At 68.4% G+C, this 57,671-nt stretch carries 38 protein-coding genes (1 of these 38 running past the window's edge); 29 read left to right on the top strand and 9 right to left on the bottom strand.

What is annotated here, in order from left to right; translation table 11 throughout:
- The 3 genes from ACFWP7_RS05195 to ACFWP7_RS05185 form a co-directional block, all read right to left on the bottom strand.
- A protein-coding gene (locus ACFWP7_RS05195; RefSeq protein ID WP_384376240.1) for an ATP-binding protein crosses the window boundary here: on the bottom strand, positions 1 to 428 show its 5' portion. 28 nt of this gene lie to the left of the window's left edge; only the first 428 of its 456 coding nucleotides appear in the window; its start codon is at positions 426 to 428; its stop codon lies off the left edge, out of view.
- A gap of 257 nt (positions 429 to 685) precedes the next feature.
- Entirely contained in the window at positions 686 to 1,510 is an 825-nt protein-coding gene (locus ACFWP7_RS05190; RefSeq protein ID WP_384376237.1) for a PaaX family transcriptional regulator C-terminal domain-containing protein, read from the bottom strand.
- A 111-nt stretch (positions 1,511 to 1,621) separates the two neighbouring features.
- Positions 1,622 to 1,816, bottom strand: coding sequence for a DUF5999 family protein (locus ACFWP7_RS05185; protein ID WP_384376234.1), 195 nt, complete (start codon positions 1,814 to 1,816; stop codon positions 1,622 to 1,624).
- Between the two features lie 273 nt (positions 1,817 to 2,089).
- Between ACFWP7_RS05185 and ACFWP7_RS05180 the strand changes: the two genes are divergently transcribed.
- Positions 2,090 to 2,521, top strand: a complete 432-nt coding sequence (locus ACFWP7_RS05180; RefSeq protein WP_384376231.1) for a DUF6299 family protein — start codon at positions 2,090 to 2,092, stop codon at positions 2,519 to 2,521.
- A gap of 94 nt (positions 2,522 to 2,615) precedes the next feature.
- Here the strand turns inward: ACFWP7_RS05180 and ACFWP7_RS05175 are convergent, their stop codons facing one another.
- Entirely contained in the window at positions 2,616 to 3,371 is a 756-nt protein-coding gene (locus ACFWP7_RS05175; RefSeq protein WP_384376228.1) for a TetR/AcrR family transcriptional regulator, read from the bottom strand.
- Between the two features lie 117 nt (positions 3,372 to 3,488).
- Here ACFWP7_RS05175 and ACFWP7_RS05170 point away from each other — a divergent pair, with 117 nt between their 5' ends.
- A complete protein-coding gene (locus ACFWP7_RS05170; RefSeq protein ID WP_384376225.1) occupies positions 3,489 to 4,088 on the top strand; it encodes an NADPH-dependent FMN reductase in 600 nt (199 codons plus the stop codon).
- A gap of 14 nt (positions 4,089 to 4,102) precedes the next feature.
- Positions 4,103 to 5,668 (top strand): MDR family MFS transporter, encoded by a 1,566-nt coding sequence (locus ACFWP7_RS05165; protein ID WP_384376222.1) that lies wholly within the window; start codon positions 4,103 to 4,105, stop codon positions 5,666 to 5,668.
- A gap of 132 nt (positions 5,669 to 5,800) precedes the next feature.
- On the opposite strand, the gene ACFWP7_RS05160 is transcribed toward ACFWP7_RS05165, so the two are convergent.
- On the bottom strand, positions 5,801 to 7,600 hold the full coding sequence (locus tag ACFWP7_RS05160; protein ID WP_384376219.1) for a right-handed parallel beta-helix repeat-containing protein: 1,800 nt from the start codon (positions 7,598 to 7,600) through the stop codon (positions 5,801 to 5,803).
- A 574-nt stretch (positions 7,601 to 8,174) separates the two neighbouring features.
- On the opposite strand from ACFWP7_RS05160, the gene ACFWP7_RS05155 reads away from it, so the two are divergent.
- The 10 genes from ACFWP7_RS05155 (at position 8,175) to ACFWP7_RS05110 (ending at position 24,724) form a co-directional block, all read left to right on the top strand.
- On the top strand, positions 8,175 to 8,831 hold the full coding sequence (locus ACFWP7_RS05155) for a ThuA domain-containing protein (protein ID WP_384376216.1): 657 nt from the start codon (positions 8,175 to 8,177) through the stop codon (positions 8,829 to 8,831).
- Positions 8,816 to 9,919: a Gfo/Idh/MocA family protein gene (locus ACFWP7_RS05150; RefSeq protein ID WP_384376213.1), complete on the top strand. Its 1,104-nt coding sequence runs from the start codon at positions 8,816 to 8,818 to the stop codon at positions 9,917 to 9,919. The genes ACFWP7_RS05155 and ACFWP7_RS05150 overlap by 16 nt, the downstream gene beginning before the upstream one ends.
- A gap of 66 nt (positions 9,920 to 9,985) precedes the next feature.
- On the top strand, positions 9,986 to 13,012 hold the full coding sequence (locus tag ACFWP7_RS05145) for an alpha-mannosidase (RefSeq protein WP_384376211.1): 3,027 nt from the start codon (positions 9,986 to 9,988) through the stop codon (positions 13,010 to 13,012).
- A 304-nt stretch (positions 13,013 to 13,316) separates the two neighbouring features.
- Complete coding sequence (locus ACFWP7_RS05140) at positions 13,317 to 14,285, top strand: hydroxyacid dehydrogenase (protein ID WP_384376208.1); 969 nt, start codon at positions 13,317 to 13,319, stop codon at positions 14,283 to 14,285.
- A 262-nt stretch (positions 14,286 to 14,547) separates the two neighbouring features.
- Positions 14,548 to 15,525: an ABC transporter permease gene (locus ACFWP7_RS05135; RefSeq protein ID WP_384376205.1), complete on the top strand. Its 978-nt coding sequence runs from the start codon at positions 14,548 to 14,550 to the stop codon at positions 15,523 to 15,525.
- A complete protein-coding gene (locus tag ACFWP7_RS05130; RefSeq protein ID WP_384376202.1) occupies positions 15,522 to 16,463 on the top strand; it encodes a carbohydrate ABC transporter permease in 942 nt (313 codons plus the stop codon). Before ACFWP7_RS05135 ends, ACFWP7_RS05130 begins: the two co-directional genes overlap by 4 nt.
- 8 nt (positions 16,464 to 16,471) lie before the next feature.
- Positions 16,472 to 18,157, top strand: coding sequence for an ABC transporter substrate-binding protein (locus ACFWP7_RS05125; protein ID WP_384376199.1), 1,686 nt, complete (start codon positions 16,472 to 16,474; stop codon positions 18,155 to 18,157).
- On the top strand, positions 18,154 to 20,292 hold the full coding sequence (locus ACFWP7_RS05120) for a DUF2264 domain-containing protein (RefSeq protein WP_384376196.1): 2,139 nt from the start codon (positions 18,154 to 18,156) through the stop codon (positions 20,290 to 20,292). Before ACFWP7_RS05125 ends, ACFWP7_RS05120 begins: the two co-directional genes overlap by 4 nt.
- Positions 20,285 to 23,383 (top strand): alpha-mannosidase, encoded by a 3,099-nt coding sequence (locus ACFWP7_RS05115; protein WP_384376193.1) that lies wholly within the window; start codon positions 20,285 to 20,287, stop codon positions 23,381 to 23,383. The genes ACFWP7_RS05120 and ACFWP7_RS05115 overlap by 8 nt, the downstream gene beginning before the upstream one ends.
- A gap of 138 nt (positions 23,384 to 23,521) precedes the next feature.
- A complete protein-coding gene (locus ACFWP7_RS05110; protein WP_384376190.1) occupies positions 23,522 to 24,724 on the top strand; it encodes an ROK family transcriptional regulator in 1,203 nt (400 codons plus the stop codon).
- A 120-nt stretch (positions 24,725 to 24,844) separates the two neighbouring features.
- On the opposite strand, the gene ACFWP7_RS05105 is transcribed toward ACFWP7_RS05110, so the two are convergent.
- Complete coding sequence (locus tag ACFWP7_RS05105) at positions 24,845 to 26,374, bottom strand: helix-turn-helix domain-containing protein (protein ID WP_384376187.1); 1,530 nt, start codon at positions 26,372 to 26,374, stop codon at positions 24,845 to 24,847.
- 158 nt (positions 26,375 to 26,532) lie between these two features.
- A complete protein-coding gene (locus tag ACFWP7_RS05100) occupies positions 26,533 to 26,733 on the bottom strand; it encodes a DUF4236 domain-containing protein (protein ID WP_384376185.1) in 201 nt (66 codons plus the stop codon).
- A gap of 252 nt (positions 26,734 to 26,985) precedes the next feature.
- Between ACFWP7_RS05100 and acnA the strand changes: the two genes are divergently transcribed.
- The 4 genes from acnA to ACFWP7_RS05080 all read left to right on the top strand — a co-directional run bounded on the left by acnA (position 26,986) and on the right by ACFWP7_RS05080 (position 35,863).
- On the top strand, positions 26,986 to 29,700 hold the full coding sequence (gene acnA, locus ACFWP7_RS05095; RefSeq protein ID WP_384376182.1) for an aconitate hydratase AcnA: 2,715 nt from the start codon (positions 26,986 to 26,988) through the stop codon (positions 29,698 to 29,700).
- Positions 29,701 to 29,869: 169 nt separating this feature from the next.
- Positions 29,870 to 30,460, top strand: coding sequence for a response regulator transcription factor (locus ACFWP7_RS05090; RefSeq protein ID WP_384376179.1), 591 nt, complete (start codon positions 29,870 to 29,872; stop codon positions 30,458 to 30,460).
- Positions 30,457 to 32,097 carry an ATP-binding protein gene (locus ACFWP7_RS05085; RefSeq protein ID WP_384376176.1) on the top strand — a complete coding sequence of 547 codons (1,641 nt, stop codon included), beginning with the start codon at positions 30,457 to 30,459 and terminating at the stop codon, positions 32,095 to 32,097. The genes ACFWP7_RS05090 and ACFWP7_RS05085 overlap by 4 nt, the downstream gene beginning before the upstream one ends.
- Before the next feature lie 490 nt (positions 32,098 to 32,587).
- Positions 32,588 to 35,863, top strand: coding sequence for a GH92 family glycosyl hydrolase (locus ACFWP7_RS05080; RefSeq protein WP_384376173.1), 3,276 nt, complete (start codon positions 32,588 to 32,590; stop codon positions 35,861 to 35,863).
- 72 nt (positions 35,864 to 35,935) lie between these two features.
- On the opposite strand, the gene ACFWP7_RS05075 is transcribed toward ACFWP7_RS05080, so the two are convergent.
- Positions 35,936 to 39,763, bottom strand: coding sequence for a GH92 family glycosyl hydrolase (locus ACFWP7_RS05075; protein WP_384376170.1), 3,828 nt, complete (start codon positions 39,761 to 39,763; stop codon positions 35,936 to 35,938).
- A 483-nt stretch (positions 39,764 to 40,246) separates the two neighbouring features.
- Here ACFWP7_RS05075 and ngcE point away from each other — a divergent pair, with 483 nt between their 5' ends.
- The 10 genes from ngcE (at position 40,247) to ACFWP7_RS05025 (ending at position 53,965) form a co-directional block, all read left to right on the top strand.
- A complete protein-coding gene (ngcE, locus tag ACFWP7_RS05070) occupies positions 40,247 to 41,698 on the top strand; it encodes an N-acetylglucosamine/diacetylchitobiose ABC transporter substrate-binding protein (RefSeq protein WP_384376167.1) in 1,452 nt (483 codons plus the stop codon).
- A gap of 59 nt (positions 41,699 to 41,757) precedes the next feature.
- On the top strand, positions 41,758 to 42,681 hold the full coding sequence (locus ACFWP7_RS05065) for a carbohydrate ABC transporter permease (RefSeq protein ID WP_384376164.1): 924 nt from the start codon (positions 41,758 to 41,760) through the stop codon (positions 42,679 to 42,681).
- Entirely contained in the window at positions 42,681 to 43,601 is a 921-nt protein-coding gene (locus ACFWP7_RS05060) for a carbohydrate ABC transporter permease (protein WP_384376161.1), read from the top strand. Before ACFWP7_RS05065 ends, ACFWP7_RS05060 begins: the two co-directional genes overlap by 1 nt.
- A 293-nt stretch (positions 43,602 to 43,894) precedes the next feature.
- Positions 43,895 to 45,094: an ROK family protein gene (locus ACFWP7_RS05055; RefSeq protein ID WP_384376158.1), complete on the top strand. Its 1,200-nt coding sequence runs from the start codon at positions 43,895 to 43,897 to the stop codon at positions 45,092 to 45,094.
- Positions 45,095 to 45,227: 133 nt separating this feature from the next.
- A complete protein-coding gene (locus tag ACFWP7_RS05050; protein WP_384376650.1) occupies positions 45,228 to 46,325 on the top strand; it encodes a sugar ABC transporter substrate-binding protein in 1,098 nt (365 codons plus the stop codon).
- A 185-nt stretch (positions 46,326 to 46,510) separates the two neighbouring features.
- Positions 46,511 to 47,302 carry an ATP-binding cassette domain-containing protein gene (locus ACFWP7_RS05045; protein WP_384376155.1) on the top strand — a complete coding sequence of 264 codons (792 nt, stop codon included), beginning with the start codon at positions 46,511 to 46,513 and terminating at the stop codon, positions 47,300 to 47,302.
- Positions 47,299 to 48,591, top strand: coding sequence for a sugar ABC transporter permease (locus ACFWP7_RS05040; RefSeq protein WP_384376152.1), 1,293 nt, complete (start codon positions 47,299 to 47,301; stop codon positions 48,589 to 48,591). The genes ACFWP7_RS05045 and ACFWP7_RS05040 overlap by 4 nt, the downstream gene beginning before the upstream one ends.
- Before the next feature lie 212 nt (positions 48,592 to 48,803).
- The gene (gene dxs, locus ACFWP7_RS05035; RefSeq protein ID WP_384376149.1) at positions 48,804 to 50,753 is read left to right on the top strand and encodes a 1-deoxy-D-xylulose-5-phosphate synthase; all 1,950 of its coding nucleotides are present in this window, start codon (positions 48,804 to 48,806) and stop codon (positions 50,751 to 50,753) included.
- A gap of 145 nt (positions 50,754 to 50,898) precedes the next feature.
- Positions 50,899 to 52,422 carry an amino acid permease gene (locus ACFWP7_RS05030; protein ID WP_384376146.1) on the top strand — a complete coding sequence of 508 codons (1,524 nt, stop codon included), beginning with the start codon at positions 50,899 to 50,901 and terminating at the stop codon, positions 52,420 to 52,422.
- 85 nt (positions 52,423 to 52,507) lie between these two features.
- Positions 52,508 to 53,965, top strand: coding sequence for an ArnT family glycosyltransferase (locus ACFWP7_RS05025; RefSeq protein ID WP_384376143.1), 1,458 nt, complete (start codon positions 52,508 to 52,510; stop codon positions 53,963 to 53,965).
- 12 nt (positions 53,966 to 53,977) lie between these two features.
- On the opposite strand, the gene ACFWP7_RS05020 is transcribed toward ACFWP7_RS05025, so the two are convergent.
- The gene (locus ACFWP7_RS05020; RefSeq protein WP_384376140.1) at positions 53,978 to 54,343 is read right to left on the bottom strand and encodes an NTP pyrophosphohydrolase; all 366 of its coding nucleotides are present in this window, start codon (positions 54,341 to 54,343) and stop codon (positions 53,978 to 53,980) included.
- A gap of 232 nt (positions 54,344 to 54,575) precedes the next feature.
- On the opposite strand from ACFWP7_RS05020, the gene ACFWP7_RS05015 reads away from it, so the two are divergent.
- Complete coding sequence (locus ACFWP7_RS05015; RefSeq protein ID WP_384376138.1) at positions 54,576 to 55,847, top strand: nucleotide sugar dehydrogenase; 1,272 nt, start codon at positions 54,576 to 54,578, stop codon at positions 55,845 to 55,847.
- The gene (locus ACFWP7_RS05010; protein ID WP_384376135.1) at positions 55,844 to 57,628 is read left to right on the top strand and encodes a glycosyltransferase; all 1,785 of its coding nucleotides are present in this window, start codon (positions 55,844 to 55,846) and stop codon (positions 57,626 to 57,628) included. The genes ACFWP7_RS05015 and ACFWP7_RS05010 overlap by 4 nt, the downstream gene beginning before the upstream one ends.
- Positions 57,629 to 57,671: the final 43 nt, after the last annotated feature.

The following is a 57,671-nucleotide window of genomic DNA, read 5'->3' as shown; positions in this document are numbered from 1 at the left end:
ACGACGGGCAGCCTGAACCAGACCGCCTTGCCGGAGCCGACAGGGCGGTGGCCGCAGGACGAGCTGAGGGTGCGGATCAGGAGGAGACCGCGCCCGTGCTCCTGCCAGGGGTCGGGCTCGCGGGCCAGGTCGGCGAACGTGAGATCGCCGGGCGGCGCGGGGTCCGGATCGTGCACCTCGACCTGGCAGCCGGTCGGCAACAGTTCGACGACCAGCTCTATGGGACCGTCCCCCGCGGTGTGCTCCACGGCGTTGGCGACCAGCTCCGCGGTGAGCAGTTCGGCGGTGTCGCTGTCGGCCGCGTGCTCCAGGTCGGCCAGCGCCGTACGGACCAGCGCACGGGCGACGGGCACTGCCGCGACGGTGTGCGGCAGCGCGATGCGCCAGGAGGCGGGTGCTGGGGTGTCGGGCAAAAGGGGTCCGTTCATTGAGCAGGTTGTCCTGCTTTCAACTTTAGAAAGGGTACGACTCGACCGGACAGAGGCTCCCGGCGGGCGTGTCCCGGGTCTTTCGGCCTGGTATGTGGCTGTGTACCCAGGTGAACGGTCCACCTCCCGCGTGGTGCTCCCGCCGTTACGGGGCCATCGAGGATCCGTGACTCGGTGACGGATCTGCCGCACTTCTATCGCGCGATTGTGACGGAAGCGACGGGAGAGGCATGGGTTGACAAGCCGGTGGGTCTGGTTCAGGCCCGCTCGGGTACGTCGGCGAAGGCCATCCCCGCGTCCCGCAGCCGCTCGTGCAGTGCCCGGAAGACGGCGACGGAGCGGGCGCCCGGCCAGTCCTGCGGGAGCAGCGCGGCGGGCAGTCCCGGGTCGGTGTACGGGAGGTGCCGCCAGGAGTCGAGGGCGAGCAGATAGTCGCGGTACGCCTCCTCCGCAGGGGTGTCCGTGCGCCGTTCCCAGGCGTGCAGCACATGCGCGTGCTCGTCGAGGAACTCCTCGTGCTGCTTGGCGATCGAGGCCAGGTCCCACCAGCGGGCCACTGCCTCCGCCGTGGTGGCGAAGCCCAGATGCTCCCCGCGGAACAGCTCCACGTACGGGTCGAGCCGCAGCCGCTCCAGCGTGTGCCGCGCTTCTTCGTAGAGCCGTGCCGGGGCGAGCCACACCCCTGGGGCGGCCGTTCCGAAGCCCAGTCCGGCGAGCCGTGAGCGCAGTACATGCCGCTTCTGCCGCTCGGACTCGGGAACGGAGAAAACGGCGAGCACCCACCCGTCGTCCGTGGGCGGAACCGCCGCATACACCCGCCGGTCGCCGTCGTCGAGCAGTTGCCGCGCGTCCTGCGACAGCGCGTACCCGGCCGCACCCGCCGCCGTACGCACCGGTTCCAGCAGGCCGCGGCGCTTGAGCCGGGACACCGACGACCGTACGGAGGGTGCGTCGACGCCCACCGCGGCGAGGAGTCTGATCAGCTCGGACACCGGCACCGGGCCGGGCATGAAACGGCCGTACGCGCCGTAGAACGTGACGATGAGGGACCGGGGGGCGTGGTGCTCTGACACGTTGATCACTCTAGTCCGCGAAGATCACTTGGGATCATCGCCCACGGACCGGGTCCGCGGCGACGGACTCGCGGAGCTGCCCCGCGTACGCGTTAGGCCATCAGTCGCCCGCAGCCGGACTCAGGCGGCGACGGTCAGCTGCTCGACGAACGCCCGGCGCGGAGCGATCACGCTGCCGTCGGGGTGCAGTTCGCCGCTGTCGTCGAAGACGATCGCGCCGTCGCACAGGAGGTTCCAGCCCTGCTCGGGGTGGGCCGCCACGATGTGCGGGGCGGTGCCGTCCGCGGACGGGGACGAAGGCTGGTGGGAACACATGGCGCACCTCCACGTCGTATGCGATGAGTGCCGACGGCGTCGTCCGCCGTCCTCGCATACACAGACCATGCTCGCGCGGCGAACTCATCGGAACAGCCTGTCGTGAAGCGTGACAACACGCGGACAACACTTGGACGTCCCCATGACGGACGGTGCCAAGTCGCCACCAAAGGGGTGATGATCACCGGCCTCCGGGTGCCGGACACCGCCCTCGGGGCCCAGGACCGGTACCTGTGGAGCGCTCTTTCCGGCCCCGTTCCAGGAGGTACTCCCATGTCCGTGCGCCAGGCCCTCGGCGCGGCCGCCGCCGCCGCGCTGCTCCTGTCCGTCGCCCCGTCCGCCGTCGCCCTGTCGGGACCGTACGACCAGGTGACCGTCGACCCGACCGGTCACGTCGCGGCCGACGGAACCGTCAGCCTCTCGGGCACCTACCGCTGTCTGGGCAGTACCGGCCCCGTGTTCGTGTCCTCGTCGGTCTCGCAGGGCGACCCCCGGGTACGCCACGGCATCGGCGGCACCTCGGCGGTCTGCGACGGTGCGGTGCACTCCTGGACCAACTCGGAGAAGCGCACGCCGGGCACCCTCACCCCGGGCGACGCGTATGTCGAGGCCATCCTCATGGAACTGCGCCCCGGCGCGGGCGGGCTGCCGCTGCCGAGCTTCCACGCGAGGCAGCAGGCGGACATCACCCTCGCGGAGAGCTGAGCACGGTCCGGGTGCCGCGGCCGTCGAGCGGTGCGGCGGGGGTCAGCCCTGCCGCACTGCTCGATGCCGTCGGCAGGGCCGAAGTGAGGGGCGCTCAGTCGCCCAGCCGCGCGGCGATCCCGTCGAGCACCGAATCGAGGCCCGTCTCGAACTGCCACTCCAGGTCGTCCTTGCGGCTCGCCTCGCCGAGGTAGCGCGCGAACGTCGGGTAGCGGCCGGTGCTCATCAGCCACGTCATACGCGGTGCCAGACCGGTGCGCGCCTCGTTCCCGCTGGACCAGCCCTGCTCCCGCAGCAGCTCGGTGCGGCCGATCTCGAAACCGACGGCGCCCTGCACATAGGAATCGACGGTGCGTACGACCGCCATCATCGTGTCGGCGTCCAGGTCGAGCCCGTCGAGTGCGGCCAGGGCCCGCTCGGGAACGGCCAGTTGGTTCGGGGTCAGCGTGAACACCGCCGTGCGGGTCACCCAGGGATGCCCGAGAAGCACGGTCCGGGTGCGCAGGGCGAGCTCCCGCATGACCTCCCGCCAGCCCTTGGCTTCCGAGGGCAGCGTCAGCTCGCCGTAGACGTGGTCGACCATCAGTTCGAGCAGCTCGTCCTTGCCGGACACATAACGGTACGCCGCCATCGGCGCGACGCCCAGATCGGCCGCGAGGCGCCGCATGGTGACGGCGTCGAGGCCTTCCGTGTCGGCGATCGCCACGGCGGCCGCGGCGATGCGCTGCGGGGTGAGCGTGGAGCGAGGGGCGGGCGCGGGCCGGTTGAGGCGTTCCCACAGGAAGACGCTCTCCTTGGGCTCGGACGGCTCCGGCGTCACCTGACTCTCCTCTTTCCTCCGAGCGGCCATGGATGAGGACTCCTTCCGGTGCCGGGTTTGTGTACAACGTAACAGCAGTGGACAACGTACACACGTCTGTGTACGTTGTATCTACAGCGATACGTCGTACACATCCAGGAGTTCCACATGAGTGACGTGAACAACAGCCCTCTGCGGGTGGCAGCCCTCGTCGGCAGCACCAGGGACGGACGTTTCGGACCGGTCGTGGCCGACTGGCTGAAGGACCGGATTGTCCAGCGCGACGACATGGAGGTCGACATCGTCGACCTGGTCGAGACGCCTCTGCCGACCGTCATGCCGGCCTTTGGACAGCAACTCCCCGACGAGCAAATGGCGTTGCTCGGCGCGGTCACCCCGCGCCTGGCGGCCGCCGATGCCTTCGTCATCATCACGCCCGAGTACAACCACAGTTATCCGGCGGCGCTGAAGAACGCGATCGACTGGCACAACCCGCAGTGGCATGCCAAGCCCGTCGCCTTCGTCTCGTACGGCGGCATCTCCGGCGGCCTGCGCGCGGTCGAGCATCTGCGGCCCGTGCTGGCCGAAGTGCACGCCACGACGATCCGCAACACGGTCAGCTTTCACAACTACGGTGACAAGTTCGACCCGAACGGCGTGCCCCTCGACCCGGAGTGCGAGGTCGCGGTCAAGGCGCTGCTCGACCAACTTGCCTGGTGGGGACAGGCACTTCGGGCCGCCCGGGCCGCCCGCCCGTACACCGGCTGAAGTGAGACACGGCCATGACCAGTGATACGTCGGCCGCGCCCACGCGGGCCCCCTCGACCCTGCCCTACCTGGGCGTCTTCGGACTCATGCTCGGCATCTTCCTGGCCACCCTCGACGGACAGATCGTCAGCATCGCGCTGCCGACCATCGTCGGCGACCTCGGCGGACTCGACCACTTCTCCTGGTCCGTCACGTCGTACATGCTCACCATGGCCGCCACCACCCCGATCTGGGGCAAACTCGGCGACCTCAAGGGCCGCAAGGGCGCCTACATGTGGTCCGTGCTGCTCTTCCTGGTCGGCACCGCCCTGTGCGGACTCGCCCAGGACATGGCACAGCTCATCACCTTCCGCGCCGTCCAGGGCCTCGGCGCCGGTGGGCTCATGGTCGGCGCGCTGTCGGTCATCGGCGTGCTGGTCCCCGCGCACGAGCGCGGGCGCGTCCAGTCGATGGTCGGCGTGATGCTGCCGGTCGCCTTCGTCGGCGGACCGCTGCTCGGCGGCTTCATCACCGACGCCCTCGACTGGCGCTGGGTGTTCTACGTCAACGTGCCCTTCGGTGTCGTCGCGCTGCTCGCGGTCGCCAAAGGGGTACGGCTGCCGAAGGAGCGCTCCGGGGGGCGGATCGACTATCCCGGTACGGCGCTGCTGACCACCGCAATCCTGGCGCTCACCCTGCTGGCCGGCTGGGCCGGCACCCGTTACGCCTGGGGATCGGCGCCGATCGCGCTGCTCGCCGTGGTCGCGGCCGTGGCCCTTGCCGGATTCGTCCGGGTGGAACAGCGGGCGGCGGAACCCGTCATCCCGCCGCGGCTGTTCCGCAACCGCGACTTCGCCCTGGCCCAGCTGCTCAGCTTCCTTGCCGGCGCCGTGCTGGTATCGGTGGTCAACTACCTTCCCCAGTACCTCCAGTTCGTACAGGGTTCCACCTCCACCCTCAGTGGTTTGCAGATCCTGCCCCTGATGCTGGGCATGCTGGCGGCGCAGTTGACCACCGGACGGCTGGCGGACCGGGGCGGCCTGGAGCGGGTGATTGCGATCACCGGCGGTGCCGTCACGGTCACCGGCGCGCTGCTGCTGCTCCTGCTCGACACCGACACCCCGACGTTCGCCGCCTCGGCGCTCACCCTGGTGCTCGGTGTCGGTGTCGGCATCCTGATGCAGAGCACGCTGCTGACCACGATGAACACGGCACTCCCGCGCGACATGGGCGCCGCCACCGGAACGGTCACCCTGGTGCGCACCATCGGCGGCTCCCTCGGCGTCGCCGCGCTGGGCGCCGTACACCTCGGGCGGATGACGGGCGAACTCACCGACCGGCTCGGCGAGCGAACCGCCGAACAGCTCGCCTCCGGCGACGAGTTGACCCCGTCATCGGTCGACGGGATGTCCGCGCAGCTACGCGGTGTCGTCCAGGGAGCGTTCACCAGCGGACTGCACGGCGTCCTCCTCGGCACCGCCCTGCTCTCCGCCGTCGCCTTCGCCGTCGCCTGGTTCGTCCAGGGGGATCCGGCCGCCAAGTCACCTGGGCAGCCCGGGAATTCGCCGCGCACCCAGATCCCCGCGACGTCCGCGGACTGACACCGCCGGCCTGGTCCCGTCAGGCGCCCGCGCCCCTCTTCCCTCGCACAAAGCCCGCGGTCGAGTCCGCGCCCCGACGAAAGGGAACGCAGACTCGACCGCGGGCCGAACTGGACGTCAGGCCAAGGACTTTCAGCCGGTGACCTTGAACGTGGCCGCCGAGTCGTTCTGGGTCGCGACCTGACCCGAGAACAGATTCGTCACTGTGTTACCCGTGAAGGTCCCGGTGCCGGTGACTCCGGCGGGGATCCAGATGCCCTGCTTCGCCGGACGGTTGATCGTGTTGTTGGTCAGCGTCAGGTTGACGCGTGTCTTGTCGATGTAGAGGCCTGCACGCAGGGCTCCGTTCAGGGTGTTGTCGGTCATCGTGACGGTCGAGTAGGCGGTCGGAAAGAGCGAGGTGCTGGAGGGAGAACTGATCCGCACACCGTGCCGGGTGCCGTTCCAGCCGCCGCCGCCGTTCAGGACATTTCCGCTGACCGTGACGGAGGTCAGGGGGTTCCCCGTGTCGCCGAATACGCCGAGGTCCAGGGCGCTGTTCGATGACACGCTGTTCACCAGGTTGTTCTTCACCTGGATGTTCTGGCCGCCGGCGACCCGGAGGCCGTTGGCCCACCAGGGTGCGATCGCGGTGTTGTTGAGGATCTTCGTGCCGTCGACCTGGGGGTTCGTACCGCTGGCACCGGCGTCGGAGTACGTCGCGAAGGAGTCGTCACCGGTGTTGCGGGCGAAGTTGTTCTGGACCGTGATGTTCTTGCCGAGCTTGTCCGGATTCGGCGTGTTGCCGTTGTTGACGTTGAAACCGTCACCGTAGGTGTCCGCTGTCCGGCTGTTCTGGATGATGCCATTGGTGCCCGACAGCCAGTTGGCGTCGATGTGGCGCGTCCAGATCCGGTCGACCAGCCAGCCGCCGGCACCGCTGGCGTTGATTCCGTAGTCCGAGCCGCCGTTGCCGCCGACACCGCGCCAGGTGGCGTTGGCATCGATCTGAAGGTCCGTCAGTGTGGTGCCCGAGCCCACCAGGATCTGCGAACGCCAACCGGCGGGGGTCGGAAGAGGGACCTTCCGGTAGATCGTCGTGTACCACATGCCGGCGCCCTGCACCTTCACGCCGGTGAAGTTCAACGTCGTGGTCGTCAGGCTGTTCGTCAGGTATTTACCCGACGGGATCCACACGGACTTTCCCTGCGTTTTGGCGGCATTCACCGTGTTCTGGATCGCGACCGTCGAATCCTTCGCGAAGGTGGGATCCGCGCCGTAGGTGACGACGGAGAGCGAGTTGGCCGGCTGTGCCAGCGCGGCCCCGACGTTCTCCAGATCGACGGAATCGATGTCGTAGACGGCAGCCGTGTTGGCGGCGTCCTTCTGGAGCTTGATCGTGCTGCCCGCCGCGACGGGAGCACCCGTGACCCAGACGGGGAATTCGTTGTAGAAGCGGTAGGGCGACCCGCCGGCGTTGGGGTCGTCCGGATTGGTGGTCGCGTCGCGGTAGTTCCACGCCTGCTTGGAGCTCAGCGAGATCGCCTGGCGGTACACGCCGTTCACGTACAGGTTCAGTGACGCGGTGATGCCGCCGCCCGCCGCCGCGTCCGGAATCGAGGCGCGGACCACGAGGGTATTGGCGCTCTTGCCCGTGTTGTTCGGTATCGTCACCGAAGCGCCGGTGGCCTTCAGTTCGACCAGCGAGTAGCCCGAGGCTTCGGTCTCCAGGGACGCCGCGGTCGGTGCTGCCGCTCCCGGGGTGAGGGAGCGGAGGGTGGCGCCGCCGGCACGCGTCCCGGTTTCGGCTTCGACCGTGGCGAAGGGTGTTGTGGCACCAGCCGCGGCAACCGCCTCGGCATCAGCGCCGGAAGTCGTCTCCGCGTGACTTTTGGTGCCTGGAAAAACGAACAGAGTGCCGGCGACAAGCATGGCGATGCCAGAAAGCCACATCGAGACTCGTCGGACTTTTCTGTGCATATTTCACCTCTTTGTGGGGTTGGCGACAGGGCGGGATCCACGCGCCGCGAGCAAGAACAGCTCATCTGTCGGAGGTCTGACACGTTGTTGATGAAGATGTCGAAGTCGCCAGGGCGCGCCAAATCCTGCAATGTGCGGGCATGTTGGGATATGCCAAGCATTTGGTTCGGGGAGTGGGGGGAAGTGCACGGGCGGCTGACGGCGCGGCGCGCCATCATATAAGTCCATCAAGTTGCTTTAGTCAACCGCCCTGATGGTTCGAATGCAGGGCGCAGCGAGTGGGGTCCTGGGATTCGCGGCGAACGGGGCGGTTCACCGACAGATGTCCGTTCCGGGGTTCCTCTGAAGCGAGACTCAGGCCGTCTCGTCCCAGAGTTCATCCAGCATATTGACAAACTCCGACACCGGTTCATAAGTTCGTTTGGGCACCTGTGCGACAGCGCCCGAGCCGCCGTAATTCCAGAATCGGCTTGACCCTTGGCCGGTCACCACTCCACCCCGACCGCCGCGCACTGCCACGCGGCGCCGATGGGAGCGTGCAATCACCTTGACCACTGATATCCGGCGGGCGCTCGTCGTCCGCGGTGGCTGGGACGGACATCAGCCCGTGGCGATCAGCGACGGATTCGTCCCGTTCCTCAAGGAGCAGGGATTCACCGTCGAGACCTCGGAGGACCTCGCGGTGTATGAGGACACCGAGCGCCTGGCCGCCACCGACCTGATCGTGCAGTGTTGGACGATGGGGACCGTCACTCGGGAGCAGAGCACCAATCTCGCCGCCGCGGTGCGTGCGGGTACCGGGCTGGCCGGCTGGCACGGCGGCATCGTCGACTGCTTCCACGATCACGGCTACCACCTGCTGACCGGCGGCAAGTTCGTGATGCACCCGCCGGGTTTCCACGATCACACCGTGCATGTGCTGCCCGAGCGCGCCGACCATCCCGTCGTCGCGGGCCTCGATGACTTCGCCGTTCACACCGAGCAGTACTGGGTGCTCACCGACCCGCACATCGAGGTGCTGGCCACCACCACCTTCCCGCCCGACGAACTGCGCGACCTGCCCGCGGTGATGCCCGCCGTGTGGACCAGGACCTGGGGTGCCGGGCGGGTCTTCGTCTCGACCATCGGGCACAGGCCCGACGACTTCGACGTGCCGGAGGTCCGCACGTTGACCGAAAGGGGACTGCTGTGGGCGAGCCGCTGAAGCCTTTGAACATCGGCATCGTGGGCGCGGGGAAGATCAGCGGCGCCTACCTCTCGACGCTGGCGCGACTGACATCCCTGCGGCTGACCGCCGTCACCGACCTCGACCTGAGCCGCGCGCAGTCCGTCGCGGAGCAGGCGAAGGCCGGTGGAGAGGTGGCCGTGGCTCCGTCCGTGGCCGCCCTGGTGGCCAGGGACGATGTGGACACCGTCCTCAACCTCACGATTCCGGCCGCGCACGCGGACGTCGCCCTGGCGGCGCTCGGCGCCGGCAAGCACGTGTACGGCGAGAAGCCCCTCGCGACCAACCGCAAGGAAGCCGCGTCCGTGCTGGCGGCGGCGCGTGCGGCAGGACTGCGGGTCGGCTGCGCACCGGACACCGTGCTCGGCACCGGCACGCAGACCGCACGCAAGGCGGTCGACGACGGCCTGATCGGCAGGCCCGTCGCGGCCACCGCCTTCATGACCAGCGCGGGCCACGAGAAGTGGCACCCGGACCCGGAGTTCTACTACCGGCCCGGCGGCGGCCCGCTGCTCGACATGGGGCCCTACTACCTCTCTGCCCTCGTCCATCTGCTGGGCCCGGTGGTCCGGGTGACCGGAGCGTCCTCCCGGCCGCGAGCGGAGCGGACGATCGGCAGCGGTCCCCGGGCGGGGCACAGCTTCCCGGTGGAGGTGGACACCCACATCACCGGCGTTCTGGAGCACGCGGGCGGAGCCCTGTCCACCCTGGTCATGAGCTTCGACATCCGCGCCGCGCGGCTGCCGCGCATCGAGGTGCACGGCACCTCCGCCTCGCTGTCCGTGCCCGACCCGAACGGCTTCGACGGTCCTGTCGAGATCCACCGCGGCGAGGGCTGGGAAACCCTGCCGGTGTCGGCAGGCCACCCGGACGCGGGGCGAGGCGTCGGCCTCGCCGATCTGGCCGAGGCCCTGTCCGCCGGGCGTCCGCACCGTGCATCGGCCGAACTCGCCGCGCACGTCCTGGACATCATGCTCACCCTCATGGACGCCGCGGACCAGGGCCGCGCTCTCCCCGTGACCACCACCTGCGAGCGCCCGGCCCCGGTGGCCGGTGCCGACCGCTGACCGACACCGTTCGAGACCTCCGCCGCCCCCACCCGCGCACGCTCACAGCAACAGGAGAAGTGCCTCATGCACGACGACCGGAACCTGGTCGAAGCACGCCTGGAGCGCGTCCTCAGGGAACGCATCCGCCCTGCCGTCCACCCCGAGTCGACGCCACTTGCGGTGGAGATCTGGTCCACCCCGGGCGAACCCGTGCCCGTGGCCGAGGGGTTGGCAGCGCCCACCCGCCCCATCGCCCCGGGTACTCCCTGGGGCACGCCGTGGGGGACCAGCTGGTTCAAGGTCACGGGCACGGTTCCCGCCGAGTGGTCGGGCCGTACCGTCGAGGCCGTCCTCGACCTCGGTTTCACCCCCCGCACCCCGGGCTTCCAGTGCGAGGGCCTCGTCCACCTCCCCGACGGCACCCCGGTCAAGGGACTCCACCCGCGCAACACGTACGTCCGTGTCGGATCGCCGGTGACCGGCGAGGAGCAGGTCCACTGGCGCATCGAGGCCGCCTCCAACCCGGACCTCGACGCGAGCGGGGTGCCGTTCCGGCCGACCCCGATGGGCGACAGGGCGACCGCGGGCGACGTGCCCCAATACGTGCTGGGACAGCTGCGGTTGGCCGTTGTCGACGAGACGGTGTGGAACCTGGTCATGGACCTGGAAGTCCTCGGCGAACTGATGCCTGAACTGCCCCTCGACGGCGGGCGCCGCTGGGAGATCCTGCGCGCGGTCGGCCGGGCGCTGGACGCCGTGGACCTCCAGGACGTGAACGGCACGGCACGGGCCGCCCGGGACGAACTGGCCGCCGTGCTCGCCACGCCCGCCGTCTCCACGGCCCACCGCATCAGCGCCGTCGGCCACGCACACATCGACTCGGCGTGGCTGTGGCCGTTGCGCGAGACGGTACGCAAGGTCGCCCGGACCGCGTCGAACATGACGGCCCTGCTGGAGGACGAGCCCGACTTCGTCTTCGCCATGTCGCAGGCCCAGCAGTACGCGTGGCTCAAGGAGCACCGGCCCGAGGTGTACGCCCGGGTCAAGAAGGCCGTCGCGGACGGCAGGTTCGTACCCGTGGGCGGAATGTGGGTGGAGTCCGACACCAACATGCCGGGGTCGGAGGCGATGGCCCGTCAGTTCGTCCACGGCAAGCGCTTCTTCCTGGAGGAGTTCGGCATCGAGAACGACGAGGCATGGCTGCCCGACACCTTCGGTTTCGCCGCGGGCCTGCCGCAGATCATCAGGGCGGCCGGCGCGAAGCGGTTGCTCACCCAGAAGATCTCGTGGAGCCGGACCAACAGGTTCCCGCACCACACCTTCCAGTGGGAGGGCATCGACGGCAGCCGCGTCTTCACCCACTTCCCGCCCGTCGACTCGTACAACTGTGAGATGACAGGGCGTCAGATCGCGCACGCGGCACGGAACTTCAAAGAGAAGGGCGTCGCCACCCGATCTCTCGCGCCGACCGGTTACGGCGACGGAGGGGGCGGCACCACGCGCGAGATGGTCGCCAAAGCGGCCCGGATGCGCAGTCTGGAGGGTGCGCCGACCGTCGAATGGGAGGCTCCGGCCGACTTCTTCGCCAAGGCCGAGGCCGAGTACCCCGATCCGCCGGTGTGGGTCGGCGAGCTCTACCTCGAACTGCACCGCGCCACGCTCACCAGCCAGGCGGGGACCAAGCGGGGCAACCGGCGCAGCGAGTCCCTGCTGACGGAGGCCGAGCTCTGGGCCACCACGGCGGCGGTGCGCACCGGCACGCCCTACCCCTACCAGGACCTCGACCGGATCTGGAAGACCGTGCTGCTCCACCAGTTCCACGACATCCTGCCCGGCTCCTCCATCGCCTGGGTGCACCGCGAGGCGCGCGAGACCTATGCACGGCTGGCCGAAGAGCTGGACGGCATCATCGCGGGGGCGCAGTGTGCCCTGGCGGGGGAGGGGACGCGGGAACTGGTCTTCAACTCGGCCCCGCACGCCCGCGGTGGCATCCCGGCCGGCGGTGCCTCGGCCGGGGCCGCTCCGCGCGGCGGGGTGGTTCCCGTTCCGCGCGAAGGCGGCGGGTACGTCCTGGACAACGGCCTGTTGCGGGTCGAGATCGACGGACGTGGCCTGGTGGTCTCCGCGTACGACCTGGCCGCGGACCGGGAGGCGATCGCGCCGGGGCAGGCCGCCAACCTCCTCCAGCTTCACCCCGACTTCCCCAACCAGTGGGACGCGTGGGACGTCGACGCCTTCTACCGGAACGTGGGCACCGACCTCACCGACGTCTCCGAACTGACCCTCGACGGCACCGCGGTGCGCGTTGAGCGGATCTTCGGCGGCTCCCGGGTCAATCAGCTCCTGTCGCTGCCGACGGACGCCAAGCGGCTCGACATCGACACCGAGGTGGACTGGCACGAGAGGGAGCGTTTCCTGAAGCTGGCCTTTCCACTGGACGTGAAGGCCGACCGGTACGCCGCCGAGACGCAGTTCGGGCATGTGTACCGGCCCACCCACCAGAACACGAGCTGGGAGTGGGCCAGGTTCGAGGCGTGCAACCACCGCTTCGTGCACGTCGACGAGCCGGGCTGGGGCGTCGCGGTCGTCAACGACGCGACCTACGGTCACGACGTGACCCGCTCCGTACGGACCGGCCCCGACGCCGGCACGACGACCACCGTAAGGGCGTCGTTGCTGCGCGCCCCCCGTTACCCGGATCCGGAGACCGACCAGGGCGTCCACCGGTTCCGGCACGCGCTGGTGCCGGGTGCGACGATCGGTGACGCGGTCCGCGAGGGGCACCGGGCGAACCTGCCCGAGCGTCGGGTCGACGGGAACGTCGGTGCGGTGGCGCCGCTGGTGACCGTGGACAACGACGCCGTCGTGCTGAGCGCGGTCAAGTTGGCCGACGATCGCAGCGGCGACCTGGTGGTGCGCGTCTACGAGGCACATGGCGGACGCGCCCGCGCCACGGTCCGCGCCGACGGGTTCGCCACCGGGCGGGCCGTCCTGACGGATCTGCTGGAGCGCCCGCAGACGGACGCCGAGCGGCCCAGGGAGGTGGACGGTGGAGTCGTACTGGCCCTGAGGCCCTTCCAGATGGTGACTCTGCGCCTGCCGCGAGCCTGACGACGCAACACGATGTACGGGCGCGGGCGGCGCCCTGTCACCACGTGCCCGTGGCTGTGGCTGTGCCCGTGCCTGTGCCCGTGCGCTCTGCCCGCCCGGGTCCGGCGTGTGCCGGGCCCGGTCCCCACCCGCACGGACCGAAAGAGGACCACCCCGCATGACGGACCGCCCTGACCGCCTCGATCGCCACGACCGTCCTGATCGCCACGACCGTCCTGACCGCCTCGATCGTCCTGGCAGTCCTGGCAGTCCTGATCGCCCTGACCGCTCCGACCGCCCGGATCTGCTCAAGGCGGTGTGCGTCATGGACCCCGCCGTTGCCGATCAGGTGCTGCCCGCAGCGCTGCGCCGACGGCTCTCCGCGCGTGTCCGGCTCGCCCCCGATCCGGTGCCTCCGGCTCCGTCGGGCACGTTTCCCGCCGCGCTCGCCGAGGCGGAGATCCTGATCAGCGGCTGGGGCTGCCCTCGCCTCACGGCCGACGTCCTGGCCCGCGCACCCCGCCTGCGCGCCGTGATGCATGCTGCGGGCAGTGTCAAGTCGCTGGTGAGCGACGCGGTGTGGGAACGGGGCATCGTCGTGTCGTCGGCGGCCGACGCCAACGCCGGCCCCGTGGTCTCCTACACGCTGGCCCTCATCACGCTCGCCGCGCGGCGCACCCTGACCATGGCGGCCGGCTACGCAGCGGGCTGGCCGGCGTTCGGCAGCCGTTCGGGCGCCGACGGCAGCACGGTGGGCATCGTCGGCGCCTCGCGCATCGGCCGCGGGGTGCTGGCCGGCCTGCGCCGGTCCGACGCGGGCCACCGGCTGCTGCTGAGCGACCCGTACGTGACCGACGAGGAGGCACGCCTCCTGGGCGCGGAACGGGTTGAACTCGCCGAACTGTGCCGTCGATCGGCGGTGGTGAGCGTCCACGCTCCGCTCTTGCCGGAGACGACCGGCCTGGTGGACGCCGGGATGCTGGGGCTCATCCCTGACGGTGGTGTGCTCATCAACACGGCGCGGGGCGCCATCGTCGACACGGAGGCCCTGACCCGCGCATGCGCGTCCGGCCGCCTTGAGGCGTATCTCGACGTGACCGATCCCGAACCCCTGCCGCCCGGCCACCCACTCCTCACCATGCCCAACGTCCTGGTCACGCCGCACATCGCCGGTGCACAGGGGCGTGAGGTGCGAAGGCTCGGACAGTACGCGGTCGCGGAGGTCGAGCGATGGGCCGCGGGTGAGCCGCTGCTCGGCGAGGTCACCCGTCAGGCGCTCACGCACCTGGCCTGAGCGAGCCGCACACAACCAACCGGGCGAGCGCGGATTACCGCGCCGCACCGGCCGTACCCGTGCTTCTCGAACGGCGCAACCAGGCGGTTTGTGCAAGCGCTTACTCCCCGCTGCGGCGGATCCCGACCGCCCAGGAAAGACGCCGCGAGAATTTACCTGTCGGAAGCATTGACGTTAGCCAATCGATTGGATTTACATACTTCTGCCGGTTCCCGGGGGATGGCCGGACAACGCCCGTCTCACGGCGAAAGGGCTTCCCATCATGACAACGCATCAGCATTCGGCCGCTCGTCCGGCCGAGGAAGGTGGGCCGCCGGGCAAGGGACATCCGCGGTCACCGCGTCCTCGCCGCCGCCGCGACATGGCCCTGTTCTGGTTCCTGATACCGGGGATCGTGGTGCTGCTGCTGTTCCAGTACATCCCGCTGCTCGGCAACGTCATCGCGTTCCAGGACTACCAGCCCTACATCGGCATCATGCACAGCCCGTGGAGCGGGCTGAAGAACTTCGACGTCCTGTTCAACGGCGACGAGCAGTTCCTGCACGCGCTGGTCAACACCCTCGAACTCACCCTGATCCAGGTCGTGTTCGTCTTCCCCGCGCCGATCCTCCTCGCGCTCGCCCTCAACAGCCTGGTCAGCGAACGCGTCAAGAAGTGGGTGCAGAACGTGCTGTACCTGCCGCACTTCCTGTCCTGGGTCGTTGTCGTCTCCCTCTTCCAACAGCTGCTGGGCGGCAGCGGCATGGTCAATCTGTTTCTACAGGCCCACGACATGGGCACCTGGAACATCATCGGCAATCCCGAGCTGTTCAAGTCGTTGCTGACCTCGCAGGTCATCTGGAAGGACACCGGCTGGGGCACGATCCTCTTCCTCGCCGCCCTCTCCCGCGTCGACACCAACCTCTACGAGGCCGCCGCGATGGACGGCGCCAGCCGCCTGCGGCAGACCTGGCACGTGACCCTGCCGGCGCTGCGCGGCCTGGTGATCCTGCTGCTGATCCTCCGGCTCGGCGACACGCTGTCCGTCGGCTTCGAGCAGATTCTGCTCCAGCAGACCGGCGTCGGCCTGGACAACAGCGAGGTGCTGGACACCTACGTCTACAACCACGGCCTGATCGCCGGGGACTGGGGCGTCAGCGCCGCCGTCGGTCTCGTCAAGGGCATGGTCGGTGTGGTGCTCGTACTGGGCGCCAACAAGATCGCCCATCTCTTCGGGGAAGAAGGTGTCTACCGGTCATGACAACGCTCTCGCCGGCCCGTCCCGGGCGCCGCGGACCGCGCCGCGCCTACAGCGCCGTCCCCGGGGAGACCCCGGGCTCGCTGCCCTGGCGCTCCGTCAAGTCGCTGATCCTGCTGCTCTGCGTGACCCTCGTCGTGCTGCCGTTCGTGGCGATCGTCTCGACCTCGCTCGCCGACTCCGCCGAGGTCACCAAGGCGGGCGGCTACGTCCTGTGGCCCGACCACCCCACCCTCACCGCCTACCAGGCACTGCTCAACGGCGGGATCGTCTCCAAGGCCATGCTGGTCAGCGTCGGGATCACCGTCGTCGGCACCGCCCTCAGCCTGGTCTCGTCCATCATGCTGGCCTACGGCCTCAGCAGGCCCGGCTCCTTCGGGCACAAGCCCGTGCTGCTCATGCTGCTGATGTCCATGCTGTTCGTGCCGGGCGTCATTCCCAGCTATCTGATGGTCAAGCAGCTGGGTCTGATCAACAGTTACTGGTCGCTGATCCTGCCCACCATGATCAACGCGTTCAACGTGATCGTGCTGCGCTCCTTCTTCATGAGCGTCCCCAAGGAGCTCATCGACTCGGCCCGCATCGACGGCGCGTCCGAGCTGAACATCCTCACGAGGATCGTGCTTCCGCTGTCCAAGGCCTCGGTCGCCGTCATCGGCCTGTTCTACGCGGTGACGTACTGGAACGCGTTCTTCAACGCCCTGCTGTACATCAACGACGCGTCGAAGTGGCCCATGCAGCTGGTGCTGCGGACGTACGTCGTCAACAACGCGCAGCTCAGCGGCGGTCAGGTGGATGTCGCGGCCGGGGCGCCGCTGCCGCCGGCCCAGTCGCTGCAGGCGGCGATCCTGGTTCTGTCGATCGTGCCCATCGTGGTCATCTACCCCTTCCTGCAGCGGCACATGAACAAGGGCGTAATGATCGGGGCGGTGAAGGGATGAACAGTCCGATGAAGCCACCGCAGCCACCGCAGCCACCGCAGCCACTGCAACTACTGCAGTCACTGCCACGCCCAGCACTGAGCCGTCGCGGCTTTCTCGCCTCCGCCGTCGGCGTCACGGCGGGCCTGACCCTGGCCGGCTGCGGGGACTACCGCCTTGCCACCGGGCGGGACGCCAACGCCCAGGCCCAGCTGCCCACTTACATCCCCTACAAGGGCGTGACGACGTCGATGCCGGCCACCGCGGACGGTGTCGCGCCCGGCTATCTGAACTACCCGGCCGACCCCGTCAAGGCCTTCCCGGACGGCCCGCCCGCCAAGGGGCCCGGCATCGACATCATGACGCTGATCTTCAACCCGGTGCCGCCGCCGGAGGGACGCAACGTCCTGTGGCAGAACCTGAACGACAGCGTGGGCTGCGACCTCAACTTCGCGATCACACCGGTCGGCGACTACCCGCCCAAGTTCGCCGTGACGATCGCGGGCGGCGATCTGCCCGACGCGATGCTGATGCTCAGGCCGGACCAGAACTCGGCGGCCACGCCGGACATGCTGGACACCCTCTTCGAGGACCTCACGCCGTATCTGTCCGGTGACAACATCCGGGACTACCCGTACCTGGCCAACATCCCCTCCGCCTCCTGGGCGCCCTGCGTGCGCAACGGCGGTATCTACGCGCTGCCCATGCCCCGCCCGCTCTCCGGAGGCCCCAACTACACCCGGCTCGACCTCATCGAGAAGCGGGGACTCGACCCGAATCCGAAGAGCTGGGCCGAGTTCTTCCAGCTCTGCAAGGACGTCACGGATCCGAAGGCCAACCAGTACGCCATGGGCGACAGCATCACCGCCTGGAACTTCGTGATGCAGATGCTGAGAGCCCCCAACAACTGGCGTGAGGAAAACGGCAAGTTCACCTGGTACTACGAGACCGAGGAGGCCAAGCAGTCCCTGGACGCGGTCAACCAGCTCACCAAGGCCGGCGTGATGCACCCGGACATGTACAGCGTGCTCGGCAAGGCGAAGGAGTGGTTCGGCAGCGGACAGACCGTCATGAACCCCGATGCCCCCGCCGCGTGGAACGACTACTACACCAACTTCGCCCCGGCCACGGAGGGCTTCGACCTCGGTTACATGATGGCTCCGGGCTTCGACGGCGGCGAGGGCGGTCAGTGGCAGGGCTCGGCCAACTACGCCACGCTCATCATCAAGAAGGCGTCCAAGTCCCGTATCCAGCAGATCCTGCGCGCGATGAACGCGCTCGCCGCCCCCTTCGGGACCGACGCCTACCTACAGCGCAAGTACGGTGTCCAGGGACCCGACCACACCCTGCAGGGCACCGACCCCGTCCTCACCCCGCAGGGCCAGGCCGAGGCCACGCTGCCGACCATCTTCGCGACGGACGCACCGTTCACGCTGTACTACCCGGCCAAACCGGACATCGTGCACAACCAGTACGCCTTCCAGAAGGAAGCCGTCGAGGTGCTGATCCCGAACCCCGCCGAGCCGCTGTACTCGCCGACCGACTCCAAGAAGTCCAAGCTGTTCGGCACCCTCCTGGACGACACCCGCAAGGGCATCATGCAGGGGCGCGTCCCGCTGAGTGAGTGGGATGACGCGATGAAGAACTGGCGCAGGGAAGCAGGCGACCAGATCCGCCGCGAGTTCGAACAGGCATGGGAGACCCGGAACTCATGACCCGTACCCCCGCCGAGGACCGCGCCCACTGGGAGCGGACCGCCGACCAACTGCTGCTCGCCGTACGGCCGTACGCCACCGCAGGAAACGCCCTGGTGCAGCTGCCTGGCGTGCCGAGCCACAGCGGCGTGCGCAGCGACGGGCTCGAAGGCTTCGCCCGCACGTTCCTGCTGGCCGGCTTCCGGCTCGCCGGAGCGGGCGGGGAGGACCCGCACGGCCTCGCCGAGTGGTACGCGGCCGGCCTGGCCGCCGGCACCGACCCGAAGAACCCGGAGCGCTGGCCGACCTTCTCCGAGTGCAACCAGGCCAAGGTCGAGGCCGCGTCCATCGCGCTCGCGCTGCACGAGACCCGGCCCTGGATCTGGGACCGCCTCGACGACAAGGTCAGACAGCACGTCCTCGACTGGCTCGCCCCGATGGTCGGCGACCCGATGCCCGGCAACAACTGGGTCTGGTTCCAGGGGGTCACCGAAGCGTTCGCCCGCACCGCCGGAGGGGAGTGGCGCCAGCAGGACCTCGACCGTGTGATCGCGCTGACCGACGGCTGGTACGCGGGCGACGGCTGGTACTCCGACGGGCTCACCGGCGGCGAACACCGCAACTTCGACCACTACAACGGCTGGGCCATGCACCTGTACCCGCTGTGGTTCTGCCGCATCCTCGGCGACGCCGCACCCAGCGGGCTCCTCGACCGCTACCGGACCCGGCTGCGCCGCTTCCTGGAAGACCAGCGGCTCCTGGTCGGCGCGAACGGCTCGCCGCTCATCCAGGGCCGCTCGCTCACCTACCGGCACGCCGCGCTCGCCCCGCTGTGGACCGGCGCCCTGTTCGACGCCACACCGCTCGCACCGGGGGAGACCCGGGCGGTCGCGAACCGGATGCTCGACCACTTCACCGGTCACGGGGCCACCGACGAAGCGGGCCTGCTCACCCTGGGCTGGCACCGGCCCTTCCGCGGCATCCTCCAGGTGTACTCGGGGCCCGCCTCGCCGTACTGGGCGAGCAAGGGCTTCATCGGTCTCGCCCTGCCGCCCGACCACCCGGTGTGGACCGAGGAGGAGATCCCCCTCGCCGTCGAACGGACCGATTTCACCCGGGTGTTGGCCGGGCCCGGCTGGCTCGTCTCCGGCACCGCCGCCGACGGTGTCGTCCGCGTCGTCCACCACGGCGGGGACCATGCCGACCCGGCACGCCCGCACGCGGACGACCCCTGCTACGCGCGCTTCGCCTACTCGACGCACACCGCGCCCGAGACCCCGGGCGATCCCACCGAGGGCGTCGGCGCCTGCGCGGACGCCGACCCGCTCGACAACGCGGTCGTCCTGCTGGACAGGGCGGGACGCGCCTCCCATCGGCGTCCGGCGACCCGGGTCTCACTGGACGGCGCCACCGCCGTCTCGCGCTCCCGTGCGCACTGGCCCCAGGACGCGACCTGGGATCCGTTCGGCGGCCCCAACTCCCGCTACACGCTCGGCCCCTGGATCACCGTCGGCTCCGCGCTGCGCGGATCGGTCGAGGTACGGGCCGTACGCGTCGACCCCGCCCCTGGTGACGAACCGGCCGAACACGTCCTGCGCGTCGGCGGTTGGGCGTTGGCCGTCGATCCGCAGTCTGCGTTCGGCGCGGTGGTCGGCGTCGTTGGTGGTGAGTCCGTGTCCGGTGTGACGGACGGTGTCGTTGGTGGTGAGTCCGTGTCCGGTGTGACGGACGGTGTCGTCGGTGGTGAGTCCGTGTCCGGTGTGACGGACGGTGCCGTCGGTGGTGAGTCCGTGTTCGGCACAGCAGACGGCGCCACCGCTCGTCTCGCGGGCACCGACGGGCTGGTCTCCGCCATCGTCGGCGCGCATCAACTGCCCAGCGGGTCCGTGGTGGTCGGCACCGACAGCAATGCCCTAGGTGCCGCATCCGCCACCCCCGTCGTGGAGACGGAGGGCCCTGTCGCCCACGGCACCGTCCACGTTGCCCTGATCCACCTCGGCGGCGCCGATCCCGTCGCCCTGCCCCAGGTCACCACCCACGCCCACGGCACCACCCTGCTCGCGGACGTGACCTGGCCGGACGGCGTACAGGACACGATCCGACTGCCCGCACCCGGCTCCGCGTACGACCCCTGGAAGGACCAGCACCGTGCATGACGACCGCCGGATCATCGAGGACCGGATCCGCAAGCTGCTGGACCGGGTCGTCCGCCCCGCCCTCTACAGCGCCGCGCGCCCTCTCGACCTGAGTGCGTGGTACGTCGACGGCGAACCGGTCCCCGTGGCCGAGGCGCTGCACGCCGCCTATGAGCCGTTCACGCTCGGCTCCACCTGGGGCGGCCCCTGGGCGACCACCTGGATGCGGGCGAGCGCGGAGATCCCCGAGGAGTGGTCGGGGCGCCGCGTCGAGGCTGTCTTCGACCTGGGCTTCGACCTGACCAAGGGACCGGGCGGCCAGGCGGAGGGTCTGGTCCACGACGCCCAGGGCTCGCCGATGCAGGGGCTGCACCCGTACAGCCGCAGCGTGCTGCTTGCCGACTCCGCCACCGGTGGCGACCGGGTCGACCTGCTGATGGAGCTGGCCGCCAACCCGCCGATCGTCGCCAGCGCCGGCCTGCACATCCACCACGGTTCGCCGGAGACGGCAGGCACCGCGCACATCTACCGGCTCGAACAGGCCGAGATCGCGGTGCGCGAGGACGACGTATGGCATCTCATCCACGACATCGAGGTGCTCGAGGAGTTGATGCACGAGCTTCCGCTGGGCTCCTCCCGACGCCACGAGATCCTCCATGCCCTGCGCCGGGCCGCCGGCGCCGTCGACCCGACCGACGTGGCGAACACCGCGGCAGCGGCCCGGGGCCTCCTGGCCGATGCGCTGTCCCGGCCCGCGCACGCCTCCGCGCACACGATCGCCGCGGTCGGCCACGCCCACATCGACTCGGCCTGGCTGTGGCCGGTCCGGGAGACCGTGCGCAAGTGCGCGCGCACCTTCACCAACATGACCACCCTGGCGCAGGAGTACCCCGAGCTGGTGTTCGCCTGCTCCTCGGCGCAGCAGTACGCGTGGATGAAGGAGCAGCGGCCGGAGATCTTCGCCCGGATGAAGAAGGCGGCGGCCGACGGCAACTGGGTGCCCGTCGGCGGGATGTGGGTCGAGGCCGACGGCAATCTCCCCGGCGGCGAGGCGCTGGCCCGCCAACTGGTGTACGGGCGCCGGTTCTTCGCCGAGGAGTTCGGTGTCGAGCAGCACGGCGTGTGGCTGCCCGACTCGTTCGGGTACACCGCCGCCTACCCCCAGCTCGCCAAGCTGGCCGGCGCCAAGTGGTTCCTCACCCAGAAGCTCTCGTGGAACGAGACGAACCGCCTGCCGCACCACACCTTCGCCTGGGAAGGCATCGACGGAACACGGATCTTCACCCACTTCCCGCCCGTCGACAGTTACGTCGCGTCCCTCACGGCACGTGAACTCGCCCACGCGGAAAGCAACTTCGCGGACAAGGGGGTGGCCACCCGTTCGTTGGCCCCGTTCGGCCACGGTGACGGCGGTGGCGGTCCCACCCGCTCGATGCTGGAGAAGGCACGCCGCCTGCGCGACCTCGAAGGCTCACCCAGGGTCGTGATCGAGTCGCCCGACGCGTTCTTCGCGGCGGCCCGTGCCGAGCGCGACGAACTCCCCGTATGGCGTGGCGAGTTGTATTTGGAGAACCACCGCGGCACCTACACGAGCCAGGCCCGCACCAAGCGCGGCAACCGGCGCAGCGAGGCACTGCTGCGCGAGGCCGAACTCTGGGCCGCCACCGCCGCCGTCCAGGCCGACGCACCGTACCCGTACGAGCGTCTGGAATCGCTGTGGCGGCGCGTCCTGCTCAACCAGTTCCACGACATTCTGCCGGGCTCGTCCATCGCCTGGGTGCACCGGCAGGCCGAGCGCGAGTACGCGGAGATCCACGCCGAACTCGAGACGGTGATCGCCGACGTGGTCGGCCACCTGCCCGGCGGGCCCGCGCTCCTCAACGCCGGGCCGTTGGCGCGCCGCGAGGTGGTGGCCGTCCCTGAATTCGCCGGTGGGCAGCGCCTGTCGGACGGCCGTACCGCCGTCCTCGCCGAGGTCGGCCCCCTCGCCTCGGGCGGCACCGTGAAGGAGCCCCGGGAGGCTGTCACAGCCGAGGCGAAGGACGGTGGATTCGTCCTCGGCAACGGGGTGTTGACCGTCGTCGTCGACCGGCGCGGCCTGCTCACTTCTGTCTACGACCACACCGCGAAGCGGGAGGCGATCGCTCCGGGCGCCGTCGGCAACCTCCTCCAACTCCACCCCGACGACCCCAATCTGTGGTCGGCGTGGAACCTCGACTCGTACTACCGCGACACCGTGCGCGACCTGGACGAGGCCGAGTCGGTGACGCTCGTGGACGACGGTCCGCTGCTGGCGGCGGTGCGGGTCGAGCGCGTCCACGGATCCTCCCGGTTCGTCCAGCACATCGAGCTCGCCGCCGAGAGCCGGCAGGTGACCGTCCGCAACGACATCGACTGGCAGGAGCGCGACACCGTACTGAAGGCGGCCTGGCCGCTCGACGTGCACGCCGAACGGGAAAGCGCCGAGATCCAGTTCGGGCATGTGCAGCGGCCCACGCACGAGAACACCAGCTGGGACGCGGCGCGCTTCGAACTGTGGGCGCACCGTTGGGTGCACGTGGGCGAGCGGCACTGGGGCGCGGCCCTGCTCACCGACTCCACCTACGGTCACGATGTACGCCGCGACACACGGGGGAGCGGCGGCACCACCACGACGGTGCGGCTCTCCCTGCTCCGGGCGCCGCACAGCCCCGACCCGCAGGCCGACCGCGGCAAACACAGCTTCAGCTACGCGCTGCTCGCCGGTGCCGGGATCGAGGAGGCGATCGCCGGGGGCTACGCGTTGAACCTGCCCCTGCGGCCCGCACTGGCCGAGGCTCAGGCTCTGGTCGCACTCGACACCGCCGATGTGCTGGTCGAGTCGGTCAAGCTCGCGGACGACCGCAGCGGTGATGTCGTGGTCCGCCTGTACGAGGCGTGCGGAGGAGCGACCTCGGCGCGTCTGTCCGCGACGTTCGCGCTTGCCACCGTATTCGACTGCGACCTGCTGGAGCAGCCGGAACGGGAGCTGGCACTCGTGCCCGGCGAGACGTCCACCGACCTCAGGCTCAGGCCCTTCCAGATCCGTACGCTACGCCTGCGCCCGGCCCGCGAAAGGACCGAAAGTGCCTGATCCGTGCGCGGCTGCCCGGAACGGGCAAGATCCGCCCGGGGAAACACAGGTATGTCATAGGGTTCCACTCATGGGATGCGTCGGAGGGGCGGATGCAGGATGCCGCTGCCCGAGGCAGGGAGAAGTACGTTGACGAGCATGACGGCGGGCACCAGAAAGTCCATGATCCGGCGCGGCACCAACCTGCCGCGCGTCGGTGACTTCAACGAGTCGGTGATCCTCGACGCCATTCGCCGCCACCCCACAGGGCTGAGCCGGGTGGAACTGGCCCAGGCCACCGGACTGTCCGCGCAGACCGTCTCGAACATCACCCGCCGGCTGCTCGACCAGGGAGTGGCGCGGGAGTCGGGGAAGCAGAGCTCGGGCAGCGGGAAACCCCGTACCCTCCTGGAAATCGTCCCGGCATCCCGCTACGCGCTGGGAGTACACCTCGACCCCGCGGTCATCACCTGCGTCCTGGTGGATCTGCTCGGTACGGTCGTGGCGCAGCGCAGCGAAGGAACACCCAGTGGCGGCGACACCGATGGGACCGTCGCGGACATGGCCGCCTCGGTGTCCGCGATCGTGGCGGAGTCGGGCGCCGACCGTGAGCGGATACTGGGCCTGGGGATCGCCGCGCCCGGGCCCATCGACGCGGCCGCAGGCTGGGTCGTCGACCCTCCCGAGCTGCGCGGCTGGGGTCGTTACCCGCTGCGCGACAAGCTCAGTGAGGCGACCGGCTTCCCGGCACTCCTCGACAAGGACGTCACGGCCGCCGCCGTCGCCGAGCGCTGGACCGGAGCGGCCAACGACAGCCGCAACCTGCTCTTCTTCTACCTCGGCACCGGATCCGGGATGGGGCTCGTGGTGGACGACACCGTGCTGCGCGGCGTCTCCGGAAACGCGGGCGAGGTCGGCGGACTCGGCGCGGCCTGCTCGACACGGACGCTCGTCGAGGAGGCCATCGCCCTGGGCGTGCTCGGCGCCGAGTACACGGTGACGAATCCGGCCGACGCCCAGCGCGGTCTGGAGCGGTTGGCGGCGCTCGCCGCCGACGGGGAGAGACAGGCGGACGGCATCATCGAGCGCCTGGCGATCCGGATCGGCCGGGGCGTCTGCGCCGCGGCGACGCTCCTGGACGTCGACACCGTCGTCTTCGGCGGACCGACCTGGCAGTTGCTGGCCGACCGGCTCCTGGCGACCATCGAGCCGATGGTCGCCCAGTCCCCGTTCGTGCGGGCCACCCATCCGACGACGGTCGTCTCGACCACGCTGGGCGAGAAGGTCGCCGCCGTGGGAGCGGCCTCTCTGGTCCTGGACCGCGCGCTCTCCGCCCAGCCCAGGTCGCTGCTGCTGGGCTGAACCCCTGCTGCCCCGTAGGCGACGGGGCAGCAGGAGGTCAGCCGCTGAACGGCATCGAGCCCGCCCCGCCCCGGAGATCACGGGGCAGCGCGGGAGCAGCCGCTGAACGGCGTCGGCCGATCAGATGTCCCGGAACGTCTCGATCTGCGCGCCGATCGAGTTGAGCCGCTCGGCCAGGTCCTCGTAGCCCCGGTTGATGACGTACACGTTCCGCAGGACGGAGGTGCCGTCGGCCGCCATCATGGCCAGCAGGACGACCACCGCGGGGCGCAGTGCGGGCGGGCACATCATCTCGGCGGCGCGCCAGCGGGTCGGGCCCTCCACCAGGACCCGGTGCGGGTCGAGGAGTTGGAGCCGGCCGCCGAGGCGGTTGAGGTCCGTCAGGTAGATCGCCCGGTTGTCGTAGACCCAGTCGTGGATCAGCGTCTTGCCCTGCGCGGAGGCCGCGATGGCCGCGAAGAACGGGACGTTGTCGATGTTCAGGCCGGGGAAGGGCATCGGGTGGATCTTGTCGATCGGCGCCTCCAGCTTGGAGGGCCGCACGGTGAGGTCGATCAGGCGCGTACGGCCGTTGTCCGCGAAGTACTCGGCCGTACGGTCGTGATCGAGGCCCATCTCCTCAAGCACCGCGAGCTCGATCTCCAGGAACTCGATCGGCACCCGGCACACCGTCAGCTCGGACTCGGTGACCACCGCGGCGGCCAGCAGGCTCATCGCCTCGACCGGGTCCTCGGACGGGAAGTAGTCGACGTCCACGTCGATGTTCGGTACGCCGTGCACGGTGAGCGTCGTGGTGCCGATGCCCTCGACCCGTACGCCCAGGGCCTCCAGGAAGAAGCACAGGTCCTGGACCATGTAGTTGGAGGAGGCGTTACGGATGACGGTCACGCCGTCGTGGCGGGCGGCGGCGAGCAGCGCGTTCTCGGTCACCGTGTCGCCGCGCTCGGTCAGCACGATCGGGCGGCCGGGGGAGACGGAGCGGTCCACCTGCGCGTGGTAGATCCCCTCGGTGGCGGCGATGTCAAGGCCGAAGCGGCGCAGCGCGATCATGTGCGGCTCGATCGTCCGCGTGCCCAGGTCGCAACCGCCCGCGTACGGCAGCTTGAAGCTGTCCATCCTGTGCAGCAGCGGCCCGAGGAACATGATGATGGACCGCGTACGCACGGCGGCAGCGGCGTCGATCGCCTCCATGTCCAGCTCGCTCGGGGGCACGATCTCCAGGTCGACCCCGTCGTTGATCCAGCGGGTGCGCACGCCGATCGAACCGAGTACCTCCAGAAGGCGGTACACCTCTTCGATCCGGGCGACCCGGCGGAGCACCGTGCGCCCCTTGTTGAGCAGCGTCGCGCACAGCAGCGCCACACACGCGTTCTTACTGGTCTTGACGTCGATCGAACCGGACAGACGACGTCCGCCGACCACGCGCAGATGCATCGGACCCGCGTAGCCCAGCGAGACGATCTCACTGTCCAGGGCTTCACCGATTCGGGCGATCATCTCAAGGCTGATGTTTTGGTTGCCGCGCTCGATGCGATTGACGGCACTCTGACTGGTGCCGAGCGCCTCGGCAAGTTGCGACTGTGTCCAGCCCCGGTGCTGCCGGGCGTCACGGATGAGCTTGCCGATGCGTACGAGGTAGTCGTCTGCCATGGCGCGACCGTATATCTCTTGTGAGATAAAGAGAAACGGAGCGCGCCCATCCGAGTGTCGCCCTCAGCACGGGCCGGGGGAGGGGGAGTTGACCCCCTGCCCGCCGACGTGCGCGCTCCGTCGCCCCGGCGTCGACCCTGCTGCCGGCGGCCCGACCGTCAGCTGTCCTGCTTGGTCCGCCTGGTGCGCCGCCACCCGAAGGGGCCCGGCAGGTTCTGCGAGGTGGTCCGGCGTCCGGTGGTGCTGCGGGTGTGCCGGGGTCCGTGACCTTCGCCGGTGGTGATGGACATCGACTTGCGGTTGATGTTCAGCCGCACTCCGGGAAAGATTCGGAAACTCTTGCGGAACGTGAGCGGCATGGGTGCCCCCTCTTTGTGGCGGTTACGCCGGGTGGTTCCCGGTTGACAGCGGGTACCCCGAAAGAGGCCGGGCATGACCAGCCCACGCCCATGTACTAGAGTTATCTCGACATCGAGATATCTGCCGAGGCGCACCGAAAGCCGCCATTCCAGTAAGGCATGCCTAACTTAGCCTTACCTTAGCGGATCGTCGAGACGCCGTGGCGGCAGGATGCGGTAGCAAGCGCACATATATGCATGAAGGAGACTGTCGTGTCGGCGAACAGCTTCGACGCCCGCAGCACGCTGCAGGTGGGCGACGAGTCGTACGAGATCTTCCGGCTGGACAAGGTGGAAGGCTCGGCTCGCCTTCCGTACAGCCTGAAGGTGCTGCTGGAGAACCTCCTCCGCACCGAGGACGGCGCGAACATCACCGCCGACCACATCCGGTCCATCGGCAACTGGGACTCCCAGGCGCAGCCCAGCCAGGAGATCCAGTTCACGCCCGCCCGCGTGATCATGCAGGACTTCACCGGCGTGCCCTGTGTCGTGGACCTCGCCACCATGCGTGAGGCCGTCAAGGAGCTCGGCGGTGACCCGGCGAAGATCAACCCGCTGGCGCCGGCCGAGCTGGTCATCGACCACTCGGTGATCGCCGACAAGTTCGGCACGAACGAAGCCTTCGCGCAGAACGTCGAGCTGGAGTACGGCCGCAACAAGGAGCGCTACCAGTTCCTGCGCTGGGGCCAGACCGCCTTCGACGAGTTCAAGGTCGTCCCCCCGGGCACCGGCATCGTCCACCAGGTCAACATCGAGCACCTGGCCCGTACGGTCATGGTCCGCGGCGGCCAGGCCTACCCCGACACCCTCGTCGGCACCGACTCGCACACCACGATGGTCAACGGCCTGGGCGTCCTGGGCTGGGGCGTCGGCGGTATCGAGGCCGAGGCCGCGATGCTCGGCCAGCCGGTCTCGATGCTCATCCCGCGCGTCGTCGGCTTCAAGCTCATCGGTGAGCTCACGCCCGGCACCACCGCCACCGACCTGGTGCTCACGATCACCGAGATGCTGCGCAAGCACGGCGTCGTCGGCAAGTTCGTCGAGTTCTACGGCGAGGGCGTCGCCGCCACCTCCCTCGCGAACCGCGCCACCATCGGCAACATGTCGCCGGAGTTCGGCTCCACCGCCGCGATCTTCCCGATCGACGACGAGACCATCAAGTACCTGAAGCTGACGGGCCGCGACGCCCAGCAGCTCGCGCTGGTCGAGGCGTACGCCAAGGAGCAGGGCCTCTGGCTCGACCCGGCCGCCGAGCCCGACTTCTCCGAGAAGCTGGAGCTCGACCTCTCCACGGTCGTCCCGTCGATCGCCGGACCCAAGCGCCCGCAGGACCGGATCGTCCTCGCGAACGCCGCGCAGCAGTTCGCGCAGGACGTCCGCAACTACGTCGAGGACGACGACGAGGCGGGCAAGGAGTCCTTCCCGGCCTCCGACGCTCCGGCCAGCGCCAACGGCGTACCGACCCGCCCGACCACGGTCACGGCGCCGGACGGTTCGACGTACGAGATCGACCACGGCGCCGTCACCGTCGCCGCGATCACCTCCTGCACCAACACCTCGAACCCGTACGTCATGGTCGCCGCCGCGCTCGTCGCGAAGAAGGCCGTGGAGAAGGGCCTGACCCGCAAGCCGTGGGTCAAGACCACCCTCGCCCCGGGCTCCAAGGTCGTCACCGACTACTTCGACAAGGCGGGGCTCACCCCCTACCTCGACAAGGTCGGCTTCAACCTCGTCGGCTACGGCTGCACCACCTGCATCGGCAACTCGGGCCCGCTGCCCGAGGAGGTCTCCAAGGCGGTCAACGAGCACGACCTGGCCGTCGCCGCGGTGCTCTCCGGCAACCGCAACTTCGAGGGCCGGATCAACCCCGACGTCAAGATGAACTACCTGGCCTCCCCGCCGCTGGTCGTCGCGTACGCGCTCGCGGGCTCCATGAAGGTGGACATCACCAAGGACGCCCTGGGCACCGACCAGGACGGCAAGCCGGTCTACCTGGAAGACATCTGGCCGACCGAGGCCGAGGTCAACGACGTCGTGGCGAACGCCATCGGCGAGGACATGTTCAACAAGTCCTACGCCGACGTCTTCGCGGGTGACGCCCAGTGGCAGGCGCTGGAGATCCCGACCGGCAACACCTTCGAGTGGGACCCGCAGTCCACCTACGTCCGCAAGCCCCCGTACTTCGAGGGCATGGCGCACGAGCCGTCGCCGGTCACCGACATCACCGGTGCCCGCGTCCTCGCCAAGCTGGGCGACTCGGTCACCACCGACCACATCTCCCCGGCCGGCGCGATCAAGGCCGACACCCCGGCGGGCAAGTACCTCACCGAGCACGGCATCGAGCGGCGTGACTTCAACTCCTACGGCTCGCGCCGTGGCAACCACGAGGTCATGATCCGCGGCACCTTCGCCAACATCCGCCTGCGCAACCAGATCGCGCCGGGCACCGAGGGCGGCTACACCCGCGACTTCACCGCCGAGGGCGCCCCCGTCGCCTTCATCTACGACGCCTCGCGCAACTACATCGAGCAGGGCACCCCGCTGGTCATCCTGGCCGGCAAGGAGTACGGCTCGGGCTCGTCCCGCGACTGGGCCGCCAAGGGCACCGCGCTGCTCGGCGTCAAGGCCGTCATCGCCGAGTCCTACGAGCGCATCCACCGCTCGAACCTCATCGGCATGGGCGTCATCCCGCTGCAGTACCCGGCGGGCCAGTCCGCCCAGACTCTCGGCCTCACCGGCGAGGAGGCCTTCTCCTTCGCCGGCATCACCGAGCTGAACGACGGCACCACCCCCCGTACGGTCAAGGTCACCACCGACACCGGCGTGGAGTTCGACGCGGTCGTCCGCATCGACACCCCCGGCGAGGCCGACTACTACCGCAACGGCGGCATCCTGCAGTACGTGCTGCGCAGCCTGATCCGCAAGTAAGCCGCTAAGTAAGCGGTCAAGTAAGCGGTACAGCAAGGTAGTTGAGGGCCGCATCCCTGGAAACGGGGGTGCGGCCCGCTGTCATTTCCCCCGTATCACGACTTGGGGACATGGGCTCATCTCAGGCGGAACACAGGATTCCCCCAGCAGACCGGGACAGGATCGTCACATGTCTGGCACCCGAAGCGACCGTGTGCGCGTGCCGATCGTCGATGACGAACCCGGCCTCACGGAACTGCTCTCCGTGGCCGTCACGGAGGCCGGCCGGCGGCCCTCCCCGGCGGCCGACGGGGAGAGCGCGTTGCGTGCGGCGCGCGGCTGCGCCCCGCACGCCGCCGTGCCCGACGGGATGCTGCCCGACATGACGCAGCCCTGCTCGCCAGAAGAGGGCGTCCTGCGGCTGCGCGGACCGCTGCGGCGCTCCGGCGCGCACACCCACAGGTCCGAGCGGCCCGCACGCATCCTCGGCGACCTGATGCTGAGCGAGGACACCCGAGAGGTGCACCGCGACGGCAGGCCCGTCCGGCTCACCGCCAAGGAGTTCGACCTGCTCAGCCTGCTGCTGAGCCACCCGCGCCAGGTGCTGAGCAAGGCCCGGATCCTGTACCGGGTGTGGAACAGCCCCTTCGACGGCGACGGAAACCTGGTCGAGCTGTACATCTCCTGCCTCCGCCGGAAGATCGACAAGGGCCGTACGCCCATGATCCACACCGTGCGCGGGGTGGGCTACGCCATCAGGCCGGCGGAGGAGAGCAGATGACGGCCGCACGGGAACGGATACCGGACTCGTCGCTGCGGGCAGGCCCGCCGGAGCGGTCGCTGTGGAGGCGGCTGCAAGGGCGGTCCCTGCGCACCCGGCTCCTCGTGTTCATCAGCGCCACACTCATCGCCGTGTGCGTGGCCATGGCCCTCACCACGGTCCTCGCGCAGCACGCCTACCTGCTCGGCAACCTCGACCAGCGCGTCAGGAACGCCGCCGAGCGCAGCGAGGGCGGGGCCCAGGTCGGACCGGGCACGGACACGGACCTCGGTTTCCTCAGGGAGCAAGGACAGGCCGTCGGCACGGTCGCCGCCCGGCTCGATGACAAAGGGAACGTCCTCGCTGCCGAGGTCGTGACCGGCGCCGGCGAGGAGAAGCCGCTCACCGCCGACCAGCGCGCCGCTCTCGAAGGGCTCGACCCCGACGGCTCGCTGCACACCCGGACCGTCCCCGGCCTCGGCACCTACCGGGTCACCGCCATTGACGGCGACGGGCGCCCCGTCCTCACCGGCCTCCCGATGGACGACGTACAGGAGATGATCAGCGCTCTGGTCCTGGTCGAGGCCGTGGTGGCGGCCGCCGGACTCGTCGTCGCCGGCTGTGTCTGCGCCGTTGTCATCAGACGTCAACTGCGTCCGCTCGGCCGGGTCGCCGCGACCGCCGTCGAGGTCTCGCGTGCCCCGCTGGGGCACGGCCAGGTCGCCGGTCTCATCCGCGTGCCGGAGCGGGACACCGACCCCGGCAGCGAGGCCGGCCAGGTCGGCGCCGCCCTCAACCGCATGATCGACCACGTCGAGTCCTCGCTCACCGAACGCCGGCGCAGCGAGGAACGCATGCGCCGCTTCCTGTCGGACGCCAGCCACGAACTCCGTACGCCACTCGCGTCGATCGCCGGATACGCGGAACTGATGAACCGCGGCACCGAGCGGATCGAACCCACGCTGGCCTGGCGGCGGGTCTCCGCCGAGTCGGCGCGGATGACCGGACTCGTCGAGGGCCTGTTGCTGCTCGCCCGGCTCGACGAGGGGCGGCCCCTTGAGTCGGCCGAGGTGGACCTCGCTGCGCTCGTCGCGGAGGCGGTGTGGGACGCGCGGGCGGCGGGGGACAGTCATCACTGGCAGCTGGGGCTGCTCCTCGACTCCCCGGCCCTCGTCCTCGGGGACGAGGCCCGACTGCATCAGGTGTTGGCCAACCTGTTGGCCAACGCCCGTATGCACACGCCTGTTGGCACCACGGTCATCGCCTCGGTGGAGGCCGCGGAGGCGCACTGCGTGGTCCGCGTCCGCGACGACGGCCCGGGCATCCCGTCGCACCTGCTTCCCACCGTCTTCGAACGGTTCACCCGGGGCGACGTCTCCCGCGCCCGCAGCGGCCCGGCGGACGGCGGTTCCGGACTGGGGCTCGCCATCGTCGAGGCCATCACGGCGGCGCACGGCGGCCTGATCGAGGTTCGGAGCGAGCCGGGGCACACGGAGTTCGCGATCTTCCTGCCGACCGTGGGCCGGCCGGCGCTGGTCACGGCCGGGTCGGATCCGATCGCCCGACTCCCTTCCGCCCTGCCGAACCCGCTCGCTCCGTTCTCTTCGGATGTGGCCAAAATCGTCGCTCCGGAGTCGTCCGCGCACGGCCGGTCGTAGGTGGACGGGCTCGTGAGCGGGAGGCTTGCGTAGCCAACGGTGTGTCGCTCAGGGCGGACCGGGTGGGCTTTTCGGGACTCGCCCGGTCCGCGAGCCCGGGCAGGGTATGGGGGAATACCTGGCCCGGGTCGGTGCGTGGCTCCGCATGGCTCTGCGTGGTTTTGCATGGCTCTGCGGGTGTCGCTTCGTGCGTCAGTCACTTCTTACGTCGCACGAGCGTGACTTGCCCATGCTTTGTACGTGGCTTGTATCGATCGTGGTGCGCGACAACGTTGTCTATTGGTATGTGCATGACTCTACCGCGTCAACGGACAACGATGTCAAGCCACTTGACGAGCGCCGGCGCGCGTGCTGAGCCGTCGGGGTGGCGAGCCGGGCGAGCCCCCCGGTCCGTACGCGCTCTTCCGTGGTAGGCGTGGCGCACGTTACTGTCCGAGCGGCTTGTGCGACCTGTGGTGCGCGACCCGTCCGAAGGAGGAGGGGCCGCGTCATGCGTTTCCGTCCGTCATCCATCCTGCTGGCCGTCGCCCTGGCGGCCGGTGGGATCACCCCCGCGGTGGCCGCCAGCGCCCCCGCACCGGACCTCGTCCGGGACCCCACCGCCTACGTCGACCCACTCATCGGCACCAAGAACCTCGGCAACGTCTTCCCCGGCGCCGTCGTGCCCTTCGGCATGCTCTCCTGGAGCCCCGAGAACACCCGCGGCAGCGCCACCAGCACGGCCGCGCCCGGCGGCTACCAGTACGACGCCACCCGCATCCGCGGCTTCAGCCTCACCCACATGTCCGGCACGGGCTGCGCGGGCGGCAGCGGGGACATCCCGTTCTTCCCGTACGCGGGCGAGGTCACCTCCTCGCCGGCGAGCGACACCAAGGACGCGGTGTACGCCGCCGACTTCACGCACGCCGACGAGAGCGCCGAGCCCGGCCACTACAAGGTGGGCCTCGCCTCCGGAGTCACCGCCGACCTCACGGCGACCACACGCACGGGCTCGGGCCAGTTCACCTACCCCGCCGACAAGCCCGCCTCGCTGCTGATCCGCACCGCCAACTCCGAAGTGGGCTCGACGACTTCGGACGTCAAGATCGACCCGGCGACCCGCACGGTCACCGGCTCCGTCACCTCCGGGGACTTCTGCGGATACCTCGACCCCGCGGGCCAACGCGCCTACTACACCCTCTACTTCACGGCCACCTTCGACCGTGACTTCAAGGCGACAGGCACCTGGCAGGACGACAAGCTGAACCCGGGGTCCACGGAGGCGAGCGGCGGCACCGGAGGATTCGCCACCGGCGGCCGTCCGGTCGCGGGCAAGGGCGCGGGCGGCTACGTGGAGTTCGAGCCCGGCACCGGCCCGGTGAACGTCAAGGTCGGTATCTCGTACGTCAGTCAGGCCGGCGCCAAGGCCAACCTCGCGGCCGAGAACCCGCCGTCCCGCTCCTTCGCCTCGGTCAAGGACGCCGCCCACCGGGCCTGGCGCGACCAGCTCGACACGATCAAGGTCGGCGGCGGCACCGACGCCGAGCGCACCACCTTCTACACCGCGCTCTACCACGCCCTCCTGCACCCGAACGTCATCAGTGACGCCGACCGCAGATACAGAGGCAGCGACGACAAGGTCCACACCGTGAGCCGGGGCCACAAGGCCCAGTACGGCACCTTCTCCGGCTGGGACGTCTACCGCTCGCAGGTCCAGCTGCTGACCCTGGTCAGCCCGGACACCGGCTCCGACATCGCGCAGTCGCTGTTCGAACTGGCTGGGCAGAACGGCGGGATCTGGGACCGCTGGCTGCACGGGGCGAGCGGCACGCACGTCATGAACGGTGACCCCTCACCGACCGCTCTCGCCGGCATCCGGGCTTTCGGAGGCACGAACTTCGATCTGGACGGCGCCCTCGACTCGCTGGTGAAGGCGGCGACCGTACCGACCGAGCAGGACCTCTCGTCCGCGGGCAAGCCGGTCCTCTCGGTGGGCCAGCGGCCGTCCCTCGACAAGTACCTCGAACAGAACTACATGCCGTCCGTGTCCAACGCCTGGGGCGGCGCCGCCGAAACCCTGGAGATGTCCGGCGCCGACTTCGCGATCTCCCAACTGGCCACGGCGGCAGGGGAGAAGGAGACGGCGGCCGAGTTCGCCACCCGCTCCCAGTGGTGGCAGAACAACTTCAACATCGCCGCCGACCCGACGGGCGGCTACATCGCCAACCGCAAGGCGGACGGCAGCTGGGTCACCGGCTTCACCCCGGCGACCGGCAACGGCTTCGTCGAGGGTACGGCGGCCCAGTACACCTGGATGGTGCAGCACAACCCGGCAGGCCTCTTCGCGGCCATGGGCGGCAAGGACGCGGCCCTGGACCGGCTGGACACCTTCTTCCACAACGCCGACGGCAGCTGGGCGTTCACGGGCAGCGGCGGCGACAAGTCGGAACTCGACAACGAGCCGTCGATCAACGTGCCCTACCTGTACGCCTACGCGGGCGAGCCCTACAAGACGCAGGAGACCGTCCGCGCGGCCATGAACCAGCTCTGGTCGACCGGGCCTGGCGGCATCCCCGGCAACGACGACCTCGGCGCCATGTCGTCCTGGTACGTCTTCTCCGCGCTCGGCATGTACCCCCAGGTGCCCTCCCGCGCCGAACTCACCCTGTCCTCACCGCTGTTCCCGAGGGTCGAGATCGACCGCCCGGGCGGCGCCGACATCAAGATCCGTGCGACGGGCGCGTCCGCCGACACCCCGTACGTGCAGTCGCTGAAGGTCAACGGCCATACCAGCGACCGCGCCTGGCTCCCGGCGTCCTTCGTCCGCAACGGCGGCACGCTCGACTACACACTGGGTGCTACCCCCAACAAGCAGTGGGGCAGCAGTGAGGCAGCCGCCCCGCCGTCCTTCCGTGAGGGTGAGCAGCCCTACCAGATCGGCGTGGGCCCCACCACGGCCACGCTCGCGCCCGGCGGCAGCACGAAGCTCGACATCCGCGCCCTCGCCCTGAGCGGTGGCACCGGCCCCGAGGTCCGCTTCACCGTGGACGTGCCGGCCGGTGTGACGGCAACGCCCGCCGAGGGAACGGTGGTCGACGGCACACAGGCGATCACCCTGTCCGCCGCCTCGGACGCCACGCAGGGCTTCTACGACGTCAAGGTCACGGTGACATCGGCCGACACCTCCTACGAGCAGCCGGTGTCCCTCACCGTCGCCGCTCCCGGCTCCCTCCTCGCCGCCTACAACAACACCGGCGTCTCGGACGACGTCGGCGACCATGACGAGGCCGACTACGACGGCGGCGGCTGGAGCTACTCCCGCCAGGCCCTCGCCGCCGCGGGGCTGACCGCCGGCCACCAGGGCACGCTGTCCGGCGGCCTCACCTACACCTGGCCCGACTCACCGTCCGGCCGCCCCGACAACGCCACGGCGACCAGCCAGACCATCGAACTCACCCAGCCCGCAACCCAGTTGTCCTTCATCGGCAGCGCGGTCAACGGCAACCAGCAGACCAAGGCGACCGTCACCTACACCGACGGCAGCACCGAACTCGTCGACCTCTCCTTCACCGACTGGACCGTCGGCGGCGGGGGCGGCACCGTCCAGTACGGCAACGAGACCGTCGCCGTGGCCGCGTACCGCAACGTCGCGGGCGCGGACAAGGACCCGGTGAAGACGTACGTCTTCGCCACCAAGCCCTTCGCCGCCCCGTCCGGCAAGACCATCACGAGCGTGCGACTGCCCGCCAACACGGATCTCCACGTCTACACCCTCGCGGTGAACTGACCCCGGGAACGGAGAACGGAAAGGGCGGGCGTGGAGTCAGACTCCGCGCCCGCCCTTCCCCATGGGGGTCCGTCAGGCCAGCAGTTCCACCTCTGCCAGCGTCGCCTCGCCGGTCAGGACCAGGCGGTAGTGCGGGTACGAGCCCGGTTTCGCGATGGAGAACGCCCGGGTCTGCTTGTCCCAGGTGAAGGACTCACCGGAGCGCTTGTCCAGGTCGGTCCACTTCGTGCCGTCGGACGAGCCCTGGAGGACCCAGCCGGTCGGCGCCGTCGTGTGGTCCGCCGAGGACGTCAGCGTGTACTGGACGCCCTTGGTGGCGGCGGACGTCGGCAGCTCCACCGCCGTCACGCTCGCGGTCGTCGCCGAGGTGTTGTCGAACAGCGCGCCCGCTCCCTTCAGCGCGTCCGTGCGCGGCGCGGGCACCTTGTCGTCCTTGGTGATCGACACGGGCGCCGCGTTCTTCCCGGTACCCCAGGAGGACGGCCTCGGACCCATGTCGAACTCCAGCACCGCGCCCTTGGAGATGAGCGAGTGGGGGAGTGAAGTCGACGTCCACTTCTTGCCGTTGACCTTCAGGCCCTGCACGTACACGTTCTTCGTGCTGTTCTTCGGAGCCTTGACGACGAGGTCCTCGCCGTTCTCCAGATGGACGGTCGCCTTGGTGAACAGCGGGGAGCCGATGGCGTATTCACCGCTGCCCATCACCAGCGGGTAGAAGCCGAGCGCGGAGAAGAGGTACCAGGCCGACTGTTCGCCGTTGTCCTCGTCGCCGTGGTAGCCCTGCCCGATATCGCTGCCGACGTAGAGGCGGGACATGACCTCGCGCACATTCTCCTGTGTCTTCCAGGGCTGGCCCGCCGCGTCGTACATGTAATTCACGTGGTGGGCGACCTGGTTGGAGTGTCCGTACTGGCCCATCCGTACGTCACGGGCCTCCGTCATCTCGTGGATGACCCCGCCGTAGGAGCCCACGAACTCCGGCGAAGCCGTCTCCGGTGTGGCGAAGTACGTGTCGAGCTTGTCCGCCAAGCCGCTCTGGCCGCCGTACAGATTGGCGAGACCCTGTGAATCCTGCGGCGCCGTGAAGGCGTATCCCCACCCATTGGTCTCGGTGTAGTCGTAGCCCCACACGCGCGGGTCGTACTCGGACGACTCGACCCGCCAGTCGCCGCTCGCGTCCTTGCCCTGGAAGAACCCGGCCTGGGAGTCGAAGAGATTCACATAGTCCTGGGCCCGGTTGAGGAAGTACGCGGCTTCCTCCTTGTAATGCTTCTCGCCGGTCTTCTTGTAGAGGGCCTCGCCCATCTTGGCGATGCCGTAGTCGTTGAGATAGCCCTCCAGAGCCCAGGAGAGGCCCTCGTGCGTGTCCGTACTCGTGTAGCCGAGGAAGGGAGAGGTGTCCATGCCCTTGCGGCCCACACCGGACGACGGGGGGACGACGGTCGCGTTCTTGACGGCCGCGTCGTACGCCGACTCCGCGTCGAAGTCGACGCCCTTCACATACGCGTCGGCGAACGCCACGTCCGAGGACGTACCGGTCATCAGGTCCGCGTACCCGGGCGAGGACCAGCGCGAGGTCCAGCCGCCGTCCTTGTACTGCTGCACGAACCCGTCGACCATCTCACCCGCCTGATCGGGTGTCAGTAGTGAGTAGGCCGGCCAGGTCGTCCGATAGGTGTCCCAGAAGCCGTTGTTGACGTACACCTTGCCGTCGACGATCTTCGCGCCGGTGTGGGTGGGGGTGTCCGGGTTCGGCATGGGCGAGAAGGGCGAGGCGTACTGGTACTTCGAACCGACCTTCTCGAAGCCGGAGTTGGGGTACAGGTACAGCCGGTACATGCTGGAGTACAGCGTCGTCAGTTGGTCCGGCGTCGCGCCCTCGACCTCGACCGTGTCGAGGATGTCGTCCCACTGCTGCTGGGCCCGCGCCTTGACCGTCCCGAAGGACGTGCCGTCGGGGATCTCCTGGCGCAGGTTGTCCTTGGCCTGGTCGATGCTGATGAGTGAGGTGGCGAGGCGCAGGGTGACGGTCCGGTCGTCGCCGGCGTCGAGCTTCAGGTAGCCCTTGACTCCGCTGGAGTCGCCCTCGGTCACCGGCGCGTCGAGCACCCCGTACACGAAGAGCCGTGTCGCCCCCGTCGACAGCCCGGACTTCACGTCCGAGTAGCCGGTGACGATCCCGTTCTCCTTGTCGAGCGTCAGCCCGGCCTGGTCGGTGACGTTGTCGAAGACCACGCTCGCGTCATCACCGGGATAGGTGAACCGCAGCGCCGCCGCGTGGTCGGTGGGCGCCATCTCGGCCTTGAGACCGTTCTCGAAGGTGACGCCGTAGTAGTACGGGGTCGCGATCTCGTTCTCGTGGCTGAAGGCGAGCTCGCGTGCGTCACGGCCGGTGTCGGGGGTGCCGGACGCCGCCGACGGCATCACCTGGAAGGTCTGCCGGTCACCCATCCAGGGGCTCGGCTCATGGCTGGCGCTGAACGCCTGGATGGTGGGCAGGTTGTCCGCGTTGTTGGCCCGCGCGTAGTCGTAGAGCCAGCTGAGCGAGCCCGCGTTGGTCACCGGCGTCCAGAAGTTGAAGCCGTGCGGGACGGCCGTCGCCGGGAAGTTGTTGCCGCGCGAGAAGCCGCCGCTGGAGTTGGTGCCGCGGATGGTCGAGGCGTAGTCGGAGAGATGCGCCTTCGGCTTCTCGGGCGCGACGGTCTTCAGCGTCACGTCGTCGAGCCAGCCGCGGAACTTCGCCGGGCCCTTCGGGGAGTCGTACCCGACCAGGATCCGGTCCACCGTCTTGCCCGCCGCGACCGAACCGATCCGCGAGGAGACGCTGTTCCACTGGTTGACGTAGAGGACCTGGGACGCGCCCTGCCCCTGCGGTGTCAGCGCGAACCCGTGCTGGTCCAGGGCCTTGAGGCCGCTCAGATAGGTGCCGTCCGTGAAGACCAGGTCCACGGCCACGTTGGTGGCGTCGTAGTCCAGATCGCCGTCCGCCATCGACGGGAAGATCTTGTACGACAGCTCCGTGTTGCGGTCGACGGCCACGTTCACGTCGAAGACCTTGTTGTACGAGTACGCCTGGCCGTCCGCCTTGTGCGTACCGGCGTACCGCAGGGCCCGCGTGCCGGTGAAGCCCGCGCCCGCCTTGGCCGTCGGGGAGCCGCTCGGGCCGCGGTCCACCAGCGAGAGCATGTCCTTGGGCGTCGGATCCTCGGTCGCGCCCGTGGAGAACTGGACGTCGGCGAGCTGAAGGATGTCGCCGCTGTGGTTCTTGGTGATGTCGAGGCGGAAGTGCTGGTACTCGACCGGACTCGTGATGTCGTACGACTTTGTCTGGAACCTCTCGGCGAAGGACTCGCCGGTGCGGGTGTCGAGGGTCTTCCAGGCCTTGCCGTCCGTGGAGCCCTGGAGGGTCCAGTCCTGGGGGTCGCGCTCGTCGTGGTCGTTGGCCGAGGTCAGCGCGTACGTGACCACCTTGACCGGAGCGCTCAGGTCGAACTCCGCCCAGCCGCTGGACTCGAAGACCAGCCACTTGGTGCTCGACTCGAGGTCGGCGAGGTTCTCCTTCACCTCACCCCCGCCCGTGTTCTCGCCACTGGCCCGGACGTCGGTGACCTGGTCGGTCACATTGCCGGGGATGCCCGAGCTGTATCCGCCGTCGACACCGGACGACCGCTTCGTCCCGTCGGGTGCGGTGTCGACGGTGCTCAGCCAGTCCGGGGCCGGGTCGTCCGTCTCGAAGGAGGACGCGAACGCACGGTCGGGTGCCGCCGCCTGGACCGGCTGGGCGATCGCCGCGCCCTGTGAGGCGACCAGCAGGGAGAGGGCAGCCACTCCCACGGCCGTGGCGGAACTCCATCTGTGTCCTGTCGAAGAACTCCGTCTGTACCGAGCTCCGTGCTGCATATCCGAGCACCCTCCCTACACCTGGACAACGTTGTCAGAATCGCTGCGCAAGGACCAGTAGGGAGTCAAGTTGTCAGTGATGTCAAGGGTGTTGAATGTGGCGTCCGTGGTGAATATCGCACGACAAGCCGCGCATTGCTCCCATCGTGGGAGGTTGGCACCCTGTGGATCTTCTCGGGAGGAACGCGTGGCTGTCCCACATTTCCGCGAGGTCTCAACTCGGAAAAGACCGACAACCAAACGTGCATTCGATCTTGCTCCATTGGCGTGAAGTGGACTATACCTGTCGGCGTCTGCCCCTGTTCATCGGCTGTGTACAGGCGCGACACGGGGGGAAATATGGAGGCGGTGGACTGTGTCACTTACACCGATCGCCACGTCGTTTCACTGAATCCCTCCCGTACGGCCCCAGCTTGACCCAACCGCGGTGCCGGGGAGGATCCGGTTCACCGCCTGAGTCCTGAAGAAGGCGAGGACTTGAGCATGGGATCCACTTCCGCCGAGAACAGCAACCCCGAGGGTGTCGGACGGCGCGATCTGATCAAGCGGTCGGCAGCGCTCGGCCTGATTTCCGTACCGACGATGAGCTTTTTGTCCGCTTGTGCGAGCAGCGACAGCGGTTCGGGGGACAAGGCCGAGACCGGCAAGAAGACGACGAAGAACCCGCTGGGCGTCAATGAGACGGCCACGCTTTCGGTCGTCATCTTCGACGGTGGTTTCGGCACGGAGTACGCGACCGACGCCAACGCCGAATACAAGAAGGCGTACCCCAAGGTCAAGATCGATTTCCACAAGACCCAGAAGATCCAGTCCGAACTGCAGCCCAAGTTCAACGGCGGCACTCCTCCGGATCTGATCGACAACTCCGGCGCCCAGCAGATGGACATGGGCGTGCTGGTCGGAAAGAAGCAGCTCACCGACCTCACTCCGCTCCTCGACGCGCCGTCCATCGACGACCCGGCGAAGAAGGTACGCGACACGCTGCGCCCCGGCATCGTCGAGATGGGCCAGTTCGACGGAGACCCGGTCTGGATCATGTATTACGCCTACACGGTCTACGGCGTCTGGTACTCGCAGACCGCTCTCGACAGGCTCGACGCGACGTACCCCGAGGACTGGGACGCCATGCTCGCGCTCTGCGAGAAGGCGAAGAAGCAGGGCATCGCCGGCTGGACGTACGCGGGCAAGTACCCGGACTACCTGCCGTTCTCGCTCTACCCGTTCATCGCCAAGATCGGCGGCCGCGAGGTTCTCGACAGGATCGACAACCTGGAGCCGAACGCCTGGAAGGACCCGGCCGTCAAGTCCGCGTTCGAGGCGTACTACGAGCTCTTCAAGAAGGGTTACATCCTCAAGGGCACTCCGGGAATCGACCACATCCAGTCGCAGACCGCCTGGGCCAAGGGCGAGGCGCTCTTCATCCCGAACGGCTCCTGGGTCGAGAACGAGTCTGCGAACGTCATCCCCGCCGACTTCAATCTGGCCGTCAGTGGTCCCACCGGCCTCGACAGCTCCGACAAGATGCCGTTCGGTACGATCTGGGCCTCCGGCGGCGAGCCCTTCATCGTCCCGGCCAAGGCGGCCAACCCCACGGGCGGCATGGAGCAGTTGCGCATCATGCTCAGTGAGGCCTCGTCGAAGAACTTCACCACCCAGGTGAAGTCACTCACCGCCCTCAATGGCGGTACCGACGGCGTCGAGCTGACCCCGGGTCTCAAGTCCGGTGTCGCGGCTCTGGAGAAGGCCGGCGACAACGTCGTCAACCCGCGGCTCCAGGACTGGTACGTGAAGCTTCAGAAGGAACAGATCGGTGTCTCCGGTCTCGGCGAGATGATGGCAGGGCGACTGACCCCGGCCGAGGCCATCAAGAAGATCCAGGGTTACGCGGACGCGGCGGCCAAGGACCAGTCCATCAAGCACTACAAGCACCAGTAACGGCACATGCGCCTACGTCACCAGCGGCGGCACCCGCAAAACGATCGGGGTCGGTAACCATGCAACACGGCAAGTACCGGTTCATTGCGGGGTTCTTGGTGACCCCCTTGGCGTTGTACGCGATCTTCGTGATCTGGCCGTTCATCCAGGCGATCTACTACTCGTTCACGGACTGGACCGGTCTGAGCCCCGACTTCAAGATGGTCGGCTTCGCGAACTACACCAGAATGCTGGACGACGACGTCTTCTGGAAGTCGTTGCAGCACAGCCTGCTGTTCGCTCTGCTGCTGCCGCTGGTGACTCTGGGTCTCGCGCTCTTCTTCGCCTTCATGCTCAATGTCGGTGGGCGGCGCCGAAAGGGCGCCGCCATCACCGGAGTACGCGGCTCGGGTTTCTACAAGATCGCCTATTTCTTTCCGCAGGTGCTTTCGATCGCGATCGTCGCCCTGCTCTTCCAGTTCGCATACAACCCCAACGACGGGGTGATCAACGGGACGTTCAAGGCCATCGGCCTCGATAGCGTTCAGCCGGACTGGCTGGGCGATCCGAATCTCGCCCTGTGGTGCGTGATGTCCGTACTTCTGTGGAGCACGGTCGGATTCTTCGTCGTGCTGTTCTCCGCGGGAATGGCCTCGATTCCGAAGGACTTCTACGAGGCCGCACTTCTCGACGGCGCGAGCCGATTCACCACGTTCTTCAGGATCACCCTTCCGCTGCTCTGGGACACCGTGCAGTCGGGATGGGTCTACATGGGAATCCTGTCCCTCGGCGCCGAGGCGTTCGCCGCCGTACAGATCATGACTGTGGGCCCCGGCGGGCCCGACTACTCGACCACGGTCCTTCCGCTGTACGTGTACCAATCGGCGTTCCGCGACGCGAACGCCGCCTATGCGACAACGATCGGTGTCGCCCTCCTCGTCGTCACGCTGCTGTTCGCGGCGATCGTGATGCGACTGGGCCGGCGCGAGCGGCTGGAGTACTGATGAAGACCACTGACACCCCGCCGACCGCGGATCCGGTCGAGGACCGCCCCCGGGTGGTGAAGACGCGGGCCGCGCCGGTGAAGGCCGGGAGCAGCAAGGGCGGCGTACTCAATGTCTTCTCGCACGCGATCCTCGTCATCTGGGCGATCATGGTCGTCCTGCCGCTGCTCTGGGCGGTGATGACGTCCTTCAAGGACGACAACGCCATCTTCAGTTCGCCCTGGTCGCTGCCCGACAAGCTGCATTTCGACAACTGGTCGCGGGCCTGGTCGCAGGCGCACATGAGCGACTACTTCGGCAACACGATCATCGTGGTGGGCTTTTCGCTGGTCGGCACGCTCGTGCTCGGCTCAATGGCCGCGTACGTCCTGGCCCGCTTCGAGTTCCCGGGAAACCGCTTCATCTACTTCCTCTTCGTCGGAGGTATGAGCTTCCCGGTCATGCTCGCCCTGGTGCCGCTGTTCTACGTGCTGAACAACATGCAGTTGTTGAACACCCTGCCGGGCCTGATTCTCGTCTACATCGCCTACTCGCTGCCGTTCACCGTGTTCTTCCTGACCTCGTTCTTCAGGACGCTGCCGACGTCGATCGCAGAGGCGGCCTTCGTCGACGGGGCCTCGCACACCCGGACGTTCTTCCAGATCATGCTGCCGATGGCCAAGCCGGGCCTGATCAGCGTCGGCATCTTCAACTTCCTGGGGCAGTGGAACCAGTACATGCTCCCGACGGTGCTCAACACGGACCCGGACAAGAAGGTGCTGTCCCAGGGCCTCGTCGAGCTGGCGACCAGCCAGGGGTACAAGGGCGACTGGTCGGGCCTGTTCGCCGGTCTGGTCATGGCCATGCTGCCTGTGCTGGCTGCGTACATCATCTTCCAGCGACAGGTGGTGCAGGGCTTGACGGCAGGCGCTCTCAAGTAACGAGTCGAAACTCCAACTCCAAGGGAGGCCTCGCTTCGGCGACGCTCAAGCAGTGCTTCGCGACCCCCTTCGTGTTCGTCGGCTCCGACCCGGGAGTGGCGAGGATGTGTCCGCAGGGTGACGGAAACGGAACGGGACCAGGCGGCCCCGATTTCCGTCAAGGACTTGACTGCGGTAACCCGTTCAGCGGAGCTTGGAGTTCACAACTTGTAGTGACCCGGGTCCCGCTGCTGTGACCCGGATCACATGGGCGGCATCGGGGCCGCCCGCTTAGGGCAGGAGTGGATGAGTCGATGGAGACTCCGGGGTCGCAGTCGTCGCTGCACCGAGCCAATCTCGAGCGCGTCGTGCGTGCGGTGCGCCTGGCGGGTTCGCTCACGCAGGCGGAGATCGCGAGGACGACGGGCCTGTCCGCGGCGACCGTCTCCAACATCGTCCGGGAGCTCAAGGACGCGGGAACGGTCGAGGTCACACCGACCTCGGCGGGCGGCCGCAGGGCCCGCAGCGTCAGTCTCAGCGGCGACGCGGGCATCGTCATCGGCGTCGACTTCGGGCATACGCATCTGCGCGTCGCGGTCGGGAACCTCGCCCATCAGGTGCTCGCCGAGGAGTCCGAGCCGCTCGATGTGGACGCCTCCGCAGCGCAGGGCTTCGACCGGGCGGAAGAGCTGGTCAGCCGTCTGATCGCGGTGACCGGGGTGGACCGCTCGAAGATCGCCGGCGTGGGTCTCGGCGTGCCGGGACCGATCGACGTCGAGTCGGGGACCCTCGGCTCCACCGCCATCCTGCCGGGCTGGACGGGCACGAAGCCCGCCGAGGAGATGGGCGGACGCCTCGGAGTGCCGGTGCACGTGGACAACGACGCCAACCTGGGCGCGCTGGGGGAGCTGGTCTGGGGTGGTGGGCGCGGGGTCAAGGATCTGGCGTACATCAAGGTCGCGAGCGGGGTCGGCGCGGGTCTGGTGATCAACGGCAAGATCTACCGCGGCCCGGGTGGCACGGCGGGAGAAATCGGGCATATTACTCTTGATGAATCCGGCCCCGTTTGTCGCTGCGGCAATCGGGGATGCCTGGAGACCTTCACTGCGGCGCGCTACGTGCTGCCGCTGCTTCAGTCCAGTCATGGCGCCGATCTGACCATGGAAGGCATGGTCAGGCTGGCGCGGGACGGTGATCCAGGCTGTCGTCGGGTGATCGCCGACGTCGGCCGCCACATCGGCAGTGGAGTCGCGAATCTCTGTAATTTGCTGAACCCGAGTCGGGTGGTCCTCGGCGGCGATCTCGCCGAGGCCGGAGAGCTCGTTCTCGGGCCCATAAGGGAGTCTGTCGGCCGCTATGCGATCCCCAGCGCCGCGCGTCAGCTCTCGGTGTTGCCAGGGGCCCTTGGGGGCCGCGCGGAGGTCCTCGGGGCACTCGCTCTCGCACTCAGCGAGATGGGTGATTCGACCCTTTTGGACGGCTCGCTGCATGCAGCGACCCCTGCCTTCACTTAGGGAACGCATGACGCCGTTGCCATCTCGTTAAGTATTTACTTCTTGACGTCGCACTCGTGGCCGAGTTGACTTCCAGCCACCTCGGCCGCAACGACGCGGCCTCGTCAGGGAGGTTTCTAAAGTGAACACGCGTATGCGTCGTGCCGCCGTTGCCGTTGCCGTTGGTGCGATGGCCGTCTCGCTGGCTGCCTGTGGCAGTGCAGCGGAGTCCGATGACAGCAGCACCCCGTCGGGCGCAGCCAAGGGCGACGACATCAAGGTCGGCCTGCTTCTTCCCGAGAACCAGACTGCGCGTTACGAGAAGTTCGACAAGCCCTTGATCGAGAAGAAGGTCAAGGAGCTCACGAACAACAAGGGCGAGGTCATCTACGCCAACGCCAAGCAGGACCCCAGCGCGCAGAACCAGCAGGTCGACACGATGATCACCAACAAGGTGGACGTCCTGATCGTCGACGCTGTGGACTCCGCGGCCATCAAGACCTCGGTCCAGAAGGCCAAGGACGCCGGCATCCCGGTCGTCGCCTACGACCGTCTGGCGGAAGGCCCGATCGACGCCTATACCTCCTTCGACAACGAAGAGGTCGGCCGGGTTCAGGGCGAGGCACTCCTCACGGCCCTCGGCGACAAGGCCAAGGACGGTGACATCGTCATGATGAACGGGTCGTCCACCGACCCGAACGCCGCCCTCTTCAAGAAGGGCGCGCACTCCGTCCTCGACGGCAAGGTGACCGTCGGCAAGGAGTACGACACCAAGGAGTGGAAGCCGGAGAACGCCAACGCCAACATGGAGGGCGCCATCTCCGCCCTTGGCAAGGACAAGATCGTCGGCGTCTACTCCGCCAATGACGGCATGGCCGGCGGTATCATCACCGCCCTCAAGGCCGCCGGTATCTCCGACATCCCGGTCACCGGCCAGGACGCGGAGCTCGCGGGTGTGCAGCGCATCGTCGCCGGTACGCAGTACATGAGCGTCTACAAGCCCTACCCGCAGGAAGCCGACATCGCCGGCGAGATGGCTGTCGCGCTCGCCCAGGGCAAGTCGCTCGACTCCATCGCCAAGACCACGGTCGACAGCCCGACCACCAAGGCCGTCCCGACGGTGCTCGTCCCGGTCGTCTCGCTGACCAAGGACAAGATCAACGACACGGTCATCAAGGATGGCATCTACACCGTCGCCGAGATCTGCACGAGCGCCTACAAGGCCGAGTGCGACACGCTCGGCATCAAGTAAGTCGCCGTAAGTCCCTAGCCACGTACGGGAATTCGCCCTTGAATTCCCGTACGGGACTTGTGCACTCCAAGCCCCTCCGGCGCCTCGCATCCATCAGCCCCGCAAAGCTAGGGCGGGGCGCCGGACGGAACACTCCCCTCCATATATTTCTGCACAACCTCCCGCCGGGTCAGGCGGCGAAGGAGATGGTTAACGTGTCCGCTACGCCTGTTCTGGCGTTGCGCGGGGTCTCCAAGCGATTCGGTGCCGTTCAGGCGCTCACCGATGTCGAGCTTGAGGTCCACGCCGGTGAAGTGGTCGCCCTGGTGGGCGACAACGGCGCCGGAAAGTCCACGCTGGTGAAAACGATCGCCGGCGTGCATCCCATCGATGAGGGCGTCATCGAGTGGGACGGCGAGGCCGTCCAGATCAACAAGCCGCACGACGCGCAGAACCTTGGTGTCGCGACCGTCTACCAAGACCTCTCTCTCTGCGACAACATTGATGTAGTAGGCAACCTCTACCTGGGCCGGGAGCTGAAGAAGCGCGGCATCCTGGACGAGGTCGAGATGGAGCGCCGCTCCCGCGAGCTGCTGGACACGCTGTCCATCCGCATCCCCAGCGTTCGTATCCCGATCGCCTCGCTCTCCGGCGGCCAGCGTCAGACCGTGGCGATCGCCCGTTCGATGCTCGGCGATCCCAAGCTCGTCATCCTCGACGAGCCCACCGCCGCCCTCGGCGTCGAGCAGACCGCCCAGGTCCTCGACCTGGTGGAGCGGCTGCGCGAGCGCGGCCACGCCGTGCTCCTCATCAGCCACAACATGGCCGATGTGAAGGCGGTGGCCGACAAGGTCGCCGTCCTGCGTCTGGGCAGCAACAATGGCATCTTCGAGGTCAAGTCGACCTCGCAAGAAGAGATCATCTCCGCCATCACGGGTGCCACGGAAAACGCCGTGACCCGTCGTGCGGCGCGCAGCAATGGGGAGGCTCAGAAGTGAGCATCGACAAGACCTCCGCGACCTCCGAGGACCACGCGGTGGAGAACCCCGAGGCGGCCGCCGCGGCGGTCACCGCGGTCGACCCCCGGCTGCTGGTCCGCGAGCAGGGCTTCGCGGGCTACCTCTCCGAGTTCAAGCGCAAGATGAAGGCCGGTGACCTGGGCTCCATCCCGGTCGTCATCGGTCTGATCGTCATCTGGATCATCTTCCAGAGCTTGAACTCCAACTTCCTCACCGCGGGCAACCTGTCCGACATCTCCGTCGCCATGGTCGGCACGGGCATGATCGCCGTCGGTATCGTCTTCGTGCTGCTGCTCGGTGAGATCGACCTGTCGGTCGGTTCGGTCTCCGGCGTCGCGGGTGCCGCCTTCGCCGTGCTGAACGTTACGCACGGCATGAACGAGTGGCTGGCCTTTGTGCTGGCCATCCTCACGGGTACGGTCGCGGGTGCCATCCACGGCTTCGTGTTCGCGCGGATCGGTGTGCCGGCCTTCGCCGTCACGCTGGCGGGTCTGCTGTTCTGGAACGGCTTCATGCTCCAGATCCTGGGCGACAACGGCACCATCAACCTGGACAGCGAAGGCGTCGTCGCCAAGCTGACCAGCTACTACTTCACCGATGTGGCCGCCGCCTACGCGCTCGCGATCGTCGTGACCGCCGGGTTCTTCCTCAGTTCCTTTTACGGCAACAAGCGTCGCGGAGCCGCCGGGGTGCCGTCCCAGCCGCTGAGCGAGACCATCCTGCGTACCGCGCTCCTGGCGATCGTCGCCTTCGCCGTGGCGATCACCTACAACCAGTACAAGGGCCTGCCGCTGGCCGTGGTGATCTTCATCGCGGTGCTGCTGCTCACGGACTTCGTGCTGCGCCGTACCTCGTACGGACGGAAGATCTTCGCGCTCGGCGGAAGCGTCGAGGCCTCCCGGCGCGCCGGTATCAACGTGGAGATGGTCCGGATCTCGGTCTTCGCGATCGCCGGCACCTTCGCCGCGATCGGCGGTCTGTTCATCGCCTCGAAGATCGCCTCCGCCAACCAGGGCGCGGGCGCCGGTGACCTCCTGATGAACGCCATCGCGGCGGCCGTCATCGGTGGCACCAGCCTCTTCGGCGGCCGCGGTCGCACCTGGAACGCGCTGCTCGGTGTGCTGGTCATCGTCTCGATCCAGTACGGCCTCGCCCTTCAGGGCATCGCCTCGCCGATCCAGTACATGATCACCGGTGGTGTGCTCCTGGCCACGGTCGTCCTCGACGCGGTCACCCGCAAGACCCAGAAGTCGGCGGGACGCGCCTAGCGGTCGCACCTCTGATCGAAGTGCCCGGTACCCATGGCGGTACCGGGCACTTCTATGTCCGGACATGCCGGGCGATCCGGGGGGACCGGTACGACGATTTACAGCCGTTCGCGTGACGTACAACGCACAGCCCGGACGCCGACATGAAAGGCGGAACATTAGACTCGACAGACCCGGCAAAGCTCGAACAGCTCTATCGCAAGGAGGCACGGGTGCCGTTGCTGACCCGCATCAGGGGACCGCGCGATCTGGACCGGCTCAGCCTGGAGCAGTTGGACCAGCTGGCCGGCGAGATCAGGACCTTCCTCGTCGACGCGGTCTCCAAGACCGGCGGCCACCTCGGCCCGAATCTCGGTGTCGTGGAGCTGACGATCGCCCTGCACCGTGTCTTCGAGTCGCCCAGGGACAGGGTGCTGTGGGACACGGGCCACCAGTCCTACGTCCACAAGCTGCTCACCGGCCGTCAGGACTTCTCCAAGCTGAAGATGAAGGGCGGCCTCTCCGGCTACCCCTCGCAGGCCGAGTCGGAGCACGACGTCATCGAGAACTCGCACGCCTCGACGGTCCTCGGCTGGGCCGACGGCCTCGCGAAGGCGAACGAGGTCCTGGAGCGCGACGACCACGTGGTCGCGGTCATCGGCGACGGCGCCCTCACCGGCGGTATGGCCTGGGAGGCGCTCAACAACATCGCCGACGCCAGGGACCGCCCCCTGGTGATCGTCGTCAACGACAACGAACGCTCGTACGCACCGACCATCGGCGGCCTCGCGAACCACCTGGCGACGCTGCGGACCACCGATGGCTACGAGCGCTTCCTGGCCCGCGGCAAGGACCTCCTGGGGCGCACCCCGGTCGTCGGCAAGCCCCTCTACGAGACCCTGCACGGCGCCAAGAAGGGCCTCAAGGACTTCATCGCCCCGCAGGGCATGTTCGAGGACCTCGGCCTCAAGTACGTCGGCCCGATCGACGGCCACGACATCGAGGCCCTGGAGTCGGCCCTCGCCCGCGCCAAGCGCTTCGGCGGCCCGGTCATCGTGCACTGCCTCACCGAGAAGGGCCGCGGCTACCAGCCCGCCCTCCAGGACGAGGCGGACCGCTTCCACGCCGTCGGCAAGATCCACCCCGACACGGGCCTGCCGATCGCCTCCGCCGGCGCCGACTGGACCTCCGTCTTCGGCGAGGAGATGGTCAAGCTCGGCGAGGAGCGCAAGGACATCGTCGCCATCACCGCCGCGATGCTCCAGCCGGTCGGCCTCGACAGGTTCGCCAAGGCCTTCCCCAAACGGGTGTACGACGTCGGAATCGCCGAGCAGCACGCCGCCGTCTCCGCGGCCGGCCTCGCCACCGGCGGACTGCACCCCGTCTTCGCCGTCTACGCGACCTTCCTCAACCGCGCCTTCGACCAGGTCCTGATGGACGTGGCCCTGCACAAGTGCGGTGTCACCTTCGTCCTCGACCGGGCGGGCGTCACCGGCACCGACGGCCCCTCGCACAACGGCATGTGGGACATGTCGATCCTCCAGGTCGTGCCGAGTCTGCGGCTGGCCGCGCCGCGCGACGCCGACCAGGTCCGCGCCCAGCTGCGCGAGGCCGTCGAGGTCACCGACGCGCCGACCGTGGTCCGCTTCTCCAAGGGCGCGGTCGGCCCGGCCGTCCCCGCCCTGGGCCGGATCGGCGGCATGGACGTGCTGCGCGAGCCGGGCACCGACAACCCGGACGTCCTTCTCGTCTCGGTCGGCGCCCTCGCACCGATGTGCCTGGAGATCGCCGGCCTCCTCGACAAGCAGGGCATCTCCACGACCGTCGTCGACCCGCGCTGGGTCAAGCCCGTCGACGAGGCCATGGCCCCGCTCGCCGAGCAGCACCGGGTCGTGGTCACCGTCGAGGACAACTCCCGCGTCGGCGGCGTCGGTTCGACGATCGCGCAGGCCCTGCGCGACGCGGGCGACGGTGGTGTTGATGTCCCGCTTCGCAACTTCGGCATCCCGCCGCGCTTCCTCGACCACGCCTCCCGCAAGGAGGTCATGACGGAGATCGGCCTGACCGCGCCGGACATCGCTCGCCAGGTCACCGGCCTCGTGTCCAAACTCGACGGGCGGTTCGAGCGCACCACCGCGGAGGCCGTGGACGCCGTCGACGTAGTACAGCCCGTGCGCGACTGACGTACCCCACAGGTCCCTTGGGCCGGTTTCATCACCCTGAAGGGGTGGTGAAACCGGCCCATTCGCGTGAACATGTCCGCGCCGGGGCATGCGCAGCACACGCCCCCTCGATCATGTCGAGGACGTCAAGCGTGGAGGTACACCCGTGAGCAGCACCGTCTTCAGAACGAAGAAGATCGAACAGTCGATCTTGGACACTGAGGAGCCGGAGCACGCACTCAAGAAGTCGCTGTCCGCTCTGGATCTCACCGTCTTCGGCGTCGGAGTCATCATCGGCACCGGCATCTTCGTGCTCACCGGCACGGTCGCCAAGAACAACGCAGGCCCCGCCGTCGCCCTGGCCTTCGTGGTGTCCGGGGTCGTCTGCGCGCTTGCCGCCCTCTGTTACGCCGAGTTCGCGTCCACGGTCCCGGTGGCCGGCTCCGCCTACACCTTTTCGTACGCCTCGCTCGGCGAGCTGCCCGCCTGGATCATCGGCTGGGACCTGGTGCTGGAGTTCGCGCTCGGCACGGCGGTGGTCGCCGTCGGCTGGTCCGGTTACGTCGCCTCGCTCCTCGACAACGCGGGCTGGCACCTGCCGGAGGCACTCAGCGGAAGAGAGGGGGCCGACGGCTTCGGGTTCGACATCCTGGCCGCCGCCCTCGTACTGGTGCTCACCGGCATTCTCGTGCTCGGCATGAAGCTCTCCGCGCGGATCACCTCGCTCGTCGTCGCCATCAAGGTGACCGTCGTCCTCGTCGTGATCGTCGCGGGCGCCTTCTTCATCAAGGCCGACAACTACGACCCGTTCATCCCGAAGGCGCAGACCGTGGACGCCGGCGCCGACCTCCAGTCCCCGCTCATCCAGCTGATGTTCGGCTGGGCGCCCTCCAACTTCGGGGTGATGGGCATCTTCACCGCCGCCTCGGTCGTCTTCTTCGCCTTCATCGGCTTCGACGTCGTGGCCACGGCCGCCGAGGAGACCAAGAACCCGCAGCGGGACATGCCGCGGGGCATCCTCGGCTCGCTGGTCATCTGCACCACCCTGTACGTCGCCGTGGCGGTCGTCGTGACCGGCATGCAGAAATACACCGACCTGTCCGTGGACGCCCCGCTCGCCGATGCGTTCAAGGCCACCGGGCACCCCTGGTTCGCGGGCTTCATCAGCTTCGGCGCCGCCGTCGGCCTGACCACGGTCTGCATGATCCTGCTCCTCGGCCAGACCCGGGTCTTCTTCGCGATGAGCCGCGACGGACTGCTGCCGCGGTTCTTCTCGCACGTTCACCCGCGCTTCAGGACCCCGCACCGGCCGACCATCCTGCTCGGCGTCATCATCGCGATCCTCGCGGGCTTCACCAGCCTGAGTGAACTCGCCGAACTGGTGAACATCGGCACGCTGTTCGCCTTCGTCGTGGTCGCGATCGGCGTGGTCATCCTCCGGCGCAGCCGCCCCGAGCTGCCCCGCGCCTTCCGCACCCCCCTGGTGCCCTTCCTCCCCATCGTCTCCGTGCTGGCCTCGCTGTGGCTGATGCTGAACCTGCCCGCCGAGACCTGGCTGCGGTTCGGTATCTGGATGGTGATCGGCTTCGTCATCTACTTCCTGTACGGGCGTTCGCACAGCCGTCTCGGCCTGCAGGAGCGGGCAGCGGCGGGCGCGGTACCCAAGCCGCAGAGCGGCGACTCCCAGTAACTCCCTTTCAGGAACTGTTTTTTGCTGATCCGGCCCCGTATGTCTCGCTTCGGCGGAGGCTGCGGGGCCGGATAGCGTGCACCATATGCTCGCCGAGCTCCTGGAATCACCACGCTCCGTAGCCGCGTCGCGAGGACCGGACCGCGCCTACTGGAGACGGCTCCTGCCCTTCCTGGCACTACTCGCCTGCGTCACCCGGGCCCCCTCCTTCATACGTCCGCTGTGGAACCCCGACGAGGGCTATCTCGCCGTACAGGCGCGGATACTGGCGAACGGTGGAGAGCTCTACTCGACCGTCGTGGACCGCAAGCCACCGCTCGTGCCGTGGCTGTACGAGGCGGCCTTCGCGGCGTCCGGCTCCGGTTCGCTCACTTCGGTACGGGTCCTCGCGGTCGTGGCCCAGCTGTCCACCGCCGTGCTGCTCGCGTCGCTGGCCAAGCGCCGCTGGGGCGACCGGGCGGGGCGCACGGCGGGCGTGCTGTACCTGCTGGTCTCCATCGGGCTCAACCCCGAGGACGCGCAGGCCGCGACCTTCGAGGTGTTCATGCTGCCGGGCACGGCAGCGGCGATGTGGTGTGCGGACCGGCGCCGGTGGGGCGCCGCCGGGGCCGCGGTCGCGTGCGCGTTCCTGGCGAAGCAGACGGGCGGGGCGGTCCTTGTGCCGGTGGTGTGGCTGTTGTACCGGCACGGCGCGCCCCGAACGGGTTTGGTGCGGCTCGGAGTTGGAGCAGTCCTGCCCGTCCTCTGTGCGGCGCTGGTCACCGACCCTGCGGGGTTCCTGTTCTGGACGGTCACCGGATCAGGCGCGTACGCCTCCTTCACCGGCTCCGAACTCCACGTCCTGGGACGTGGGTTGACCAACACCTCGATCCTGGCAGTGGCCTGCGCGGGCCTGATCCCTCCGGTGGTACGAGTCCTGCGCATCGCCCGCACGGGTTCGGCGGAGCTCTGGCTGTGGCTGGCCTCCTCGGCGGCCGCGGTACTTCTCGGTTTCCACTTCTTCGGCCACTACTACCTGCAACTCACTCCGCCGATCGCCCTGTTGGCGACGGCTGCACTCCAGATCCTGCCCCGCGACCGGCTGATGAGGGCCGTCCTCACCTCCGTCTGCTGCTGCACCCTGTTCCTCACCTGGGGCCTGCTCGCGCCGCGCCCCGACCTCAACCACGCGCAACGCCTCGCGGCCGCGGTGGCCCACCGCACGGACCCCGGTGACCGAGTCCTCGTCTGGGGCATACACCCCGAGATCTACTGGCTCGCCGACCGCACCCCCGCCAGCCGCTTCCTCACCGCCGGTCTCCTCACCAACTACAGCGGCGGCCGCAACGGCCCCCAGGTCGGCGAGAAGTACGCCGTCGAGGGAGCCTGGCCGGTGTTCCGCGCGGAAATGGCGGCCCATCCGCCGGCCCTCGTCATCGACGACTCCCGCGACAAGCCGTACGCACCGAAGCGGGTGCCGTCGCTGCGGCGGCTGCTGGCCGGGGGGTACGAGGAGGCGGGGGTGATGGACGGGGCGGTGCTGTACGTGCGCGAACGGAACTGATTCCCAGGCCCCTTACGAGTCCCCTCGTACCGCTCGTGGACCCACCACCTCCGCCCCGAACTCGCCTACCCGGCGCCGGAGTTCACGATCCGCCGTCACGACCAGGCAGGGCCGCCCGGCCGCGGCGGCCGCCAGCTCGGTGATCCGGTCGTCCCCGCTCCCGGGCGCCGCCTCCACCCGTACACCCGGCACGGACTCCACGCCCCGGGCGGCCCCCTCGACCACGAGGACGATCTCCACCGGTCCCTCGCGCCCCGGGATGCCGTCCACCGCGAGCCGGTCCCGGAGCCGCTCCGCGGCACCCCGGCGATCCCGCCACCAGCCGTCGGGGACGGATCCGACGACGTTGGCAGCGTCGATGATCACGAGTGTCGTCACAGGGCTACCTTTCCACGCCTGGACAGACCGGTGGGATGACGGAAGACACGTGAGGCGAGTGGAAGGTTGTATGCCCCTACAGGTGAGAAGGGGCACTTGTGAACGTGTGTTTGAGGTGTGAAGTTTTTGTTAGCATCCCCTCTCTTGTTCGATTCGTCAGGGAATCGAACGGTCGAGGTATCGCCACACACCGGACAGCTCTGCCCGGTGCAACGGGGTTGGGAATGATGTCGTGAGCAGATCCCCCACGGTGGATCTTGTTGTTGTCGGACTTGGCTATGTGGGGCTTCCCCTGGCCCGTTCTGCCTCGGCGGCTGGGCTGAAGGTGGTCGGTCTCGACCGCAGCCGACGGGTCGTCGACGGTCTGAACGCGGGCTGTTCGCATGTCGACGACATCACCGACGGCGAAGTCCGCAGGATGCTCGAACAGGACTTCGAAGCGGTCGACCGGCCCGAGGTCATCGCCGGCGCCGCCGCGGTCGTCGTCTGCGTGCCGACTCCCCTCACCGACCACGGCTCCCCGGACCTCGGCGCGGTACACGCCGCGGTCGCCGACATCGCCGCCCACCTGGTTCCCGGCACCCTCGTCGTGCTGGAGTCGACCACGTATCCGGGAACCACCGACGAGGTCGTACGACCCGTGCTGGAGGCCGGTGGTCTGCGGGTCGGCGAGGACTTCCACCTGGCCTTCTCCCCGGAACGCATCGACCCGGGCAACCCCACCTATGGGCTGGAGAACACGCCCAAGGTGGTCGGTGGCATCACGCCGGACTGCACCAAGGCCGCCCGCGCGCTCTATGAGCGCTTCGTGACGCGCGTGGTGGAGGCCAAGGGCACCCGCGAGGCCGAGATGGCCAAGCTGCTGGAGAACACCTACCGCCATGTGAACATCGCTCTCGTCAACGAGATGTCGATGTTCTGCCGCGAGATCGGTGTCGACCTGTGGGACGCGATCCGCTGCGCCTCCACCAAGCCGTTCGGGTTCTCGGCCTTCTACCCCGGCCCCGGTGTGGGCGGGCACTGCATACCCATCGACCCCAACTACCTTTCTTACAAGGTCCGTTCGCTCGGCATCCCGTTCCGTTTCGTGGAGCTGGCGCAGGAGATCAACCAGCGCATGCCCGTGCACGTGGTCAACCGCGCGGCCGATCTGCTGAACGACCAGGGCAAGGCCGTCCGAGGCTCGCGGATCCTGCTGCTCGGCGTGACGTACAAGCCCGACATCTCCGACCAACGGGAGAGCCCCGCGCTGGCCGTGGCGGAGAACCTGCGCGCGCGGGGCGCCGAACTCAGCTACTTCGACCCGCGCGTCGCCGACTGGACGGTCGACGGGGTGCCGGTCGAGCGGGCGGAGGACTACCTCGCCGCGGCCGAGTCGGCGGACCTCACGATATTGCTCCAGCCCCACCGGGAGATCGACCTCGGACTGCTCGCCGACCGCGCCAGGATGCTGTTCGACACCCGTGGCAAGTCGGCCGATCACCCCCGGGTGGTCAAGCTGTGACCACGGAGGACAGCTACATACCGGGCGCCGTCGATGCCGGCGGGCGCCAGCGGCACCGCAAGCGCAGACATCTGAAGGTCTCGTACGTCGTCTTCGCGGGCCTGGCCGTGCTGATCGCCACCCGGCTGGACGCCGGTTCTCTGCACCTGTACTCGATGGCTGCCCTGGGGCTTCTGTCGCTCAAGATGTTCGGGGCGCTCTTCTACCGTCCGGCCAAGGGGGGACGGGAGGAGCTGGAGTACGTCGAGAACGCGTGGGTCACCGCGGTCATGCCGATCTACAACGAGGACCCGGTGATGTTCGAGCAGGGACTGCGCAGTCTCCTCGCGCAGAGCCGGCTTCCCAACGAGATCCACATCATCGACGACGCCAGTGCCGATGCCGGCGGCATCAGGATGGCCAAGCGGCTGGCCCGTGAGTTCGAGGCCCGCGGGGTGAAGTACACGGTCAGCGTGCAGCCGGAGAACAAGGGCAAGCGCGAGGCGCTGGCCCTGGGGTTCGAGGCGGCGCCGTACACGGACATCTTCCTCTGCGTGGACTCGGACACGGTGCTCTCCCGGGACACGGTCCGCGAGCTGCTCCTTCCGATGGCGGACGAGAAGATCATGGCCGCCACCGGCATGGTCCTCGCGCTCAACCACGACAGCAACATCTTCACCCGCCTCCAGGACCTGCGGTACGGAAACTCCTTCCTCTTCGAACGCGCCGCGTATTCGCGTCTGAAGTCCGTGCTCTGCTGCTGCGGCGCGCTGTCCGCCTATCGCGGGACGCTGGTGCGCAAATACCTCCCGGACTTCCTCAATCAGCAGTTCCTGGGCAAGCCCGCCGTCTTCGGCGACGATCGACGGATGACCAACTACTGCCTCATCGAGGGGCAGGTGGTCTTCCAGGAGACGGCTGTCGGGTACACGGCCGTGCCGGAGAAGCTGCCGCACTTCCTGCGCCAGCAGGTCCGCTGGAACAAGTCGTTCTTCCGGGAGTCGCTCTGGGCCTTCCGCCATCAGAAGAAGTGGCGGCCCGCTTTCTGGCTGACCACCATGGAACTGATGCTCTGGCTGGTCTTCGGCTCGGCGATGTTCTATTCGATGGTCATCCTGCCGATCATCCATCCCGACCGGTTCGTCCACCACATCGGCGATTACCTGGTCTTCATGGTGCTCATGGGGTATCTGCGCAATGTGCGCTACCTCGACTTCCCTCGCCGTGGAATGGGCTTCATCAAGCGGTTCGGCATGTTCCTGCTCGCCCCGCTCTACGGCGTGATCCAGCTGACGCTGCTGACACCGCTGCGTTTCTACGCGCTCTTCACCCTCCACAAGGGCAGTTGGGGCACCCGGCAGGGTGGCGTCGAGGTGTCGGTGGCAGGGGACCACGAGGCAGAGGTGACGGAGATCTGGGAGGAGGAGGACCCGTACTCCGATCCGAAGGTCGGCGAGACGCTGCAGCTCATGCGCCTCGAAGGCGTCGCGCTGCGCACATCTCCCGCGCGTACGGCCGTCATCACCGCGGATCCGCCGGCGCCGGACCATGACGCTGGCTACCTCCAGGGTGTTCCTCAGCAGCGGGTGTCATGGGGGGCTCCCGCGCAGCCGCAGGGCGGCGAGTGGCACCCGGCCCAGGCACAGAACCCCGGTCGGCACCAGCAGCAGTGGCCGGATCAGCAGCAGCCGGATCCGTACCAGCAGCCCCAGCAGGGCGAGTACGTGGACCCGTCCTGGCAGCAGGGACAGGGCCAGGGATACGGGCACGGAAACGGACAGGGAAACGGACAGGGCTGGTAGAGCCGGGAACACGGTGAAGGGGCGGGCCGCGCGGGGAAACCCC

This window comes from Streptomyces sp. NPDC058470 (genome assembly GCF_042721055.1).
Classification (GTDB): Bacteria; Actinomycetota; Actinomycetes; order Streptomycetales; family Streptomycetaceae; genus Streptomyces.
The sequence above is the reverse complement of the archived record's forward strand: the minus strand, read 5'-3'. Positions and strand labels throughout refer to the sequence as shown.

What these genes read in the sequence shown, in the direction of transcription:
- ACFWP7_RS05185 (WP_384376234.1), bottom strand. Translation starts at nt 1,816, where the DNA reads ATGTGTTCCCACCAGCCTTCGTCCCCGTCCGCGGACGGCACCGCCCCG.
- ACFWP7_RS05180 (WP_384376231.1), top strand. Translation starts at nt 2,090, where the DNA reads ATGTCCGTGCGCCAGGCCCTCGGCGCGGCCGCCGCCGCCGCGCTGCTC.
- ACFWP7_RS05175 (WP_384376228.1), bottom strand. Translation starts at nt 3,371, where the DNA reads ATGGCCGCTCGGAGGAAAGAGGAGAGTCAGGTGACGCCGGAGCCGTCC.
- ACFWP7_RS05170 (WP_384376225.1), top strand. Translation starts at nt 3,489, where the DNA reads ATGAGTGACGTGAACAACAGCCCTCTGCGGGTGGCAGCCCTCGTCGGC.
- ACFWP7_RS05165 (WP_384376222.1), top strand. Translation starts at nt 4,103, where the DNA reads ATGACCAGTGATACGTCGGCCGCGCCCACGCGGGCCCCCTCGACCCTG.
- ACFWP7_RS05160 (WP_384376219.1), bottom strand. Translation starts at nt 7,600, where the DNA reads ATGTGGCTTTCTGGCATCGCCATGCTTGTCGCCGGCACTCTGTTCGTT.
- ACFWP7_RS05145 (WP_384376211.1), top strand. Translation starts at nt 9,986, where the DNA reads ATGCACGACGACCGGAACCTGGTCGAAGCACGCCTGGAGCGCGTCCTC.
- ACFWP7_RS05140 (WP_384376208.1), top strand. Translation starts at nt 13,317, where the DNA reads ATGGACCCCGCCGTTGCCGATCAGGTGCTGCCCGCAGCGCTGCGCCGA.
- ACFWP7_RS05135 (WP_384376205.1), top strand. Translation starts at nt 14,548, where the DNA reads ATGACAACGCATCAGCATTCGGCCGCTCGTCCGGCCGAGGAAGGTGGG.
- ACFWP7_RS05130 (WP_384376202.1), top strand. Translation starts at nt 15,522, where the DNA reads ATGACAACGCTCTCGCCGGCCCGTCCCGGGCGCCGCGGACCGCGCCGC.
- ACFWP7_RS05125 (WP_384376199.1), top strand. Translation starts at nt 16,472, where the DNA reads ATGAAGCCACCGCAGCCACCGCAGCCACCGCAGCCACTGCAACTACTG.
- ACFWP7_RS05120 (WP_384376196.1), top strand. Translation starts at nt 18,154, where the DNA reads ATGACCCGTACCCCCGCCGAGGACCGCGCCCACTGGGAGCGGACCGCC.
- ACFWP7_RS05110 (WP_384376190.1), top strand. Translation starts at nt 23,522, where the DNA reads ATGACGGCGGGCACCAGAAAGTCCATGATCCGGCGCGGCACCAACCTG.
- ACFWP7_RS05105 (WP_384376187.1), bottom strand. Translation starts at nt 26,374, where the DNA reads ATGGCAGACGACTACCTCGTACGCATCGGCAAGCTCATCCGTGACGCC.
- ACFWP7_RS05100 (WP_384376185.1), bottom strand. Translation starts at nt 26,733, where the DNA reads ATGCCGCTCACGTTCCGCAAGAGTTTCCGAATCTTTCCCGGAGTGCGG.
- ACFWP7_RS05090 (WP_384376179.1), top strand. Translation starts at nt 29,870, where the DNA reads ATGTCTGGCACCCGAAGCGACCGTGTGCGCGTGCCGATCGTCGATGAC.
- ACFWP7_RS05085 (WP_384376176.1), top strand. Translation starts at nt 30,457, where the DNA reads ATGACGGCCGCACGGGAACGGATACCGGACTCGTCGCTGCGGGCAGGC.
- ACFWP7_RS05080 (WP_384376173.1), top strand. Translation starts at nt 32,588, where the DNA reads ATGCGTTTCCGTCCGTCATCCATCCTGCTGGCCGTCGCCCTGGCGGCC.
- ACFWP7_RS05075 (WP_384376170.1), bottom strand. Translation starts at nt 39,763, where the DNA reads ATGCAGCACGGAGCTCGGTACAGACGGAGTTCTTCGACAGGACACAGA.
- ngcE (WP_384376167.1), top strand. Translation starts at nt 40,247, where the DNA reads ATGGGATCCACTTCCGCCGAGAACAGCAACCCCGAGGGTGTCGGACGG.
- ACFWP7_RS05065 (WP_384376164.1), top strand. Translation starts at nt 41,758, where the DNA reads ATGCAACACGGCAAGTACCGGTTCATTGCGGGGTTCTTGGTGACCCCC.
- ACFWP7_RS05060 (WP_384376161.1), top strand. Translation starts at nt 42,681, where the DNA reads ATGAAGACCACTGACACCCCGCCGACCGCGGATCCGGTCGAGGACCGC.
- ACFWP7_RS05055 (WP_384376158.1), top strand. Translation starts at nt 43,895, where the DNA reads ATGGAGACTCCGGGGTCGCAGTCGTCGCTGCACCGAGCCAATCTCGAG.
- ACFWP7_RS05050 (WP_384376650.1), top strand. Translation starts at nt 45,228, where the DNA reads ATGCGTCGTGCCGCCGTTGCCGTTGCCGTTGGTGCGATGGCCGTCTCG.
- ACFWP7_RS05045 (WP_384376155.1), top strand. Translation starts at nt 46,511, where the DNA reads ATGGTTAACGTGTCCGCTACGCCTGTTCTGGCGTTGCGCGGGGTCTCC.
- ACFWP7_RS05025 (WP_384376143.1), top strand. Translation starts at nt 52,508, where the DNA reads ATGCTCGCCGAGCTCCTGGAATCACCACGCTCCGTAGCCGCGTCGCGA.